This is a genomic window from Streptomyces sp. NPDC005898, from assembly GCF_040629635.1.
GTDB lineage: Bacteria > Actinomycetota > Actinomycetes > Streptomycetales > Streptomycetaceae > Streptomyces.
Window position 1 is genome coordinate 1 of record NZ_JBEXWC010000016.1, and the last position, 54,859, is coordinate 54,859.

The window sequence follows — 54,859 nt, forward strand, 5'->3', positions numbered from 1 at the left end:
ACCATTGTTTACAGAGGTGTGAAAATCGGAACGGGGCGGCCGCGCGGGCCGCGGCGGGCCCGCCCCCCGCCCCCCCCCCCCCGCGGCTGCTCGGGTACGCCGACGGGCGCGTGCCGGAATCGGCCCCCGGCCGGGCACGGTGGTGCGACGCGCCGATCGACGAGACGGTGCGGGAGCTGGTGGCGCACATCCGGGACGTGCGGCCAGAGATCGTGGTGACCCATGACGCCTACGGCGGGCTGAGCGGCCACCCCGACCACGTGCACACCCATCGGGTGACGATGCTCGCCGCCCAGGCGGCCGGGCTCGAACAGTTCTGCCCGGAGGCCGGCGCGCCCTGGCAGCCGAGCGCCCTGTATCTGGCCACGCACCCGCACTCCGCGGTGGCGGCGTTCACCGATGTGATCGGCACGCGGCGGGCGGTGTTCAGTGTGCCGGACGCGTGGATCGGGGCGGCCGTCGACGTCGGGCCGTGGCTGGAGCGGAAGGTCGCGGCCGTGCTGGCCCACCGCAGCGAGGTGGAGCGGGGCGCCCTGCCCGCGCTGATCGCCGGCCTCGCCCCGGACACCCGCGCGCGGCTGCTGTCCACCGAGTGGTACATCCGGCACGAACTCGCCCCGGTGGCCGGCGGGCAGACGGAACTGACCGCCGGCCCCGTCAGGAAAGACTGACGGGACGTCGGCGGGCGTGTCCGTGCGGGGCGCCGAGTGGCCTCGGCGGCCCGCACGGGGTGGTCACCAGATCCGTACGCGCTCCGCCGGGTCCAGCCACAGGCCGTCGCCCTCGACCGTGCCGAACGCCTCGTGGAACTCGTCGAGGTTGCGGACGATGTTGGCGCGGAACTCCGGCGGCGAGTGCGGGTCGATCGTGAGGTACTGCTGCTCCTGCTCCTTGCGGCGCTTGGCGCGCCAGCAGTACGCCCAGTTCTTGAACAGCCGCTGCGAACCGGTGCCCTCCTCGCTCTCGGGCATCGGCGCGCCGTCGAGCGCGATCAGGTAGGCGGTGTGCCCGATGGTCAGGCCGCCGAGGTCGCCGATGTTCTCGCCGACCGTCAGCGCACCGTTGACGAACTCGCCGGGGAGGTTCCGCGGCGAGAACGCGTCGTACTGCTTGATCAGGGCCTTCGACTTGGCCTCGAACGCGGTCTTGTCGGCGGGGGTCCACCAGTCGTTGAGATTGCCCGCGCCGTCGTACTGCGCGCCCTGGTCGTCGAAGCCGTGGCCGATCTCATGGCCGATGACGGCGCCGATGCCGCCGTAGTTCTCCGCCGGGTCGGCGTCGGGCGAGAAGAACGGCTTCTGCAGGATGCCCGCGGGGAAGCAGATCTCGTTGGTGCCCGGGTTGTAGTACGCGTTGACCGTCTGCGGCAGCATGAACCACTCGTCGCGGTCGACCGGCTTGCCGATCTTGGCCAGCTCCCGGTCCGACTCGAACGCGGCCGCCGCCTGCGCGTTGCCGAGCAGGTCGTCGGCGCTGACCCGGAGCGCGGAGTAGTCGCGGAAGGTGTCCGGGTAGCCGATCTTGGGACGGAAGGTGGCGAGCTTCTCGTACGCCCGGGCCTTCGTCTCGTCGGTCATCCAGTCCAGGCGGGCGATGGACTGGCGGTAGGCCTCCAGGAGGTTGGCGACGAGGTCGTCCATCATCGCCTTGGACGACGGCGGGAAGTGCCGTGCGACGTACTCCTTGCCGACGGCCTCGCCCATGGCGTTCTCCACGAGGGCGACGGCGCGCTTCCAGCGGGCGCGCAGCTCGGGGGTGCCGTTGAGGGTGCGGCCGTAGAACTCGAAGTTGTTGCACACGAACGCGTCGGTGAGGTACGGCGCGCAGGCGCGCAGCACGCGCGTCAGCGCCCAGTCCCGCCACTGCTCGATCGGCACCTCGGCGAGGGCCGTGGAGAGGTGGGAGAGGTAGGAGGGCTGGCGGACGCAGGTCTCCGCGATGGTGGCGTCGGAGCCGCCGAGGCCCGCGACATAGCCGCGCCAGTCGAACTCCGGGGCCAGTGCGAGCAGTTCGTCCAGCGAGGTGAGGTTGTAGGTCTTGAGCACGTCACGCGTCGCGGCGCGCTCCCAGTGGCCGGCGGCGAGCCGCGTCTCCACCGCGAGGACGGTCTTGGCGGCGGCCTCGGGGGCGGTGTGCTCGCCGAGCGTGAGGAGTTCGGTGAGGTGCGCCACGTACTTCTCGCGGATCTCGGCGAACTTGTCGTCGCGGTAGTACGACTCGTCGGGCAGGCCGAGGCCGCCCTGGAGGATGTTGAAGAGGTACCGGTCGGAGTCGCGGTCGTCCGAGTCGATGTACGAACCGAAGAGCCCGGAGCCGCCGATGCGCTCGAAGCGGCCGAGGAACGCCGCGAGGTCACGGATGTCCCGCAGGCCGGCGACCTCCTCGATCAGCGGACGCGCCGGGTCCAGGCCGCGGGCGGCGATGGTCTCCTCGTCCATGAAGGAGGCGTACAGCGCGGCGATCTTGCGGGCCTCGTCGGCGGAGGCGCCCTCCCCGTCCGGGGACTGCGCCAGGTCCTGGATGATCTCCTTCACCTGCTGTTCGGCCGTGTCGGCCAGCTGCACGAAGGGGCCCCAGCTGGAGCGGTCCTCGGGGATCTTCTCGGTGTCCAGCCACCGGCCGTTGACGTGTCCGAAGAGGTCGTCCTGCGGGCGGATCTCGGGGTTCATGCCCGGGCGGGCGTCATCCAGAATGCTCATCCACGCACCCTATGCGAGTGACCGGGCCGGGACGAAGGAGTTGCCTCGCCGGCAGGCGCGGCCGGCTCCTCCCACCCGCCGACTCGCGCGCAAACCGGCCCAATAGGAGCGATAAAGTAGCGCGTCAACCTTCTGCCCCGTCCCACCAGGAGAGCTTCTGTGACCGTAGCCATCGACGCCCCGTCCGAGGAAGCCGCCGCCGGGGCGGCCGCCGTGCCCGCCGACCCGGCGGCGCGCCTGGTGGCCGAGGACGCCCGTGCCTTCGGTGCGTACGCCCGCACCGGCGGCTGGGCCTTCGGCCTGAAGGTCGCCCGCACCGTGCGGCCCGGCGGGCAGGGCGCGGGCGAGACGCCGAAGGTCTCGGCCAAGGAGTTCGCGGAACTGGCCGGCTGCTCGGCCGACCGCGTCATGCGTTACTACAAGGCGTGGGACAAGGCGGCCGACGACGGGCTGGTGCCGCACTTCGAGGCGCTCGCCCCCGGCCTGGACGTGGAGCTGCCCGACGCCGACGTCTGGCTGTCGTACTACGCCTCCCGCTCCAGCGCCCTGACCCCGCGCGGCACCGCGATCACGCAGGCCGCCGAGGCCGAGGGCATCCGTCCCACCAAGGCGCTGGAGGTCGCGGAGAACCCGACCGCGCTGCGCGCCGCGATCCTCGCCGACCCCGGCACCGCCGAGGCGGCCAGGAAGGCGCTCATGGACCGCCTGGAGGAGGATCCGGCGCTCCGCGGCGAGCTGGTCCGCGACATCGTCCGCACCGACGACCTGAAGAAGGCCGTGGCCGCCGAGGCCAAGGCGGGCGACCGCGTCGACTACGTCCGGCAGATCGTCGAGAAGGGCCAGGTCAAGACGCCGGCGGGCCAGATGATCGAGGCCCCCGCCGAGCTGCGGGAGGAGGCCGAGCGGCATCTGTCGCTCATCGACGAGCTGGACGACGGCGAGGATTCGGGCGAGTGGGCGCGCGAGGCGTACGACACGGTGCGCGACATCGTCGCGCAGACCGTCCAGAGCAACCCGGAGCTGCGCGTGCAGGAGCGGCGCGCGAAGTTCTACAGCAGCCTGCAGAAGGCGACGAAGGTGTTCGAGGAGCTGACGTTCGACGACGTCGAGGACACCGAGGACATCCGTGAGATCTACGAGGACGACATGGTGCGCCGCCTCGAGGACCTCCAGCAGGCGATCGGCACCTGCATCACGGCCCTGCGGTCGGTGACGGGCCGGGAGGCGGACGTCAGCGCGTCGCGAGCGTGATGCGGATCCCGACCGTGCCCTTCACGCCGCGCCGGAGCCTGCTGCCGAGCAGGGTGAGGGAGCCGATCACCCCGTACTTGCGGGCGATGAGGCGGCGGTAGCGGGCGGTCACCTCGGGCGGGCAGATCTCGGCGGTCGCCGGTACCTGCCCGCCCGTCGGGTGGCCCCGCACATCGCACGGTCCGACCAGGACGTCGGGGCGGCGGCGGATGCGCTTCACCTTCCAGGAGTCGGCGGCCGTCCAGATGCCGAGCGCGTCCCCGTCGGGCACCACCCAGACGGGGCTCGGCACGAGGGTGCCGTCCTTTCGATAGCTGCTGACCAGCAAGTATTTCCCGGCGCTGAGCCGGTCCGGCGAAGTGTCGTCCATGCCGGGAAGTGTAGGGCGGTACGGAGGTCCCGGGACGGCGTCGACGGAACCGCGCAAGGTCTGCCCCTTACGGTAGGTGCATGGAACCGCCCAGGGTGAGCGAGAGGCCGTGCCGGGCATGCCCCCTCGGGAGCGGCCGATGAGCGGGAGACCGGCGCCGGGGGCCGCGGGCAAGCGGCTGCGCCCGGTCGATCTGGCGCGGACGGCGGGCGTCTCCACCCAGCAGATCCGCAACTACGCCGACGCCGGCATCCTGCCGCCCGCGCCCCGCTCCCCCGCCGGGTACCGCGGGTTCGACGAGGGGCACCGGCAGGCCCTGCTCACCTACCGGGCGCTGCTGCGCGGACACGGTCCGGGGGCCGCCCAGGCCGTCATGCGGGCGGTGCACGCCGGGGACGTGCCGCGGGCGCTCGCGCTCGTCGACGCCGGGCACGCCGCCCTGCACGAGCAGCGGCGCTCGCTCCGCACGACCGGGGAGGCCTTGCGGGCGCTCGCCGAGCAGGGGCCCGACGCCCCCGCCCTGCCGCGCTCCCGGCTGCGCATCGGGGAGCTGGCCGCCCATCTGGGCGTGCGGGCCTCGGCGTTGCGGGTGTGGGAGTCGGCCGGGCTGCTCACGCCGGCCCGCGATCCGGGCACGGGCTACCGTTCGTACGCGCCCGCCGAGGTGCGCGACGCCCGCGTGATCCACATGCTGCGGCAGAGCCACTACCTCCTGCCGCAGATCCGGCCGGTCCTCGACGATCTGCGGCGCGGCGGCAGCGTCACGGCGCTCCGTTCCGCCCTGGCCCAGCGCGAGGCGGCGCTGGACCAGCGGACGCGGGCCATGCTGGAGGGCGCGGGCCACTTGCACCACTACCTCGCGTCCATCGCCCCCGGCCCCGGGGAAGCGGCGGCGCAGGGCCCGGACGGAGCGGGGGCGGACCCCGGGAGCGGTGCCCGGCAGGGGTCGCCGTAGGGCCGGGCCTACCAGGTGGTCTCGAAGTACTTCACGCGCTCGTCCGCTCCGACGCACCGCATGCCGGCCGAGGCCATGACGCGCTGCGAGGCGATGTTGTCGAGGTCCGCGTCCCCCTTGACGCAGGTGATCCCTTCCGCCCGCGCCAGCCGCAAAAGCTCGCGCAGGGCCTCAACGGCGTACCCCTTGCCGCGGGCGGCGGGGATCAGGCCGTAACCGATCGTGACGGTGCCCTCGGCGTCCGGCGGCCGGTTGAAGCCGAGGCTGCCTATCGCCCGGCCGCCGTCGCGCTCCCGTATCTCGTAGTCGCCGAAGGGCTGCGGGTCGCCGGTCCGCGCGCAGTGGCCGAGGAAGTCGCCGGCCGATTCCACGTCCCCGTCGGTGGGGTAGCCGGGCCCCCAACGCTCCCCGTCGGCGGGGGTGCGCGCCACCAGACGGCGTGCTTCCTCGGCGCTCATCGGGTGCAGGACGAGCCGGTCCGTCTCAAGATCTTTCATGCCATGGGAATTATCACGCCCGGGGAACCGGCCGCATCTGGTTTGTCCCCGGGTCACCGCTCGGGGAGTGCCTCTTCGAGCGCCTCGGCGAGCATGGTGCACAGCCGGGTGTGTTCGCGTGCGCTGGGCGGCAGTTCGGGGTTCCAGCGCAGGACGCGGACGCGCGAGCCCAAGGCGTCGCCCAGGTCGCTCGCATTGGAGCGTACGTCGCTGAGCACGAGGTCCGGCTCCAGCGCGGCCGCCTCGGCCCAGCCGGTGGTGGACCAGTTGGCCCCCTCGCCGGACGCCGGGTCCACCAGGCCGACGCCGAGCCCGGCGAGGGCGGCGAGGTCGGGCCAGGCGTAGGGCCGCGCCAGGTGGACGGAGTCGGGTCCTGCCGGGGAGAGGGCGAGCACACGCGGCCGTACGAGGTCGGCCGCCGCCCGGCGCAATCGCTGCTCGGCGGCGGCGAGTTCGGCGTCCGTCTCGGGCCGCGCGGGGGCGCCGAGGCCGCGGGCGAGAGCCGTGAGGCGGTCCCTGATCCCGGCGAGACTGCGGCCCCGTCCGACGTCGAGCACGACGAGGGGGACGCGCTCCTCCAGGTGTTTGGCGGTCTCCGGTTCGATGCCGTAGACCTGTCCGCCGCCGTAGGTGAGCGCGACGACCAGGTCCGGCCCGGCGGCGAGGAGCGCGTCGAGGTCGAGCGCCCGGCCCGCCCCGAAGTAGGGGAGCTCGGCGAGGGGGAGGCCGCCCGCCTTCGCCGGATCGGGCACGTCGGGGTCGTCGTGCGCGGAGCCGAAGAGGCCGGCGGGGCGGATGCCGTGATCGTGCAGGGCGGCGGCCGTCGGCACGTAGGCGACCACGCGGGCGGGGCGGTGCGGGGTCCTGATCAGGTGGCCCCGGTCGTCGGTGAACTCCCAGTCCTGGACAGCGTCTTGTGCCATGGTCCTCGACTCCTCCCGCTCCGGTGCCGTCGCTCGGGCCCGCTCCCGCCGCGGCCGTCCGGTGCTACCTGCCCGGGCGCGCCCCGGCGTACACGGAGGCGGCCGCGGTGGCGTCGGTGGGTACGGGCGGGCGGTTCTGCGGGGTCGCCGCCCGAAATGGGGGTACACAGGGTTACGCGGCGACGAGAGGAGACGATGTGGCGTCGGACGAGGCGCAGGACGAGGGCGAGCACCTGCTCGACGGGTTGCGGGTGGACGAGGCCCGGCCCGAACGCCCTGTGCTGCTCGACGAGAAGGGCGAGCCGCTTCGGACCTGGCAGGAGAACTACCCCTACCGGGAGAAGATGCGGCGCAGGGCCTATGAGAGCCGGAAGCGCTTCCTGCAGATCGAGCTGCTGAAACTGCAGAAGACGGTGCGCGAGCAGGGGCTGCGCGTCGTGGTCGTGTGCGAGGGGCGGGACGCCGCGGGCAAGGGCGGCACCATCAAGCGCTTCACCGAACGCCTCAACCCGCGCGGGGCGCGCGTGGTGGCTCTGGACAAGCCCACGGAACGCGAGGCGGGCCAGTGGTACTTCCAGCGCTATGTGGCGCAGCTTCCGTCGGCGGGCGAGATCGTCTTCTTCGACCGTTCCTGGTACAACCGCGCCGGCGTCGAACCGGTGATGGGCTTTTGCACACCGGAGCAGCACCGCCAGTTCCTGCGGCAGACCCCGCTCTTCGAGAAGATGCTGACCGACGACGGCATCGTGCTGATCAAGTTCTGGCTCTCCGTCTCGCAGGCGGAGCAGCGCACGCGCTTCGCGATCCGTCAGGTGGACCCCGTACGGCAGTGGAAGCTCTCCCCCACGGACCTGGCGTCGCTGGACCTGTGGGACGCGTACACCAAGGCCAAGGTGGAGATGTTCCGGGCGACGGACACCGTCCATGCCCCGTGGTCGGTGGTCAAGTTCAACGACAAGCGCCGAGGCCGGCTCGAGGCCATCCGGCACCTGTTGCTGCGCATGGACTACGAGTCGAAGGACAAGGACGTGGTGGGCGAGGCGGATCCGCTGATCATCGGTCCGGCCGACACGCTGCTGGAAGCGGGCGAGGACCCCACGGACCTGTCCCCCAGCCGGATCGCCCGGCATGAACAGGGGCCCGGTCAGCACCCCTGAGCCGCAGGTGACCGCCCGCGCGTGGCACGACGAGAGCCGCCCGCCCGATCCCCCGGGCGGGCGGCTCTCGTACGGGCGGCCAAAAAACAAAGGGCAAGGAGTACACACTCTCCTCGCCACTCTCAAGATATAGCGCACCGGGGGGCTTGCCGCAAGGCCCCCATCAAGGCGCACAATCGTCGGCCGACGCCACAACCTGCGGAAACGAGGGCTCCACGTGCATGTGCTGGATCTTCAAGAGGTCGACGAGACACAGATCGCCCTCGTCGGCGGCAAGGGCGCGCAACTGGGCGGGCTGTCCCGGATCGACGGCGTTCGCGTGCCGGCCGGTTTCTGCGTGACGACGGACGCCTTCCGTCAAGTCATGGCCCGGATCCCGTCCGTCGGGGAGCAGTTGGAGCAGCTGTCGCGCCTGGACGCGGAGGCCCCGGACGACCGGGAGGCGGTCCGTGCGCTCAGTGTGCGGATCCGCCGGACCATCGAGGAGAGCCCCCTCCCGGGCGAGCTCGCGGCGGAGGTCGGCCGGGCGCTCGCCCGGCTCGGCGCACAGGCGGCCTGTGCCGTCCGCTCCAGTGCGACGGCGGAGGACCTGCCGACGGCCTCCTTCGCCGGCCAGCAGGACACCTATCTGAACGTGGTGGGGCACGAGGCGGTCCTGCGGCACATCAGCCGGTGCTGGGCCTCGCTGTTCACGGAACGGGCCGTGATCTACCGCCGGCGCAACGGCATCGACCACCGGACGGTCCACATGGCCGTGGTCGTGCAGCGGATGGTCCTCCCGCACGCCTCAGGCGTCCTGTTCACGGCCGACCCCGTCTCGGGCAACCGGAGGGTCGCCACCGTCGACGCCGGGTTCGGCCTCGGTGAGGCCCTGGTCTCCGGCCTGGTCAACCCGGACGTCTTCAAGGTGCGCGACGGCGAGGTCGTGGAACGGACGATCGCCGCCAAGGAGCGTGCCGTGCGGGCCCTGCCCGCGGGAGGCACGCGGGAGGTGACGGTCGACGCGGGGCAGCAGCGCCAGCCGGCGCTCACGGACGCCCGGGCCGTGGAACTGGTGGACCTGGGACGGCGGATCGAGGCGCACTTCGGCTGCCCGCAGGACATCGAATGGTGCCTGGCCGACGACGGCTTCCAGATCGTGCAGAGCCGGCCGATCACCACGCTCTTCCCGGTCCCCGAGAGCGGCGACCAGGACAACCACGTCTACGTCTCCGTCGGCCATCAGCAGATGATGACCGACCCCATGCGGCCCCTCGGGCTCTCGATGTGGCGGTTGACGGCCATGGTCGAGATGCACGAGGCCGGCGGGAGGCTGTTCGTCGACGTCACCCCGCGGCTGTCCGATCCCACCGCCCGCACGGCCCTCCTGGACCTCATCGGCAAGGGCGATCCGCTGGTCAGGGACGCGCTGGAGACCGTCCTCGACCGTGACGAGTTCGTCCCCTCCGTGCCGGACCCGGGCCCCGGGCGGCCGGCGGGCGGTGCCTTGCCCCTGCCGGCCGAGGTCGATCCGGGCATCGTCGCCGAGCTGATCGAGCGCAGCCGAACGTCCGTCGCGGCCCTGGAGCGGGACATCCGGACGAAGACCGGACCGGCGCTGTTCGACTTCCTGGCGGAGGCCTTCGAGGAGCACAAGCGCGTGCTCAGCGACCCGCTGAACCTGCGGGCGATCATGGCGGGGATGGAGGCCACCTGGTGGCTCAACGACCGGCTGCGGGAGTGGCTGGGCGAGAAGAACGCGGCCGACACGCTCACCCTGTCCGCCCCCGACAACATCACGTCGGAGATGGGGCTGGCGCTGCTGGACGTCGCGGACGCGGTGCGCCCGCATCCGGAGGTCGTGGCGTTTCTGCGGGACGCGGAGGACGAGGGCTTCCTGGAGAAGCTGCCCGAGGTGGCGGGCGGCAAGGAGGCGCGCGATGCCATCGGGGCCTACCTCGACCGGTACGGCATGCGCTGCGTGGGCGAGATCGACATCACGAGGCCGCGCTGGCGCGAGCGCCCCACCACGCTGGTGCCCGCGATCCTCGACAACGTCCGGAACTTCGAGGCGGGCGCCGCCGCCCGGCGCTTCGAACAGGGGCGGCGAAAGACGCGGCAGAAGGAGCAGGAGGTGCTGGCACGCCTCCGGGACCTGCCGGACGGTGAGCGCAAGGCCGCCGAGACCAAGCGGATGATCGACCAGGTGCGGGCCTTCGTCGGGTACCGGGAGTATCCGAAGTACGCCATCATCAGCCGCTACTTCGTCTACAAGCAGGCCCTGACGGGCGAGGCCGAGCGCCTCGTGCGGGCCGGCGTGCTCCGTGACAAGGAGGACGCCTTCTATCTCACGTTCCAGGAACTGGACGACGTCGTGCGCTCGCACCAGGTGGACCAGGGGCTCGTCCAGCGGCGCAAGGAGGCGTTCCGGTCCTACCACGCGCTGACCCCGCCCCGGGTGCTCACCTCGGAGGGTGAGGCCCTGTCCGGGGCGTACCGGCGCGACGACGTGCCGGCCGGCGCCCTGGTCGGCCTGCCGGTGTCCGCCGGCACCGTCGAGGGCCGCGCCCGGGTCGTCCTCGATCCGGCGAAGGCCGATCTCGAGGCGGGCGACATCCTGGTCACGACCTTCACGGACCCCAGCTGGTCGCCGCTGTTCGTCGGCATCGCCGGTCTGGTGACGGAGGTGGGCGGTCTCATGACCCATGGGGCGGTGATCGCCCGGGAGTACGGCCTGCCCGCCGTGGTCGGCGTGGCGCGGGCCACCGGGCGGATCAGGGACGGGCAGCGGATCCGGGTGCACGGAACCGACGGGTACGTCGAGATCCTGCCCTGACCGGAGCGTTCCGCGACCGGCGTGCCGCCGTCATCTGCGCAGCCAGTGCCCGGCGCCGTCCAGCCAGGCGGTCAGGAAGTCCTCGTCCCCCGTCACCTCGATGCGGTCGGCCGGGGTCGGTGCGCGGCGCCGGTACACGAGGAGCAGCAGGTCGGTGAGGGGGCCGCGCACCGCCGTGCCCGCCTTCCGGTGGGTGTGGCCGACGGTGACGGGCGCCTGGGTGAGGTCGATGAACCACTCCCCCGTTCCCTCGGGGGCGTCGGTGGCGTGGAAGTGCACGGTGCGGCCGGGCCCGAGCAGCGCGCGGTGCGCGGCCGGGGAGGCGTAGGCCTGCGGCAGGGTGCTGAAGCCCAGCCACTCCGCCAGGCCGTCGAGGGCCACGTCCGCGTCCAGGGTGTAGGTCCCGCCCACCGCGGCGGTCGCGTCGAAGCGGTGGACAACCGTCTCGTACGTCATGCGCCGGGCCCAGAAGAGGGGGGTGCCGTCCGGCGCCGGGGTCCACACCCCGGCGTCGGGCCCCGCCGCGCGCAGCGTGTCCACGAGACGGGCGGTGCTGTCGGTCAGCCGGGCCGCGAGCGTCGCGAGGTCGTCGTCGGCTCGGGGCGTGACCTCGTTGACCTCGTGGTCCGGGACGGGTTCGGCGGCGCGGGTGCGCACGATGGTCTCGGCCCAGCCGTAGGTGCCGCCGACGTGACGCAGCAGGTGCGCGAGGGTCCAGCCGGGGCAGCCCGGCACGGGTGTGGTGGCGTCCGCACCGTCGATCGCGGCCACCAACTGGGCGCTCTGCGCGGAGATCCGGGTGACATGGCGGTCGTACACCGCACGGGGGCTCGGACATGTCATGCCGTCACGGTAGAGCACGGGCGCGAGCCGCCGCTCCCGGAACGGGGACGGACGAAGACCCTTACCCGTACAGGGATACGACGGTTCGCCGCCCCGCGTGATTCGGCTCGGCATTTCACTACCCGGAATGACGGCGAGCGGTTGGACGAACTGTCGAAAAGGGTGCAGTGACGATTCTGCGCGGTCATCGTGCCCTTCAGGGGTGGTGACGGCCCGGCGCCCGACGCAGCTGGGGTCGGGCCGCGGGCAGGAATGGGGAAGCGTGCGAGTACGGGGTGACGGGGAGGGCGCGGCCCGGTCGGAGCGGTGCGGTCTGGCCGGGAGCGAGCTGAACGGGAGCGGGCCAGCCGGGGGCGGGCAGATGGGGAGCGGGTTGATCGGGCGGGGCGAGGAGTTGGGGGCGCTTCGCCGGCTGCTCGCCCAGGGACGGCTCGTCACGGTGGTCGGCGGCGCCGGGATGGGCAAGAGCGTGCTCGCCGAACACGCGGCCGCGGCGGTGGGCGGCACGCTGCCGGACGGCGTGGTGCGCGTGCGGTGGTGGGAGGGTGGCCCGGCACGCGGGCGGTCGGTGGCGCGGGTGGTGGCCGATGCCTTGGACGGAGCGGCAGACGGGGCGCTGGGCGAGGCGGGTGCGGGCGGGGCGGCTCGTACGGGTGGTGGGCCGGTCGGGATCGTGGAACTGGCCGCGCGGTTGCGGGAGCGGCGGCTGCTGCTGGTGCTCGACGACTTCGATCCGGTGCGCGAGGAGTGCGTACGCCTGGTGCGGGCGCTCCTGGCCGAGGCACCCGGGGTCCGGGTGCTGGCCGCCGGCCGTCATCCCCTGGGTCTCGGCGAGGAGGCGGTGCTGCGCCTCGGGCCGCTCGCGGTCGTCGCGGACCCGGGGGCGCGGGTTGCCGGGGCCGAAACGGGCGTGGCCGAGCCGGACATGACCGCGCGTCCGGGCCCCGCCCGCAGCCCCGGCACTGACTCGATTGCGGCGGGGGAAGTGGGCCTCGCAGCCGAGGGGCAAGTGGGCCCCGCAGCGGAGACGGAAGTGGGCCCGGCCGTCATCCTGTTCCTGACCCGGGTACGGACCGTCCGAGGCGGCCTGGCGACCGGGGTGATCCGGCTGCGGCGAGCCCCCGGCACCGGCGGTCCGGCGGCCCCCCACAGCGGTCCCGACCTCGCGAGCCCCACCGAACCGCGCGCCCGCTCGCGCGACACCGCCCGCATCCCGTCCGACGGCGTGGAGTTCTCGGACGACGACGTGCGCGCCGCCCGGGACATCTGCCGACGGCTCGAAGGCGTGCCACTGGCCATCGAGTTGGCGGCGGTGCAAGCGGCGCACCATCCGCTGCCGCGGCTCGCCCGGCTGCTGGCGGACGACGCGCAGGGCCGGCTGAGCAGGCCGGACGCCCCGCTGCGCAGACACCGCTCGCTGCGCGCCGCCGTGGGCGCCGGCTACGCGCTGTGCGGGACGGTCGAGCGCACCGTCTGGGCCCGGCTCAGCGTGTTCGCCGGGGAGTTCGACGGGGACGCGGCGGCGTTCGTGTGCGGGGGCGAAGGCCTCGACGCGCGGAAGGTGCCCGCCGCGCTGGCCCGTCTGGTCCTCGCCTCGGTCCTGGAGCCGGTCCGCGACGTCGGCGGCGTCCTGACCGCGCGTTACCGCATGTCCGCGGCGGCCCGTGGCTTCGGCGCCGAGCGGCTGCGGTCGGCGGGGGCCGGGGCCGCCGCCGTCAGCCGCCACCAGTACTGGTACGGCCATGTGGCCTCGACCGCCCACCACTTGTGGAGCACCGGTCGGCACGAGCGGGCCATGGCGCTCGTCCGCGACGAGGAGGCCGACCTGCGTGCCGCCCTCACCCGGCGGCCGGGCGACGCGGACCAGGTGTCGACAGCCCTGGCCCTCGCCGTCGACCTGTGGTTCTGGTGGGCCATCTGCGGGCGGGCGGCGGAGGGGCGCGCCCATCTGCGGCGCCTGCTGCCGATGGACGGGGCGGAGACCTGGGTCCGCGCGCAGGCGCTGTGGCTGGCGGGCTGGCTGGCGGTGTGCACGGACTCCTCCGACGCCGCCGCATTGCTCGGTGAGGCCTGGCAGGCGGCCGTCCTCGCGGGTGATGACGCCACCGTCGGGCGCGTCTGCCATGTGCTGGGGGCGCTCGCCCTGCAAGAGGGCAGGACCGAACAGGCCGTCGCCCATCTGCGGGCGGCCGCGGACGCCGTTGCCGCGCACGCGGAGCACGGCCCGCCCACCGCCGTCAGCTGGGCGCTGCTCGCCGTGGCGCAGACCCGGGTCGACCCCGCCGAGGCGCGGCGCAGCGCCCGTCGTGCCGCGACCTGTCCGCAACCGCGGCACGATCTGTGGACGCGGTCCATGACGCAGTACGCGCAGGCACTCGTCGACCATCTGGGCGGCCGCCGCAGCCGTGCCTGGCGGCGCGCCCACAAGGCCCTGGCCGGCGCCCTCGGGGTGGCCGGCGTCGTCCCCGCCACCGCGGTCCCGGCTGCCGCCGCCCTGGCCGCACCGCCCGGCGCCGCGCGCGTCCGCGAGCTGATCGCGGACATCGAGGCGGGCCGAACACCCTCACCGCCGCTCTTCCCGCGCCCGGCGATCGACCGCTGACCCGGGGGGCAGGGGCAGGGGCACCGATGCCGCGCCTGGCGATGGGAGGGGCGCCGCCGGGCCCCGCGTCTCAGCGCGTGATCGCGCCCAGCAGCGCCTTCGCGCACAGGTCCCGCACCTGTGCGCGCGTCAGTTCCGGCGCGGCCAGCCACTCCAGGCAGACGGCCACCATGAAGGCGAGCCAGCCCCGCACCGCGAGGCGCAGCACGTCCTCGTCCCGGACGACGTCCGTCGCGTCCGGGTCCGCGGCGAGGGCGGCGAGGATCTGCCGCTCCTGGGCGGCGAGGCCCGCGCCGTAGACCTCGCGCACCAGGGGGTCGCCCGCGGCCTCGGCCCGGTGGAAGGCACGGAAGCCCTGCGCGTGGCTCTCGACGTAGCCGAGGAAGGCGTCCAGGCCCGTACTGATCTGCTCCCGCACCGGCAGTCCCGGCACGGCCGCCGTCAGACGCAGCATGCGCTCGCTCTCGCGCCGCACGACGGCGGCGAAGAAGTCCCTCTTGGTCGGGAAGTAGTGGTAGAGGAGTCCGCGCGAGACGCCCGCGATCTCCGCGACCCGCTCGATCCACACGTCGTCGTAGGGCTTCTGTGCGAACAGCCGCGCCCCGACCGTGAGCAGCTGCTCACGCCGCTCCTCGGTGCTCAGTCTGCGGCGCGTGCGCTCCTGAGGGTTCGCGGCCATGCGGGCACTTTACTCGACGTGCTTGACGCGAATTCAACGGCGGCCCCAGACTGGGGAGCCTTATTGAATCCACGTACAACAGGCCCAACGGGTCCGCCGGGCAAGGGAGATGGGCACATGGCGCAGACGGCGCGGTCCGCGGTGGGGCAGGCGGGGCGGGCGGCGCCGGCCGGGCCCCCGCCCAAGGGGTTCCGCAGCGCCGAGCTGGGGTGGCCCGAGCTGCACCGGATACCCCATCCGCCGCGCCGTCTGCCGTTCCTCGGCGACATCCTCGGCGCCGACGCGCGCACGCCCCTGCAGGACTCGATGCGGCTGGGGCACCGGCTCGGGCCCATCTTCCGGCGCAAGGCGTTCGGCAAGGAGTTCGTGTTCGTGTGGGGCGCCGACCTCGCCGCCGACCTGGCCGACGAGTCGCGCTTCGCCAAGCACGTGGGGCTCGGGGTGGCCAATCTCCGGCCGCTGGCGGGCGACGGGCTCTTCACGGCGTACAACCACGAGCCCAACTGGCAGCTGGCGCACGACATCCTCGCGCCGGGGTTCAGCCGCGAGGCGATGGCCGGCTACCACCCCCTGATGCTCGACGTGGCGCGGCAGCTGACCGCCCGCTGGGACGAGCGGGAGGCGGCCGGCCGGGCGGTGGACGTGCCGGGCGACATGACGAAGCTGACACTGGAGACGATCGCCCGCACCGGTTTCGGGCACGACTTCGGCTCCTTCGAACGCTCGGCCCCGCACCCCTTCGTGACGGCCATGGTCGGCACGCTCTCCTTCGCCCAGCGCCGCAACGTCGTCCCGCCCCTGCTCACGCCGCTGCTGCTGCGCGGTGCCGGCCGGCGCGACGACGCGGACACGGCGTATCTCAACCGCACCGTCGACGCGGTGGTCGCCGCCCGCCGTACCGCGTCCGGGGCGGGTGGCCACGGCGACCTGCTCGACCGGATGCTGGAGGTGGCGCACCCCGAGACCGGGGAGCGGCTGTCCTCGGAGAACATCCGCCGTCAGGTCATCACCTTCCTGGTCGCCGGCCACGAGACGACCTCCGGGGCACTGTCCTTCGCGCTGCACTACTTGTCGCGCTCCCCCGAAGTGCTCGCCCGCGCGCGGGCCGAGGTCGATCAGGTGTGGGGAGCGCGGGAGGAGCCCGCGTACGAGCAGGTGGCCAAGTTGCGGTACGTGCGCCGGGTGCTGGACGAGTCGCTGCGGCTGTGGCCCACCGCTCCCGCGTTCGCCCGCGAGGCCCGCGCGGACACCGTGCTCGGGGGCGCGCACCCCATGCGGCGGGGCGCGTGGGCGCTCGTCCTCGCGACGATGCTGCACCGCGATCCGGCCGCGTGGGGCGAGCGCCCCGAGGAGTTCGATCCCGACCGGTTCACGCCCGCGGCGGTGCGGGCGAGGCCGCCGCACGTCTTCAAACCGTTCGGCACCGGGGCGCGGGCCTGCATCGGACGTCAGTTCGCCCTCCATGAGGCCACCTTGGTGCTCGGGCTGCTGCTGCGCCGCTACGACCTGCACGCCGACCCCGGCTACCGGCTGCGCGTCGCCGAGCGGCTGACCCTCATGCCGGACGGGCTCACTTTGCGGCTCACCCGCCGCTCACCGGCCGTGTAGGAGCGCCATTGTCAGACCCGTGCGCGAGAGTGGAGACGGCATCGCCGCGATGCCGCCCATGCCACCCAGCGCAGAGGAGTCGCTCGACATGACCGGCACGACGTCCGAGGAACTGCTCGCCGCCCAGGCCTGCTTGCGTCTGCTGCACACCGCCCGCGCCGCGCTGTCGGACACCTCCGAGGTCCCTCCGGCCGCCGCGGCCACCCTGCTCGCGGGGCCGATCGCGGAGGCCGACGACGCGCTGCGCCGCGCCGGCCTCGCGGGCAACGAGGCGGTGCTGATCGAACGGATCTACGATCTCGCTCCCTCGCCGCGCGCCGAGGAGGAGGCCGGCCCTCCCCCGGTGGCCCGTTCGTGTGCGCGCGAGCGGAGCCAGTCATGAGCGCGGCGCCCGGCGGCCCGGCGGAGGGCAACGCCAGTTACGGCCACAAGGAGTTCAAGCGCTCCAAGAGCCACTTCACGGACCGCGTCACCGCCGACGGGCGAGACGGCTGGCCCGTCGAGGCGGGGCGCTACCGCCTGGTGGTGAGCCGCGCCTGCCCCTGGGCGGGCCGCGCGCTCATCGCCCGCCGGCTGCTCGGCATGGAGGGCGCCCTGTCCCTGGGGATCACCGACCCGATCCAGGACGACCGGAGCTGGCGGTTCACGCTGGACGCCGACGGCCGCGACCCGGTCCTCGGCATCCGCTTCCTGGGCGAGGCCTACGAGGCTCGCGAGCGCGGGCACCCCGGCGGTGTCAGCGTGCCCGCGCTCGTGGACGTGCCGAGCGGCAAGCTGGTCACGAACGACTACCAGCGGATCACCCTGGACTTCGCCACGCAATGGACGGCGCTGCACCGCGAAGGGGCGCCGGACCTGTATCCGCGTCCGCTGCGGGACGAGATCGACGCGGTGATGGACGACATCTACCACGACGTCAACAACGGCGTGTACCGGGCGGGTTTCGCCTCCGACCAGAGCGCGTACGACGCGGCGTGCCGCGCTGTGTTCCGCCGCCTGGAGCTGACCTCGCAGCGGCTGGCGCGCCGCCGCTATCTCGTCGGGGAGACGATCACGGAAGCGGACATCCGGCTGTTCAGCACCCTGGTGCGGTTCGACGCGGTGTACCACGGCCACTTCAAGTGCAACCGCCGCAAGCTGGCCGAGGACCCGGTGCTGTGGGCGTACGCCCGGGACCTGTTCCAGACGCCGGGGTTCGGGGACACCATCGACTTCGACCACATCAAGCGGCACTACTACCAGGTGCACACGGGCATCAATCCCACCGGCATCGTGCCGCTGGGGCCCGACCTCGGCGGCTGGCTGACACCGCATCACCGCGAGCAGCTCGGCGGGCGGCCGTTCGGTGACGGCACACCGCCGGGTCCCGTGCCCGCCGGCGAGGAGGTGCCGGCGACCGGGCGGCCCTGACCGGCGCGGACGCTCCCGCCCGTACCCCTTTACCGGCTTTCCGCTCGGGAGAGGTCAGCGCGGTCGCCAGGTGAACTTGTCGCCGCCCACCCAGCGCACGGCGTCCGGATCGTCGAGGTCGTGCACGGCGATGCCCGCCATGGCGGCGGCGTCCAGGACATCCGTGACGGTCTTCGCCGTGCCGACCACCTCGCCGTCGATCTCCACGATGCGAAACGGCGGGCTGCCGGGCTGCACGCCGAGGACCGTGATGCGGGGGTTCGCCGTGTACGGATACTCGCTCATGCCCGGAACTCTTCCACGGCGGAGCGAGGGACCGCCTCGCCAGTCGGCCGCTCGGGCTACCCCGGGCCGCCCGACCGCGGGCCCGCACACCGGCACACTCTCAAGCTGAAGTACAGGGTGAGCCTTGTGGTCGGTGACAGGGTCACGACCCGCCAATTGCTCGTGGGAACCATTTTCATATAGCGTCGGGCCGTCGCCCCGCCCCCATCACCCCAGGAGGACCCGATGGCCGTACCCAAGCGGAAGATGTCCCGCAGCAACACCCGCCACCGCCGCGCGCAGTGGAAGGCCACCACTCCCCGACTGGTGCCCGTCACCGTCGACGGCACCCGGCACCTGGTCCCGCAGCGCCTGCTCAAGGCGTACCAGCACGGCCTGCTGCGCCTGCCCGCGCACCGCGGTGACCACCGATGACCTGAGCCCCGCCACCCGCCCGGTGCGCCTCTTGTGGGTCCGTTCATGGAGGGGGCACTGTGGCTGCCACAACCGTCACCACCGACGCGCGAGGTGCAGGCATGGACAGCGGAGCAGGACCGGCCGGACCTTCCGGGGGCCGGCCGGGGCGGCGGCGGTTCCTCGGGGCACTGGGCAAAGCGGCCACGGCGGGAGCCCTGTCGGCCACCGCCGCTTGCGCCTCCCCCCACCCGCCCGAGCGCGAGAGCGCGGACCGCACACGTCCGGACGCCACGCGCAAGGCCCCCGACTCGTCCGCCGCACACCGCCCGGTCCGCGAGGGACGGTTGTTCCTGGGCACGTACACCTCCCAGGAAGGCGGCGGCAAGGGGATCGGGCTCGCCACGTACGACGAGACGACGGGCCGCGTCACCGGCACCGGCACGATCACCGGCGTGCCCGACCCCTCCTATCTCGCCCTGCACCCCTCGGGCCGCACCCTCTACGCCGTGGACGAGCGGGAGAAGGGCGGGGTGACCGCCGTCGCGCTCTCCCCCGACGGCGGTCACAAGGTCCTCGGGAGGCGGGACACCGGCGGCGGGGCGCCCTGCCACCTCTCGGTGCATCCGAGCGGCCGCTGGCTGCTCAGCGCCAACTATCTCTCCGGCAGCGTGAGCGTCCACCCCGTCGACCGGTCCGGGGCGCTGGGCGAGCGGACCGACGTGGTCACGCACTCCACCCCGCCGCCCGGCCCGGGCCAGGACGGGCCACACGCCCACCAGATCGTCACGGCGCCCGACGGCCGCCACGTCCTCGCCGTCGACCTCGGCACCGACTCCGTCCACACCTACCGGCTCGACACCGAGGCGGGCACCCTCCGCCGGCTGTCGTACGCGACGCTGCCGCCCGGCGCGGGCCCGCGCCACCTCGCCTTCCACCCCTCGGGGCGCTTCGCGTATCTCGCCGACGAGCTGGACGACACCGTCGTCGTCTGCGCGTACGACCCCGCCACCGGCCGCCTCACCCCGGGCGAGCCGCAGTCGACGGGCTCCGGTGCCACGACCAATTACCCGGCGCAGATCGTGGTGACGCGCGAGGGGCGCTTCGCCTTCCTCGCCAACCGCGGCCACAACAGCGTCGCGCGGTACGCGGTCGAGGGCGGCGGCGCCCGGCTGCGGTTCCTGGGCACGGTGCCCGTGCGCGGGGACTTCCCCCGGCATCTCGCCCTGTCCCCGTCGGAGCGGCTGCTGTTCACCGCGAACCAGAAGTCGGACTCGGTGAGCGTGTTCCGGGTCGACCGGCGCAGCGGTGAACTGCGTCTGGCGGGCAAGCCGTTCGCAGCGCCGGTCGCGGTGTGCGCGCTGCCCGTCGGCGAGGCGGGACGGACGGCCTGACGGGGCGGGCCCCTGGGGGGCAGTCGTCGCCGCGGCCGGCCGCTACGGCTTGGTGAAGCCGACGTCGCTCGCCCGGACGGCGATCTCCACCTCGTCGCCGAGGGCCCATTCGGCGACGCGCGAGACCATCGCGGCGGGGACCAGGTCGCTGATGCCCTCCGCGGCCGGGATGTCGTAGGTCGCGTGGGCGTCGTGCGGCAGGACGACTCGGAAGTCCAGGTCCAGGGCGGTGCGCGCGGTGGCGCTGACACACATCTCGGACATGACCCCGCAGATGGCCAGCTCCGTGACGCCGGCCTCCTTGAGCAGTTCCTCCAGGCGGGTCCCCTCGAAGCCGTCGTCGACGGTCTTGCGCAGCACGACCTCGCCGCGGTCGGTGTCGACGGGCAGCGCGACCGCCCAGCCCGGTGTGCCCGGCTCGTCGGGGCTGCCGGGCTCGCCGTCGTTCTGGAGCTGGACGACGAACGCGCCGCTCTCGCGTGCCCTCGCCATGAGGTCGCGTACCCGGTCGAGCAGGCGGTCCGCGTGGGGCACGGCGCCGTCGCCGTGGACGAAGGCGCACTGCATGTCGACCACCAACAGGGCCTGGACGGGGGCGTGGGACTCGGGGTGGTGCGGGGGCGGCTGTTTCTGCATCCCGCCATGATGCCCTGCGCGTGACACCGCGACGCGGGGCGGTGGCGTCGGTAACGTACCCACGTATGAGCACGGACCTGACCGTTCTCCTCGTCTGCGCGGCCGTACTGCTCGCCGCGACGCTGGCCGTCGCGGTCGTTCTGCTCGTCCGCCTCGTCCGCACGCGCCGCGCCCTGCGCAGAGCCGGACTTCCGGTCGAGCGGCAGTGGGTGTTCTGGGGCGCGGTCGCCTATCTCGTGCTGCCCACCGACCTGCTCCCCGACCCGATATACCTGGACGACGTCGGGGTGCTGCTCCTCGCGCTGCGCTCGATGCGGTCAACCGCCGACGGGCCGCCCGCGCCGGGAGGCTGAGAGGCGGGCCCTGGTGAGCAGGGCGTGCATGCAGTCCGTCACCTGGGAGACGTCCTCGACCGTCTGAGGGAACGCCAGGCGTACGTCCGCCTGGCCGCGGACGCGTTCGAGGCGCAGGCAGATGCCGTGCCGGTCGAGGGCGAGCGGGCGCACCCGCACCACGCCTTGGAGGCTGTCCGGGCTGATGAGGCGGGTGAGCTGCTCGACGGCGTCCGGGTGGGCGTCGGCGAGGTGGGTGAGCAGCCGGGACTCCGCCTCGGCGAGCGGATCGGGGACGGTCAGGGCCAGTTCGTCCGGTTCGATGCCGTGGCGTTCGCCGTTCGCGTCCTGCAGGACCGCGCGCGTCGGTTCGAGGACGAGGTGGTCGCCGTCGTACGCCAGTGACCCCGACAGCCACAGACGCGCGCGGACGCGGTCCCTGACCGGCACCGGCGCGACGTCGGCGAACTCGACCAGCGTGGTCGGCGCGCCGCGCGGCGCGCAGATCAGGGCGGCGGCGAGCGCGCTGTCCTCGGGCGGGCACAGCCGCAGCCTGCCGTCCTCGGTGACGCTGTGCGCGCCGACGAGTTCGTCCTTGCCGATCTCCGTGGTGACCGCGCAGGACCATGCGGTGGCGAGCACCGAACGGGCGCGTGCCGCCGCTGTGGGCACGGTCGTGCTGCTGTGACGGACAGCCATCCTCAACCTCCATTAGGTAAGCCTTGCCTAACTTATCGGAGATCGGGGGGCGGGGCCAGTACGCGAACGGCCCCGCGCGGCGAACCACGCGGGGCCGGGACACGGCGACGATCCGGTCAGTGCCCGCGGGCGATCCACTCCCGCAGATGCGGCGCCTCGGCGCCGATCGTCGTGCTGTCGCCGTGCCCGGTGCGCACCACCGTCTCCGGCGGCAGCGTCAGCAGCCGCTCCCTGATGGATGCCACGATCGTGGGGAAGTCGCTGAAGGAACGGCCCGTCGCGCCCGGTCCCCCGGCGAAGAGCGTGTCACCGGTGAAGACGGTGCCGAGCGCCGGGGCGTACAGGCTGACCGCGCCGTGGCAGTGCCCGGGCGTGTGCAGCACCCGCAACGCCGTGCCCGCGACGGTCAGTTCCTGCCCGTCGGCCAGCTCGCCGTCCGGGGCGCGGTCGGGGTGGGTCCGCTTCCACAGCTCCGTGTCGGCGGGGTGCAGCAGGATCGGCGCGCCGGTACGGGCGGCCAGCGCCGGGGCGGCGTCGACGTGGTCGTCGTGCGCGTGGGTGCACACGATCGCGACGAGGCGCCGCTCCCCCACCGCCGCCGCGATGGCGTCCGCGTCGTGCGCGGCGTCGATGACGACGCACTCGCGGTCGTCACCGACGATCCATACGTTGTTGTCGACCTCCCAGGTGCCGCCGTCCAGGGAGAAGGTCCCGGACGTGACGAGGTGGTCGACGCGCGCGCCGGAGGCGTTCGCCGGGGACGGGGCCGCCATCAGAACATCACCACCGAACGCAGGACGTCGCCGTGGTGCATCCGCTCGAAGGCCTTCTCCACGTCCTCCAGGGCGATGGTCTCCGTGACGAACGCGTCCAGGTCCAGGCGGCCCTGCCGGTAGAGGTCGATGAGCATCGGGAAGTCCCGCGAGGGCAGGCAGTCCCCGTACCAGCTCGACTTCAGCGCGCCGCCGCGCCCGAAGACGTCGAGGAGCGGCAGCTCGATCCGCATGTCGGGCGTCGGCACGCCGACCAGGACGACGGTGCCCGCCAGGTCGCGGGCGTAGAAGGCCTGCTCGTACGTCTCGGGGCGACCGACCGCCTCGATGACGACGTCGGCGCCGTTGCCGCCGGTCAGCTCGCGCACGGCCTCGACGGGGTCGGTGGTGCGGGAGTTGACGGTGTGGGTGGCGCCGAGGCCCTGTGCCGTCCGGAGCTTGTTGTCGTCGATGTCCACGGCGATGATCCTCGCGGCGCCGGCGAGGCGGGCGCCCACGACGGCGGCGTTGCCGACGCCGCCGCAGCCGATGACGGCGACCGAGTCGCCGCGGCCGACGTTGCCGGTGTTGATGGCGGCGCCGATGCCCGCCATCACCCCGCAGCCGAGGAGACCGGCAGCGGCGGGCGATGCCTCCGGGTCGACCTTGGTGCACTGCCCGGCGGCGACGAGGGTCTTCTCCGCGAAGGCGCCGATGCCGAGGGCGGGCGACAGCTCGGTGCCGTCGGCCAGGGTCATCTTCTGCTTCGCGTTGTGCGTGTCGAAGCAGTACTGGGGGCGGCCGCGCAGACAGGCGCGGCACTGGCCGCACACCGCACGCCAGTTGAGGATCACGAAGTCGCCGGGGGCGACCTCGGTGACGCCCTCGCCGACCGACTCGACCAGGCCCGCCGCCTCGTGCCCGAGCAGGAACGGGAAGTCGTCGTTGATGCCGCCCTCCCGGTAGTGCAGGTCGGTGTGGCAGACCCCGCACGCCTGGATCCGCACCACGGCCTCTCCGGGCCCCGGGTCGGGGACGGTGATCGTCTCGATCCGTACCGGCTCGCCCTTCGCGCGGGCGACCACGCCCCGCACCTGCTGCGCCATGACTTCAGCCCTTCTCTCAACTCCGCGTCTTTCCCGCCCATCGTTACAGGTCGTACGCCTCGTGTCCCGAGCGGCACCGGAACGCGCCCTAGGGTGAGCGGGTGCGTGTTCTCGCCGCCCAGCCCCTTCTGCCGGTCGGCCCGGCGCTCGCCGTGGCCCTGCTGGTGCTGCTGCTCGCCGCCGCCGCGACGGCGGCCGTCTTCCGGCTCGCCCCCGACGGCTCACGGGGCAGGGCGCGGGAGATCCTGATCGCGGGGGCGCGCGCCACGGCGCAACTGGCCGTCGTCTCGCTGGTCATCGGCTGGGTGGCGCACCAGACGGCGGCGCTCCTCGCGTTCCTGCTGCTGATGTTCGCCGTCGCCACCCGCACCGCCGGCCGGCGCGTCACCGCGAACGGCACCTGGTGGCGGACGGCGCTGCCGATCGCGGGTCCCGTGCTCCCGGTGGTGAGCGGCCTGGTCCTCGGCGGGCTGCTCCCGCCCCGGGGCATCGCCATGATCCCGGTGACGGGCATCCTCATCGGCGGCGCGCTGACGGCGACCGTCCTCGCGGGGCGCCGCTGCCTGGACGAACTGCGCACCCGCCACGGGGAGTTCGAGGCCGGTCTGGCCCTCGGCCTGGCCGACCGCGACGCCCGTCTGGAGGTGGTCCGCCCGGCGGCCTCCGACGCCCTGCTGCCCGGCCTGGACCAGACCCGCACCGTCGGGTTCGTCACGCTGCCCGGCGCCTTCGTCGGCATGCTGCTGGGCGGCGCGTCCCCGGTGCTCGCGGGCGCCGTGCAGCTCTTCGTCCTGGTGGCCCTGATGGCGGTCCAGGCCGTGGCCGTGGCCCTCACCGTCGAGCTGGTCGCCCGGGGGCGGCTGCACCGCGAGGAGCCGGGCGCCTCCCCTGCGGCCGGGAGCCAGGCGTAGGCTCGACCACTATGTCTGTCTACGAAGAAGAAATCGGCGCCCTGCGGGGCGGCTCCGCCGACCTGCGCCAGTTCGAGGGCAAGACCGTCCTCGTCGTCAACGTCGCCTCCAAGTGCGGTCTGACCCCGCAGTACGCGGGCCTGGAGCGGCTGCACGAGCAGTACGCGGCGCGCGGCTTCAGCGTGCTCGGCGTGCCCTGCAACCAGTTCCTTGGCCAGGAGCCCGGCACCTCCGAGGAGATCGCGCAGTTCTGCTCGGCGACGTACGGCGTGACCTTCCCGCTGACGGAGAAGGTCGACGTCAACGGAGAGGGCCGGCACCCGCTGTACGCCCGCCTGGTCGACACGGCGGACGCCGAGGGGCACACCGGGGACATCCGCTGGAACTTCGAGAAGTTCCTGGTGAACGGCGCCGGGGAGGTCGTCGCCCGCTTCTCCCCGCAGACCGAGCCGGACGCGCCCGAGGTCGTCGCGGCCATCGAGAAGCACCTCCAGGGCTGATCCGCGCCCCTGGACCGCCCGGTGCCGGACGTGCGCCGTCGCACCGGGCGGGCCGGGCCGGGCTGCCCCGCTCACTCGCGAGGGCGCGATACCTCCAGCCGGGCCAAGCCGATCTGCGGAGTCGGTGCCGCGCTCCTACGGTGGCTGAATGGCCATCAGGTACCTTCCGTGCTCCTCCTCCGTACGCACCGCGGCGCTCGCGCTCGGGGCTCTGGTCCTCCTGTCCTTCCCTGCCTCCCCCGCCGCCGCGACCGACGTCCCGGCCGAGCCCGCGCCGCCGCGGCCGCTGCCCGCGTACTCCTCCACGCTGCTGGACCGGCCGGGCGTGCAGGTCCGGCCCGGGCCCGCCGCGCCCGGGCTGCCCGCCGACGTCAGCGCCCTCGCGTGGCTGGTGGCGGACGCCCGTACGGGCGAGGTGCTCGCCGCCAAGAACGCGCACCGGCCACTGCCGCCCGCCTCCACCCTCAAGTCCCTCTTCGCCCTGACGGCACTGCCCCACCTCGACGCGGAGCAGCGCCACGTCGTCGCCGAGCACGAGCTGGACGAGGTCGGCGACGGCAGCAGCCTGGTGGGGGTGGCGCCGGGCCGCGCCTATCGCGTCGCCGACCTGTGGCGCGGCGTCTTCCTCAGCTCCGGCAACGACGCCGTGCACGTCCTCGCGAGGCTCAACGGCGGTCTGCGCACCACCGTGCAGCAGATGCGGGCCAAGGCCCGCGAGCTGGGCGCCCGGGACACGCAGGTGGTCTCGCCGGACGGCTACGACGCCGAGGGGCAGGTGTCGTCCGCGTACGACCTCGCGGTGTTCGGCAAGGCGGGGCTCGCCGAACCGCAGTTCGCCCGCTATTGCTCGACCGCGGTCGCCCGGTTCCCGGCGGGCGGCTGGTCGTACCGGATCCAGAACACCAACCGGCTGCTGACGGGTGCCGACGGCGTCGCGCCCTACCCGGGGCTGCTCGGTGTGAAGAACGGCTACACCAGTCATGCGGGCGCCACCCTCATCAGCGCCGCCCAGCGCGACGGGCACACCCTCGTCGTGACGGTGATGAATCCGCAGACGGGCGGTGCGCAGGCGGTGTACGAGGAGGCGAGATCCCTGCTGGACTGGGGTTTCGCGGCGGCGGGGAAGGTGCAGCCGGTGGGCTCGCTGCTGCCGCCGCAGCAGGACACGCACGCCGCGCCGAACCCGGCGCACGCCGCCGGCACGGCGACGGTCCGGGCCCTGGAGCCGGACGACTCCGACTGGCCCGCGGTGCTGCTGGTCGCCGCGGGCGCGGTGACCGTCCTCGCGGGCGTGGTGCTGGCCCTGCGGCGGCGGGCCGTCTCGCTGGCCCGGCGCAGGAACACCGCACGGAGGTACCCCGACTGAGCGGACGCGGGAAGGCCGTGCGGTGAGTGCTCCGCCGAGGGTGGCCGTGCGGGGCGAGGAGGCCGGGGGGGAGGTTTCCGCTAGTGCCCGCTGCCCTGGACGCCGCCGAGGAGTCGGGAGAGCCCCTCGTCGAGATCGAGGCCGCCCTCCTCTTCGCCGTCGGGGACCACGGAGTACGAGCGGGCCAGGAAGCGGCGGAGCGCGATCCTGTCGAACTGGACCAGGGCCATCCCCTGGTGGGAGTGGAACTCCAGCACCGTCCGCGCCCGCCCGCACGGCCATATGCGCACGTCACCGCCGCCCGCCGGGGCGCTGAGGCCGTCCTCCAGGAGCCGGCGGGCGAAGATCCAGGTGACCTCCATGCCGTCGAGGGAGGCCTCGGAGGGGAAGGTGATCTGGACCGCCAGCGGGTCCTCGGCCGAGTAGCGCAGGACCACGGGGAGGCCGTACTCATGTCCGTCCGGGGCGACGAGGCGGGCGCGGGTGGGCTGCTGAAGGGTGACGGCCATGATCGAGCTCCACTTCTGGTTCTTCCACTGCGCGGGATCCCTTCGCGGACCCCTGTGCCCTTACGACCCCGTACGGAGGGGTTTCATTACGGCGATTCCGGCAAGAGACCGGTGTGACCTGTGTCACCCACCTCGCATGAGTGGTGCGTCCGAGGACCGTGTGACCGTCCGTGTGCCCCTCACGGGGCGGTACACACGTGCCAGGCCCCGGCCGGTGCGGCCGTGCGCCGGGCCCCGGCGCGTTGCAGGATGGGCCCATGCTGCTCGCCCGGCTCGCCCACGTGTCCAAGGAAGTGGCCGCCACCTCCGCGCGGTCCCGAAAGATCGCCCTGCTCGCGGAGCTGTTCGCGGCCGCCGAGCCCCAGGACGTGCCGATCGTCATCCCCTATCTGGCGGGGCGGCTGCCCCAGGGCCGGCTCGGCATCGGCTGGAGCACGCTCAAGGACGCCGGGCCGCCCGCCGCCGAACCGAGCCTGACGGTGCGCGGCGTGGACGCGGCGCTCACCGCGATCGGCGCGGTGTCCGGTACCGGGTCGCAGGGCGAGCGGCGCCGTCTGATCGGTGAGCTGATGGGGGCCGCGACCGCGGACGAGCAGCGGTTCCTCGTCGGCCTGCTCACCGGCGAGGTCCGGCAGGGCGCGCTGGACGCGGTCGCCGTCGAGGGCCTGGCGGTGGCCACGCAGACGCCCGCGGACGCCGTGCGGCGCTCGGTGATGCTCGCCGGCTCCGTGAGCCCGGTCGCGCAGGCGCTGCTGGCGCGTGGCCCCGAAGCGCTTGAGGAGTTCCGGCTGACCGTGGGCCGGCCCATCCTGCCGATGCTCGCGCACGGCGCCACGTCGGTCGCCGAGGGCATCGACAAGCTCGGCGCGTGCGCGGTCGAGGAGAAACTGGACGGCATCCGGGTCCAGGTCCACCGCAGCGGGGACGACGTCCGCGTCTACACCCGCACCCTGGACGACATCACCGGCCGGCTGCCGGAACTGACGGCCGCCGCACGCGAGCTAAAGGGTGAGCAGTTCATCCTGGACGGCGAGGTCATCGCCCTGGACGCGCAGGGGCGGCCGCGGCCGTTCCAGGACATCGCGGGGCGCGTGGGCTCACGCGTCGACGTCGAGACGGCGGCGGCCGGGCTGCCCCTGTCCCCCGTCTTCTTCGACGCCCTGTCCGTGGCCGGGCGAGACCTGCTCGCTCTGCCGTTCGCCGAGCGGCACGCGGAGTTGGCCGCGCTGGTCCCCGAGCCGATGCGGGTGCGCCGCGCGGTGGTGGACGAGCCCGGTGACGAGCGCCTGCGCGCTGCGGCCGAGGAGTTCTTCGAGGAGACGCTGGCGCGCGGCCACGAGGGAGTCGTCCTGAAGTCGCTCGACGCCCCCTACAACGCGGGCCGGCGGGGGGCGTCCTGGCTGAAGGTCAAGCCGGTGCACACACTGGACCTCGTGGTGCTGGCCGCGGAGTGGGGCCATGGGCGCCGCACCGGCAAGCTCTCCAACCTCCACCTGGGGGCGCGGCGGCCCGACGGGACGTACGCGATGCTGGGCAAGACGTTCAAGGGCATGACGGACGCGATGCTCGCCTGGCAGACGGAGCGCCTCCAGGAGCTGGCGGTCAGCGACGACGGCCACGTGGTGGAGGTCCGTCCCGAACTCGTCGTGGAGATCGCCTACGACGGTCTGCAGCGCTCCACGCGCTACCCGGCCGGCGTGACCCTCCGCTTCGCCCGCGTCCTGCGCTACCGCGAGGACAAGCCCCCCGAGCAGGCGGACACCGTGGAGACCGTGCTGGCCCGCCGTACGGCGTGATCCGGTCCGGCCTCGGGCCGATTGCCTAGTTCCCACCTCGGGCCGATTGCGTAATTTTGCCAACACTTGGCCCCGATAGGGTGACACCACGGGATGATCACCTATCGCACAAGGGGAAAGCTGTGCCCGCATCACGTCTGAGCCGCACGCCGCTTCCAGGCATCGGCATCCGTTACGACCTCACGACCCGGGAACAGCGGCGGCTGTCGGTCATCGCCCACCGGGACGGGGCGCGGACACTGAGCGCGTACCGGTCCGACGACCCGGACGCGTGCGCCCTGTCGCTGCGGCTCAGCTCGGGCGAGGCGGAATCGCTGATCGATGCCTTGATGCCGTCGCACCACAGCCCCACCTTGCTGCACACCACGGACCTGGGTCTGGTGGCCGAGCGGGTGCTGCTGTCCGCCACCTCGCACTGGAACGGACGGCTCCTCGGCGAGACCCGGATGCGGACCGAGACGGGCGTCTCGATCGTGGCGGTGCTGCGGCGGGCCGACGCGTTCCCCTCGCCCGCCCCCGACTTCCGCCTGGCGGGCGGGGACACCCTGATCGTGATCGGCACGCGCGAAGGCGTGGAGACGGCCGCGGCGATACTCGGGCAGGAGTGATCGCGTGCACTCCGCTGTCTTCCTCATCGAGTTCGGCGCGATCATCCTGGCTCTCGGTCTGCTCGGCCGGTTCGCGGGGCGCTTCCGGTTCTCGCCGATCCCGCTCTATCTGCTGGCGGGGCTCGCGTTCGGCGAGGGCGGGCTGCTGCCGCTCGGCGCGAGCGAGGAGTTCGTCGCCATCGGCGCCGAGATCGGCGTCATCCTGCTGCTGCTCATGCTCGGCCTCGAGTACACGGCCAGCGACCTCGTCAGCAACCTCAAGACGCAGTACCCGGCGGGTCTGGTCGACTGCACGCTGAACGCCCTGCCGGGCGCCGTCGCCGCGCTGCTGATGGGCTGGGGCCCGGTCGCCGCCGTCGTCCTCGCCGGTGTCACCTGGATCTCGTCGTCCGGTGTCATCGCCAAGGTCCTCGGCGACCTCGGGCGGCTCGGCAACCGCGAGACGCCGGTCATCCTCAGCATCCTCGTCCTCGAAGACCTGGCGATGGCCGTCTACCTGCCCATCATCACCGCCCTGCTGGCCGGTGTCGGCTGGGCCGCGGGCAGCCTCACGCTCGCCGTCGCGCTCGGCGCGGCGGGCCTCGTCCTCTTCCTCGCCGTGCGCTACGGACGGCTCATCTCCCGCTTCGTCTCCAGCGACGACCCGGAGAAGCTCCTCCTGGTGGTGCTCGGCCTGACCATCCTCGTCGCCGGCATCGCCCAGCAGCTCCAGGTGTCCGCCGCCGTCGGCGCCTTCCTGGTCGGCATCGCGCTGTCCGGTGAGGTCGCCGAGGGCGCGCACTCGCTGCTCGCGCCCCTGCGGGATCTCTTCGCGGCCGTCTTCTTCGTCTTCTTCGGGCTGCACACCGATCCGGCGAGCATTCCGCCCGTGCTGCTGCCCGCGCTGGCGCTCGCCGTCGTCACCGCCCTGACGAAGATCGCCACCGGCTACTGGGCGGCCCGGCGCGCGGGCGTCTCCGTCAAGGGCAGGTGGCGGGCCGGCGGCGCGCTGGTCGCGCGGGGCGAGTTCTCCATCGTCATCGCGGGCCTCGCGGTCGGCGCCGGCATCGAGCCGTCACTGGGGCCGCTGGCGACTGCGTACGTCCTGATCCTCGTGGTCATCGGCCCGCTCACCGCCCGATACACGCAGCCCGTCGCCGGCTTCGTGGGCGGCGCCCTCGCCCGGCGGCGGGCGGCCCCCACCGGGGGCGGGAACGTTCAGGTTCCCGGGCCCCGGGAAGCGGCCGAGTCCCGGGACGGACAGGACGCGGGCGACCGCGCCTAGGCCCTGGGACCGCTCGGTCAGCCGATGCAGCTGGGGCGGAATTCCGGGTCCGCCGGGCCCTTGCGGCCCAGCGCGGCGAGGACCCACTGGGCGACGACCGGGTCCTTCGTCGCCTGGTCGTGCAGGAACGGGTCCAGCGGGCAGCGGTCCTGGAGGACGACGTTGGTGACGTACTCCTTCGGGCCGCTCAGCAGGGCGTTGGTGTACGGGACGACGATCTCGTCGTAGCGGGTGGTGAGGACGGTGTAGTCGGGGCCCGCCGGGGTCTGTGTGCCGGCGTTGAGCCTCGTCAGCAGGTCCGAGCCGACCATCTGGTCGGTGCAGGCCGGGCAGACGGTGTGGCCGAGGGGCCTGGCCAGCGGGTTGGTCGTGCCGTGGTTGGACGGCACGATGCCGATGAGGTCGTCCACCTTGTCGGCGCCGCCGAGGAACTTCACGTAGTAGCGGGGCATCATGCCGCCCTGGCTGTGGCCGACGATGTCGACCTTCGCCGCGCCCGTGGCGCCCCGCACGGCCTCGACGAAGTCCTTGAGTTCCGCGGCGGAGCTCGCGACCGGGTCGGTCGCCATGTTCCCGTAGTTGAACGCGAAGACGCAGTAGCCCGCTCTCTTCAGCTTCGGCGAGAGGGTGGCCCAGTTCTCCCGCATCAGCTTGAAGGTGCCGTTGACCAGCACGACCGGCTGCGGGTGTGCCGCGTCCGGGGTGCACGACCAGTCGTTCGCGCCGCGCGGCGGTATGTCGAGGAGCGAGGCGGGCGCCGCGGCGGGGGCGGAGGCGGCCGCCGGGACGGCGAGGCCCACGACGGCCAGGGCGAGGGTGGCCGCGGCGGCCAGGGCGGACCGTGCGGAGCGGCGCAGGGTGCGAAGGTGCATGACAGTTCCCGTCGGTCAGGAAGGCCGCCGGCGCAGGGCATCCGGCGGCACGCGAACGCGGTTCGGCAATGCCGACCGCTGGGAGAGATCGTTTTCCGTGGGCCCCCGGCGCGTCAAGCGCTTTGCGTTCCGCGTTCCTCACACCGGCCAGAGGTTGCGTGCGGGAGCCGGCGCGGTGCGGTCGGGACGAGTGCGGGACTCGCCGCCCACCGGGGCACCGGCGCCTGGCACGATGCTCTCCATGACCCCAGGGCCCGCCTTCCGCCTCGCCCGAGCCGCCGTGTTCGCGGCCGTGTGCGTGGTGACGACGGCCCTCGGGCACGCCCTCATGTCGGGGGCCGCGCTGCCGTGGTGGGCCATCGGTTACGCGTTCGGGGCCACGGCGGCCGCCGCGTGGTGGCTGACCGGGCGCGAGCGGGGGCCGCTGGCGGTCACGGGCGCCACGGTCGGCGCGCAGCTGCTCCTGCACGAGCTGTTCGCCGTGGCGCAGCGGATGGGCCCACGGCCGGCGCACGCCGGTGACGGCATGAACCACATGAACCATCCGATGCCGCCGCCGTTCCCCGGCACCGCCACCGGCACGGCCGCCGGGTCCGAGGCGGGCATGCCCGACTGGCTGACGTCCGTGTTCGGGCACAGCGGCCTCGGCATGTTCCTCGCCCACCTCGTCGCCGCGCTGGTCTGCGCCCTGTGGCTGTGGCGCGGGGAGGCCGCCGCCCACCGCGCCGGACGCGCGCTCGCCGCGGCCGTCTTCGTGCCGCTGCGGCTCGTCCTCACGGTTCTCGTCGCGGCGCCGCCCCCGGCCCCGCCGCGCGTCGGCGCGCCCGTGCCCGTGCCGCGGCTGCGCGGGGTTCTGCTCCAGTACGCCCTCGCACGCAGAGGTCCGCCGGTCCTTCCGGTCAGTTCCTGAGACCCGTTCCCGGCACCGGCTCCTGACGCCGGTTCCCGAAGTCGGTTCCTGACACCGCCCGCACGCCTCGGCGCCGGGCGGCTCTTCGGCGTTCGCGCCGTCCCCGGACTCCCTTCACCGAAGGACCTCTTGCGATGACTCCTGCCCTCCTGGGCCCTGCCCTTCCGGCCTCCTCCGCCCGGCCACGCCCCGGGCGCGGCGCGGATCCGAGCCGTGACGACCTGATCACCGAGTGGGCGCTGGCCGCCCGTGACGGTGACGCCGAGGCGTTCGAGCGGTTCGTGCGGGCCACCCGACGCGACGTCTGGCGGTTCGTCGCCCACCTCAGCGGTGACCTGCACGGCGCCGACGACCTGACCCAGGAAACGTACTTGCGGGCCCTGACCGGGCTGCGCGGCTACGCCGCCCGCTCCTGTGCCCGTGCCTGGCTGCTCGCGATCGCGCGCCGGACCGTCGCGGACCGCTTCCGCACGGCCGCGGCCCGCCCGCGCTTCATCGACACCGACGACTGGCAGCTGGCCGCCGAGCGGGCGCAGCCGCGCGGCCTGCCCGGCTTCGACGAGGGCGTGGTCCTGCTCGACCTCTTGGCGTCGCTCGACGCGCCGCGCCGCGAGGCGTTCGTGCTGACCCAGCTCGCCGGGCTGCCCTACGCGGAGGCGGCGGCCGCCGCCGGCTGCCCCGTCGGGACGGTCCGCTCGCGGGTGGCGCGTGCCCGGGAGCGGGTGAGCGCGCTGCTCCTCGCGGCCGACGGCGCGGCCTGACCGGTACGCCCTTTCGCCACCGGCCCCATCCGGTGCGGACGCCGGTGTCGGGGGCGGGGGCGGGCCGCACCTACTCGTCGCAGTGCGCGGACCCTTGTGCCGGATCCGGATCCGCTTCCTCCGCCCACCGCCGACTCCACGCGAACAGCGGTTGCAGGGAGTCGACAAGGTCCTCACCGAGCTGGGTGAGGTGATATCCGTCCGCGCGCAGAGTGAGCAGGCGGACATCGGTCAGCTCACCGAGCCGGGTGCTCAGCACACTGGACGACATGCGCTCGCACCGGCGCTGCAACTCACGGAAACCGCCCGGGGCCTGACTCAGCTCCCACAGGATGAGCAGCGTCCAGCGCCGTCCCAGCAGGTCGAGTGCGGCCATGACCGGGCGTCCCGACGCGGACCCCCGCACCGGTACGCCGGGCCGCGGTGTTCTGCCTGCCATGTTCCCCTCTCCTCCCTTGCGCTTCGCTTCTCGAAGCAGCATAGTGATTCGAAAAGCGAAGCACCGGGTACGGGAGCGCCGATGTCGCGATCAGCCCTGCCGGAACCGCCGTACGACGGCACGTCAACGCACAGCCGGACCTGTCCGGCCGAACACCGGAGGTTTCCATGGCCAAGGGCTATTGGGTCAGCGTCTACCGCGTCATTTCCGACCCCGAGAGGCTGACCGCCTACGACAAGCTGGCCGGACCGGCCGTCCGGGCCGGGGGCGGGCGCACCCTGTCCCTTGGCCGTCGGGCCGTCGCCCACGAGGCGGGAAACAAGCACCGCGTCGTCCTGGTCGAGTTCGACAGCTTCGATCAGGCCGTCGCGGCCTATGACAGCGAGGCGTACCAGAAGGCGCTGGCGCTCCTCTCCGACTGCGTCGAGCGCGACTTCCGCATCGTCGAAGGCATTGCCTGAACCCGACTCGGCTCGGCCGGCAGGTCAGTCGCGCGTTTCGCGCACGAACAGCGTCACCGTCACGCTCGCCTGAAAGCCGTTGCTGCGCATCAGCGCGGCCGACGCGGTGTTGCGGGACTCCACGTCGGTCACCACGGCGCTCGCGCCCGCTTCGGTGAGCGTGGCGCAGCAGGCCTTCACCAGACGGCTCGCGATGCCCTGCCCCTGGTACTCGGGGGCGCTCGCGATCCACTCCAGGTTGCCCCAGTCGGCGCGCTGGTCGAAGCCCATCGAGCCGAGCACGAACCCGGCGAGCCGGTCCCCGTCGAGCGCCACCCAGCAGGCCGACGCCTCGCTGTCCAAGTGGCCGGCGATCGCCGACAGCGACCAGGACGTGTAGGGCTTCACGGAGGTGTCGTAGACCTGGCGGCCCAGCGCGAGGACGTCGGCCAGATGGGTGGCCGTCATCGGCGCGAGGCCGATCGCCGGGCGCTTCGGCGCGGCGGAGGTGGACATGAGGCCTCCCGGGGGCGGGTACCGCGCTCTGCGGCGCTTCGTCCCTCTCACGCTATGAGGCGGCCCCGGGTCCCGCATGCGGAGCCGGGCACGGCGGCGGGGCGGGGTCCGGGCGGGCCGTGGTCGAGGCGGGGGCCGCGCGAGGACCGGAGCGGGGCAACTCGCCCGAGCCGTACGTCCTTTGATCAGTTGAACGCCGGTCCGGCCCGCCGTGACGCACCCTCTATCGTGTACCGCATGTCCGTTCCTGAGCTGATCCGCATCGTCTCCCGCTCCTCCCCCATGGCCCTGGCCCAGGTGGAGCGCGTGCGCGCCGAACTCGCCGCGCTGCACCCCGGCATCCGTACCGAGGTCGTGCCCGTCACCACCTCCGGTGACCGCTGGATGGGTGATCTGGCACGCCTGGGCGGGAAGGGGGCGTTCACCAAGGAGGTGGACGCCGCGCTGCTCGCCGGCGAGGCGGACCTCGCGGTGCACTGCGTCAAGGACGTGCCGGCGGACCGGCCGCTGCCCGCGGGGACGACGTTCGCCGCGTTCCTCAAGCGGGACGACATCCGGGACGCGCTGATCCACCCCGGCGGCCTCACCCTCGACGAGCTGCCGGCGGGGACGCGCGTCGGCACGTCGTCGGTGCGCCGCCGCGCGCAGCTCGCCGCCTCGCACCCGCAGCTGGAGTGCGTGCCGATGCGCGGCAACGCGGGCCGCCGCCTGGAGAAGCTCGCCGCGGGCGACGCCGACGCGCTGCTGCTCGCCCAGTCCGGCCTCGAGCGCACCGGCCGCCCCGAGCTGGCCAGCGAGATCCTGTCGGTCGAGACGATGTGCCCGCCGATCGGCGCCGGAATCCTCGCCCTCCAGTGCCGCGAGGAGGACACCACGACCATCGACGCGGTGAGCGGCCTCGGCGACAGGGACGCGTGGCGCGAGGCGACCGCCGAGCGCATGTTCCTGCACGTCCTGCAGGGCCACTGCAACTCGCCGATCGCCGGGTACGCCCGCTCGCAGCGCAACGGCGACCTGTCGCTGCGCGCCTGCGTCTTCACGCCCGACGGCAAGACGGTGCTCAACGCGCACGAGTGGGCGGGCCCGCTGGACCCGGCGACGCTCGGCACGTCCGTGGCCGTGGCCCTGCTGCGCCAGGGCGCCCGCGAGCTGATCGACGGCATCGCGCACTGACCCGCCGGGGAGGCGGGGCCCCTCCGCAGGACATAGGCATATGCCAGACGCAACACTGTGCCGGGTGTCGCCAAATCCCTTACAGGCCCCCTCCCGCTGTGCGAAAGTCGTTAGCGGTCCACCCCCCGTCCCGGTCCACCACCGTCACGGTCTCTCACCCGTCACAGCGCCTCACTCGTCATGGCCCACCATCCGTCACGGCCGCCACTCGTCATGGCTGCCCCCGTCAAGTCGGTCGCCCCGCACCTTCACCGGAGCACCCATGCCGTCCCATGTCTTCGCGGACCACGCCGCCCAGCCGCCCGAGCGCGGCACGGTCGACGCACTGATCTCGCAGACGCGCCGGCTCCGCGGCGAGGTCGACGCCGTGCGGCGCGAGGCGGCGGCCGACCGGGCGGACGCGGCGGGACGCTGGCAGCGGGCCCTGTGCGACCTTGCGGTGCATCAGCTCGACGACCTCGACGACCACCTCGCCCAGCTGCGGGACGGCCCGCCGCAGGCTGCCGCCGACCCCGGCGGGGCGGCCGAGCCCACCACTGACGACGCGCGCCGGGGCTCGCTCCTGAGCCGGGTGGGCAGCGCCGAGTGGAACCTCCTCACCGACGAGGCCAGCTGGTCCTGCGAGCTGTACGACATCCTCGGCCGCGACCCGGCCGCTCCCCCGCTCTCCCTCGACGAACTCCCCTCCCTCGTGCACCTCGACGACCAGCCGCTGCTGACCGCGATGGTCACCGACTGCCTGGTCGACGGGAAGCCCATCGACGGCGAGTTCCGCGTCACGCGCCCCGGCGGCGGGGTGCGCCAGGTCCACATGATGGGCGAGCCCGTGCTGGGCGCCGATGGGTCCACTGCCTCCATGTGGGCGGTCCTGCGGGACGTCAGCGAACTGCGGCGCAGTCAGCGCGTACTGCGTGAGACCCAGGACTCGCTGCGGCGGCGCCGCGAGGACGCGGGCGCCCGGCACCGGCCCGCGGCGGAACCGCGCGCAGCGGCACCGCCGTGGCACGAGGCGCCGCGTTTCCCGCGTGGCGCCCCCGCGCGGCTCGACCTCGCCGCCCGTCATCTCCCCTCCTCGATCGGCGCCCCCCTCGGCGGCGACTGGCACGACGCGATGGAACTGCCCGACGGCAACGCTTTGTTGAGCGTCGGCGACCTCACCGGTAACGGCGCCACCGGGACCTCCGGCACCTCCCGCACGGCGATGCTGCTCGGCGCGCTGCGCGGCATGGCGGTCGCGGGCGCCCCACCCGGCAAGCTCATGGGCTGGCTCAACGATCTGATCGACACCACCGTCCCGCACGCCCTCGGCAGCGCGATCTGCTGCCGCTACGACCCGGGCACGCGGCTGCTCACCTGGGCGCGGGCCGGGCACCCCGCCCTCCTGCTCTTCCGCGACGGGACGGGACACGCGCTGCCACCGCCCAAGGGCCCGCTCCTCGGCGCCGCCTCCGGTGCCCCCTACGGGCAGGCCGAAGTGCGTCTGCGGCCCTCGGACCTGCTGTTGCTGCACACCGACGGTCTGGTGCCACGGCAGGACAGGGACGCGGCGACCGACCTCCTGCTCTCCCTCGCCCCCCGTCTCACGGAACGGCGTACGGCGCAGGAGTGCGCGGACATCGTCGTCGAGGAGTTCGGCACAGCCCTGCGGGAGGACGACGCCTGCCTGTTGGTCGCGCGGTGCCGCTGACCGCGGGGCGTTACGCCTTGGCCGTCCGCCCCGCCCTCCTGGTCCCCCTCGCCTTCGGCAGCGCGACCTTGATCTCCTCGCGCAGGTCCTGGATCGTCGGGTTACCGGCGTACTGCGCCGTCAGCCGGTACATCTCCCGCAACCTGTCCCAGGTGCGGTGGGAGGAGTTGGACCCCATCGACACCAGCGCCAGCCGCGCGTACCGGTCCGCCTGTTCGGGGTCGTCGGCGATGAAGCAGGCCGACGCCAGCGAGATGTAGTCGAAGATCTGCGAACGGTCGTGCCCCTTGGCGCGCAGCTCGATGGCCTCCTTGGCGTGCCGCTGCGCGGTGTTCGCCGCGGCCGGGTCGTGGTCGGCGAGCGTGCGGTAGGCGAGGGCCTGCATGCCGTGCAGGTCCGCCTCGTCGAACATCTGCATCCAGCTCGGCGGCGGCACGTCCCCCTTGTCCGACCCGAAGAGGTCCTCGGCGAGACCGAGGGTGCGCCGCATCGCCTGGCCGCGCCCCATCGACGCCTGCGCCCAGGCCTCGATGGTGTACAGCATGGCCTTGGTGCGGGGCAGTGCCTCCGCCCCGGCGCCCGACTTGGCGAGCTTCATCAGGTCCAGGGCGTCGTCCGGCCTGCCGAGGTGCACCATCTGGCGCGCGGCCCGGGAGAGCGCCTCGCCCGCGCGCGGGCGGTCGCCTCCCTCGCGCGCGGCGTGGGCCGCGATGACGAAGTACTTCTGGGCGGTCGGCTCCAGGCCCACGTCGTGGGACATCCAGCCGGCGAGGACCGCGAGGTTGGCGGCGACGCCCCACAGGCGGCGCTGGAGGTGATCGGGATGGCGGTAGGCGAGCATGCCGCCCACTTCGTTGAGCTGGCCCACCACGGCCTTGCGTTGCAGGCCGCCGCCGCGGGCCGCGTCCCAGGCGCGGAACACCTCGACGGAGCGCTCCAGTTCCTCGATCTCCTGGGAGCCGATGGGAGCGGCCTCGTAGCGGTCGAAGCCGGCGGGGTCCGCGTACAGGGGATCGCCGATACGGGGGGCGTCGGCCGCGAGGGCCGGGTCGGTGTGCAGCCAGTCGTGCATGGCGCTGCTGAGTGCGGAGCCTGCGGCAAGCGCGGCACCCGCGCCCACCAAGCCGCGTCGGTTGAGCATGAGGTCCATTCCCGTGAATTCGGTGAGGACCGCGGCTGTCCGCTCGGGCGCCCACGGCACGTCGTCGGGGTGCTCCGCACTCCCGTCGCCACGCCGCTTTCCCGGGCGCCCGTGCCGGACCAGACCGAGGTCCTCAGTGGTCACGACACGGCCGAGACGCTCGGTGAACAGGACGGCCAGCACCCGCGGCACCGGATCGCGGGGGATCTCCCCCATGTCGATCCACCGCCGCACCCGCGAGGTGTCGGTGGCGAGCTGGAGGTGGCCCATGGCCGCCGCCTGCCGGTTCACCAGTCTCGCGAGCTCGCCCTTGGACCAGCCGGCCAGGCCGAACAGGTCCGCGAGGCGGGTGTTGGGTTGTCCGTTCACGTCAAGCCCCCAGGTTCTCGGCTGAGTTGACAGTAACCGCCTGTCAGTTGCTGAGCGACTATTCGCCAGGGTTCGCCAGGGTGCGCCACATGGTGTGCCAGGGGACGCCGGGTGTCAGGTAGGAGTGCGCCACCCCGACCCGGTCGCCGCAAGGTACTCCCCAGGGTGCTCCCGATGTGATCGGGGCGGGAGGCGCACGCAAATCCACAGGCACACGAAGGGATCTGTATCTCCCATGTACGCAGCATCGTCCTCCGTGTCCGCCCCGCCCCGTCCGCTCCACCCGCGCCCCCCGGCCCCCCGGGGCCGCGAGGTGTCCCCCTCGCCGGGAGGCGGCCCCTATCTGGAGCCGGTGCGGCCCTCCGCCGCGCAGCTCGGCGCCGGCCGGACGCGCCGCGTGCCGGGGGCCGGTGCCCGACCGCTCAGCGGGAGACTCGACCTGTCCGGCCCGCAGGGGGCGCAACTGCGCACCGCGATCGCCTCGGTGCACCGCATCTGTCCGGAGTTCAACCCCGTGCAGGTCCTGCGCCGCAGCGGCCGCACCGTGCTGCTGGTCGGCACGGCGGGACGCGGTGCCGCCGTCGCCAAGTGTTTACTGGACGACTCTCCCCTGTGGACCGACCGGATCCGGCACGAAGACCTGATCCGGCACGAAATAGCGGCTTACCGCTCGTTCGTCCGGCACCGCCCGCCCGTGCGCGCGCCTCGGCTGATCGCCGCCGATCCCGAGGCCTGCACACTGGTGATCGAGCGGATGCCCGGACGGGTGGCGGCCTTGCAGCGGCATCCGGTCGAGGCCCCGCCCCGGGCGGACATCCGGGCGGCGCTCGGCTCCGTGCTGCGCCTGAACCAGTGGCGGCCGCCGGCGGAGATGTTCGGCCGGCCGATGGACTACGGCAGGCGCATCTCCCGCTTCCACGAGCTGGGGCTGCTGACGGACCGCGACCTGGGTGACCTGCAAAAGCTCCTGCACGGCATCGCGCATTCGGCGGTCCGCCAGGGTGAGGGCCCGGAGGCCATGCTGCAGTTCTGCCACGGCGACGCCCTGCTGTCGAACATCCTGCTCTCGCCGGCCGGGCCGGTTCTGGTCGACTGGGAGCACGCGGGCTGGTATCTGCCGGGCTACGACCTGGCCACGCTGTGGGCGGTCCTCGGCGACGCCCCCGTCGCGCGGCGTGAGATCAGCCAGCTTGCGCAGTCGACGGGCACCGCGGCACGCGACGCGTTCCTGGTCAATCTCATGCTGGTGCTGACCCGCGAGATCCGCATGTACGAGACGGCGCTCCAGCGTTCGATGCACGACGCGCCCCTGGCGCCGACCGGGCCGCCCCAGGCGGGGGCCGCGCCGACCGGTGAGGAGCAGCGGCTGCTGCTGAGGCGGCTGCACGACGACTGCCAGATGGCCCGCCGGGCCGTGCGGGCGGCGGTCGGCACCCGCTGACGGGGGGACAGGTCCGCGGCGCACCCTGACAGGGGCGCACCGCGGACCTTCGTATGCCCGCGGCCCCGGAGGCCGTCCCGCTCATTGGTCCATGCCACTGACGCGCCGCAGGCGGCGGCGCCTGTCCGGACGAAAGCGTGCCCGTGACCCGCCGGAACCGGCGCTGACATGGGCAATCCCGTCTGCTGGGCATGATTGACGGATCGTCGGCCAGCCGGTACCACTGACGCACGCCCGGCCCCGCACGCCCCGCCACGCTTCATCGGCGCCGAAGTCCCAGGAGGCTGCATTGCGAGGAACCACCGCCCGTACCTCGTCGGCGCGCAGACGCACCATCAGGACGGCGGGCGCCCTCGCGTCCGCCGGGCTGCTCGTGCCGCTGCTCGGCGCGGCCCCGTCGTCCGGCGCGCCCCGACCGACGTCCACCCAGTTGCAGGACGCCTTCGCGTCCGCCGCCGACGAGTACCGCGTACCGCGCAGTGTGCTGCTCGGCGTCTCGTACCTGCAGTCCCGCTGGGACGCGCACGGCGGCGCGGCCAGCGTCACCGGCGGCTACGGCCCCATGCACCTCACCGACGCGCGCACCGCGCTGGCCTCGGCCCCGCACCACGGCGAGGGGACGGAGGACCCGCGCGGGGACACCTCGCGCCCGATGCCGCCGCCGAGGACGAAGGTGCCCGACGAGTCGCGGCTGCCGGCGCGGCTCATGACCCTGCCGCGCGCGGCGGAACTGACCGGTCTGCCCGCCGAGGAGCTGCGTACCGACGCGGCCGCGAACGTGGCGGGCGGTGCCGCGCTGCTCGCCGCGGCCCAGCAGCGGCTCGGCAAGCCCCTCAGTGCCGACCCCGCCGACTGGTACGGCGCGATCGCCGGCTTCTCCGGGGCGGACGACGAGGCGACGGCGGCGACGTACGCCAATGACGTGTTCGCCGTCATCCGCGCCGGCGAGCGGCGCACCACGGACGCGGGCCAGCGCGTGACGCTCCCGGCCCGGCCCGGACTGCGGCCCGATCCGGCGCAGCTCGAGCGGATGGGGCTGCGCGAGGTCGACGCGGGTGAGACGGAGTGCCCGAGGACGGTGTCCTGCGAGTGGATCCCGGCGCCGTACGAGGAGTTCAAGGACCCCAACGGGAATCCGGACTACGGCAACCACGACCTGTCGGACCGGCCCAAGAGCCAGAGCATCGACTCGATCGTCATCCATGACACCGAGGGCAGGTGGGAGGGCGTCCTGAACATGGTGCAGGACCCCACCTACGTGTCCTGGCAGTACACCCTGCGCTCCACGGACGGCCACATCGCCCAGCACGTGAAGGCCAAGGACGTGGCCTGGCACGCGGGCAACTGGTACGTCAACGCCAAGTCGATCGGTCTGGAGCACGAGGGTTTCCTGACCGCCCCCGACACCTGGTACACGGAGGCGATGTACCGCACGTCGGCACGGCTGGTGAAGTACCTCGCGAAGAAGTACGGGATTCCGCTGGACCGGCAGCACATCCTCGGCCACGACAACGTCCAGGGCACGGTCTCCTCGACCATCCCGGGAATGCACACCGACCCGGGCCCGTACTGGGACTGGCAGCACTACTTCACCCTGCTCGGCAAGCCGTTCCACCGCACGGCGGGTCCGAAGGGCGGTCTGGTGACGGTGGCTCCCGAGTACGCGGCGAACAGGCCGCTGTACACGGGCTGCGTGAAGCCGGCCGAGACGTGTGTGCCGCACGGTTCGGCGGCGGTGCGCGTGCACACCGCGCCGCGTGACGACGCGCCGCTGATCAAGGACATCGGCAAGCGTCCGGGCGGCCAGGACTCCACGATCGACGTGAACGACGTCGGCGCGCGGCTGTCCACCGGCCAGCAGTACGCGGTCGCGGACCGTCAGGGCGAGTGGACCGCCGTCTGGTACCTGGGGCAGAAGGCCTGGTTCAAGAACCCGGCCGAGCAGCCGACCGCCGTGTCCGCGAAGGGGCTCGTGGTGACGCCGAAGGCCGGGGCGGGCGAGGTCCCCGTGTACGGGCGCGCGTACCCGGAGAAGGAGGCGTACCCGGCGGGCGTGCCCGTGCAGGCGGTCTCCCCGCTGCCGTACAAGATCCTGGCGGGCCAGAGGTACGTGGTGGGCGACAAGGTGCCGGGCGAGTACTTCTACGCGCCGACGTTCGACACCGCGCGGCACACGGTGGTGCGGGGGAAGGACATGTACTACGTGATCCAGTACGGGCACCGCATCGGCTATGTGCGGGCGGCGGACGTGCAGGTGATGCCGTCGACCTCATGACGGCATGGGGCCGGGCCGGCCGGGCGCGGGTCGCTGGTGCGCGACCCCGGGCCGGGCCGACTGGCGTGGCAAGACGCGGCACCGCCCCGTTCCCTGGACGGAACGGGGCGGTGCTGGACGTACGGGGGCCCGGGCGTGCTCAGCCCTGCTGGAAGAGCTCGGCGGGCAGTGGCTTCAAAAGGGCGTACAGGTCGTCGGTGATCGGCCGGTCCCAGGCGGCGATGGTCACCAGGACGTTGTCGCTGCGGTCGAACTGCACGCAGGAGATGCGGCTCTCGGAGAGCTTCAGGCGGCGCACGATGAGGAGGTTGTCGCCCTGCATCACGGGGATGTCCTCCGTGGAGACGACCGTGATGTCCTCGTCGTTCTCCAGCGCCAGGAGCAGCTGGGCCACCTCGAAGGGCACCTCGCCCTCGGCGGTCTCGCGCGCGGGGGCGCCCTCGGGGAGATTACCGATGACCATGGCTGGGCCGCGCCCGCCGAACAGGTCGTAGCGCAGGAAGACGCCCTGGCAGCTGCCGTCGGGGGCGGGCAGCAGGCCCGCGCCGAGATTGCCGGGCCAGTCACCGGGGTCCATGGCCAGGACATCGAAGTCCGGGCCCGCGGGCGTGGCGGAGCTGCGGCGGCGGAGGAAGGACATGCGCCCATGGTACGTGGCCGCCGGTGTCCGCCGACGTGGGGGCGCGACCGCTCGCCGCCCCCAACGGTCGGCCCGCACACCCTCGGGACCCGCAGGGCCCCGCCGGTAGGCTGCACCGCCACCGACTTCCCGGCCGCTCAGCACGTGGCCGTCCACTCCACCGCTGGTCAGCACCTCGCCGCCCTCCGCCCCACCGACGTCCATCCCGCCCCTGTCCGCGTGCCGCCGCCCCCTCGCATCGCCGCTCGGCACATCGATGTCCGCCCCGCTCCCGCCCGGCACGTCGCCCCGGAGGACGGGGGCGAGGCCTACGGTGGCGTACGGACCGCCGGGAGGGCGACGGAAGCGCGCCGAAGGGCGGTCTGACCGGCGGCGGCACCGGCAGCGGGCTACGGAAGCTCCGCGGGGGCGACGCCGACGGGACGACCGGCCGTGCGGCCAGGGGGACGCAGTGAAGGGGAGCGAGGCCATGGGCGACACACCGAGCGACGGCAACGGCACCGCACCGGCCGGCGGCCCGGTCCTGAACTACTGGCACGGCGGTCTCAGCGAGGTGCCGGACGAGGTCTGGCGCCACCCGCGCCTTGAGGCGCTGCTGCTGCCCGACAACGCCCTCACCGCCGTCCCCGCCCGCATCGGGACGCTCACGGCGCTGCACACCCTCGACCTCGGTCACAACAGGCTGCGCGCGGTCCCGGCCGAGCTGGGCGATCTCCCGGCGTTGAGCCGCTTCCTCTATCTCCACGACAATCGGCTCACCGAGCTGCCCGCCTCACTCGGCCGGCTCACCCGGCTCGGCTACCTGAACGTCGGCGAGAACCGCCTTACTTCCCTGCCCGACTCCTTCGGCACCCTGACCGGCCTTGTCGAACTGCGCGCCCAGCACAACCGGTTGACCCACCTGCCGGACACGATCGGCGCACTCGGCGCGCTGCGCGAGCTGTGGCTGCGCGGCAACCGTCTCACCTCTCTTCCCGACGGCGTACGGCACCTGACCTCCCTGCGGGAGATCGAACTGCGCGAGAACGCCTTCACCGCCGTCCCGAAGGCCCTGCGCGGGCTGCCCCTGCTGCGCCGCGTCGACCTTCGGGGCAACCGGGTGCGCCACCTTCCGCACTGGCTGGGCGAGTTGCCGTCCCTGGAGAAGTTGGATCTGCGCTGGAACGACACCCACGTCGACGGAGGGCTCCTCCGTACGCTTGCGGGCAAGGGCTGCGTCGTACTCCACTAGCCGGTACCACCGCTAGCCGGTGCCACCGCGAGGACGGACTCCGTGCGCCGCGGCGCTTCGGTGTGCTAGGTCAGGTCGAACTCTCCCGCGCGGGCGCCGTGGACGAAGGCGCCCCACTCCGCCGGGGTGAAGATCAGGGACGGGCTCTCGGGCCGGCCGCTGTTGCGCATCGCGACGAAGCCTTCGACGAAGGCGATCTCCACGTCCCCGTGCCCTTCGCTGCTCGAGCGCCAGTCGGCGGCGCTGAGGTCGAGCTCCGGCTTGTCCCAGCCCGCGAGCGGATGCTGCTGAGCGGTGCTTTCGGCCACGTCCGTGCTCCTCCCGAATTGCGTCGTCCGGCGCCAGCCTAGCTTTCACCTCTCGCCCCGCACAGGCCGCGACGCGAGGACCGCGGCCACCGTCGCGGCGGTCGATGTCAGGAGGTGGGCGGCTCGGCCCCGACCAGCCACATGGAGAAGAACTGCGCGCCGCCGCCGTAGGCGTGCCCAAGTGCCCTGCGCGCGCCGTCGACTTGGTGCTCGCCCGCCTGGCCGCGCACCTGAAGCGCCGCCTCCGCGAAGCGGATCATGCCTGAGGCGCCGATCGGATTGGCCGAAAGGACGCCGCCGGACATGTTGACGGGCAGGTCGCCGTCGAGTTCCGTCACGCCGGACTCGGTGAGTTTCCAGCCCTCGCCCTCGGCCGCGAAGCCGAGGTTCTCCAGCCACATCGGCTCGTACCAGGAGAACGGCACGTACATCTCGACGGCGTCGATCTCCCGGCGCGGATCCGTGATGCCCGCCTGCCGGTAGACGTCGGCCGCGCAGTCCTTGCCGGCCCGCGGGGAGACGAAGTCCTTGCCGGCGAAGAGCGTCGGCTCGCTGCGCATCGCGCCGCCGTGCAGCCAGGCGGGCGGCCGCGGTGAACGGGCCGCGCCCGCCCGACCGGTGAGGACCATCGCGCAGGCGCCGTCCGAGGACGGGCACGTCTCCGAGTAGCGGATCGGGTCCCAGAGCATGGGCGAGGCCTGGACCTTCTCCAGGGTGATGTCGTGTTCGTGGAGGTGCGCGCAGGGGTTCTTCAGGGCGTTGCGGCGGTCCTTGTACGCGACGAGGGAGCCGACCGTGTCGGGGGCGCCGGTGCGGCGCATGTAGGCGCGCACGTGCGGGGCGAAGAAGCCGCCCGCCCCGGCGAGGAGCGGCTGCTGGAAGGGGATGGGCAGCGACAGGCCCCACATCGCGTTGGATTCCGACTGCTTTTCGAAGGCGAGGGTGAGGACGGTGCCGTGGACGCGGCCCGCGACGAGGTTGGCGGCGACGAGCGCCGTGGAGCCGCCGACGGAACCGGCCGTGTGCACGCGGAGCATGGGTTTTCCGACGGCGCCGAGGGCGTCGGCGAGGTACAGCTCCGGCATCATGACACCCTCGAAGAAGTCGGGCGCCTTGCCGATGACGACGGCGTCGATGTCCGGCCACGCCAACTCGGCGTCCTCCAGAGCCCGTCGGGCCGCCTCGCGCACGAGGCCGGCGATCGATACGTCGTGGCGGGCCGCCACGTGCCTGGTCTGGCCGATCCCGACGACGGCCACGGGCTCCTTGCCCGCCGCACCGCCCACCGGGCCGCTTGGCGCACAGTTCATCGGGCGTCTCCTTCCAGGAGGGCGACCAGGTTCTGCTGGAGGCAGGGCCCCGACGTCGCGTGGGCGACGGCGCGGTCCGAGGCGCCCCGGTGGATCCGGGCGGCGGCCTCGCCGATTCGGATGAGTCCGGCGGCCATCATGGGGTGGGCGGCGAGCGCGCCGCCGGACGGGTTGACGGTGACGTCGTCGCCGAGTTCCAGCGCCTTGCGCAGGACGACCTCCTGGGAGCTGAAGGGGGCGTGCAACTCCGCTGTGTCCACCGGCCGTTCGAAGACTCCGGCGCGCTGGGCGGCCAGGCGGGTGGACGGTGAGTCGGTGAGGTCGCGCACCCCGAGGCCGTGTGCCTCGACGCGGTGGTCGATGCCCCGGATCCACGCGGGCCGCTCGCACAGCTCGCGGGCCCGCTCCCCCGCGGCGAGGATCACGGCGGCGGCCCCGTCGCCGACCGGCGGGCAGTCGCCGGTGCGCAGCGGACGTACGACGTACTCCCCTTGCGGGACCTCGCCGCGCAGCTGCGCGTGGGGGTTGGCGGTGGCATCGGTCCGGCTGCGGTGCGCGACGCCGGCCAGCGCGGGCTCGTCGGTCTCGCCCGCGTCGATGAGTGCCTGTGCCTGGAGCGCGGCGAGCGCCACGGAGTCGGGCCACAGGGGCGCCACGTAGTAGGGGTCGAGCTGGCGGGTCAGCACGTCGCGCAGGGAGCCGGGCGAGGACTTGCCGTAGGAGTAGACGAGCGCGGTGTCCGCCTCGCCCGTCTGCAGGGTCGTCCACGCCTCGTACAGGGCCCAGGCGCCGTCCATCTCGACGTGCGACTCGGAGATCGGCGGCCAGGCGCCCACGCCGTCGAGCGCCATGGTGAACGAGAAGGCGCGGCCCGCGAGGTAGTCGCACGAGCCGGAGCAGGTGAAGCCGATGTCGCTGGTCCTGAGGCCGGTGGCGGCGAGGACCTCGTGGAGGACCGGCATGAGCATCTCGACCTCCGACAGGTCGTCGGTGGAGCGCCGGTGGTCGGTCTGCGCGAAGGCGACGACGGCGACGGCACGGGCGGGACGCATCACGGAGGGCTTCGGCGGCGCCATCTAGACCAGCTCCTTGTACGTGTCGTAGTCGGCGTCGGGTTCGCCTGTGGGGCGGTAGTGGTCGGGGTGGCGGGCGCCTTCGGTCCATACGGGTTCGACGCGCAGGCCCATGCGCACCTCGTCGCAGGGGATGCCGGCGATGCGCGCGTGCAGCGCGAGGTCGGCGCCGTCCAGGGCGATGTGGGCGTAGACGTAGGGGACTTCGATGTCGAGGTTCTTCGCCTTGATGTTGACGATGCAGTACGTCGTGACGGTGCCGCGCGGGCCGACCTCCACCCGTTCCGTCGTGGCGAGTCCGCAGGTGGGGCAGGCGCCCCGGGGCGGTACGTACACCTTGTGGCAGGCCGGGCAGCGTTCGCCGACGGTCTTCCGCTCGGCCAGGGCGTGGAGGTAGGCGCTCTGGGCGCGGCCGGGCGAGTGGGTGTAGTCGAGGCGTGCGGAGGCGACGATCCCGGTGGCGGGATTCTCGAACTTCCCTGTGTGCGGGCTGGGTTGCGGCCCCGCTTCCTTTCCCTCGCAGGGCTCGAAGCAGGCGATGTCCGTGATGGCGCCCACGCGTTCGCCGGCCCAGCGGACGCGGACGCGCATGCCGGTGCGCACGGCGTCCGGGCCGGGGGCGTCGAGGGCGTGGAGCAGGGCGGTGTCGGCGCCGTCCAGTCTCACCAAAACCCAGGCGAAGGGGGTGCCGAGGGGCTGGCCCCGGCGGGGTTCGTGGTTCCAGGCCCAGGTGGTCACGGTGCCGGTGGGAGCGACCTCCACGAGGTCGCGCAGCTCGTCGGCGGTCACCGGGTCGTATTCGACGGGCGGCACGAGAGTGCGCCCGTCGACGGTCCTGACGCCGAGGACGGTGCGTTCGCGCAGCCCGGTCAGGAACGCGCTCTGCACGGGCCCGAGGGACCGCGTGAAGGGGAACTCCACGACGAGAGGAGCGCGCAGCACGTCGGGGGAAGAGGCGGATGCCATGGGCGGACTCCATTGCACTCGGTGAACGGGAAGGCCCCCGAGAGGGGCGCGGGAAACGGGGCGACCGGCCACGCCAGGCCTGCGGCCGACCACGTCAGGCCTGCAATCGGCCACGCCAGGCCTGCGACCGGCCAAATGTCCTACGCCCGTCGGAACACGGGCACCCGTTTCTCCGCGAAGGCTCTGGCGCCCTCTTTCGCGTCGGCGGTGTCGAAGACGGGCCACCCCCGCTTCAGCTCGGCCGCGAGCCCGGCCTCCTCGCTCATCTCGGCGGCCTCGTACACGGAGGCCTTCACCGCTTCCACGGCGAGCGGCCCGCACGCGTTGATCTGCTCGGCGATGACCAGGGCCTTCTCCAGCGCCGAGCCGTCCGGCACCACATGGCCGATCAGGCCGATCGCCGCCGCGTCGGCCGCCGAGTAGGGCCGCCCGGTGAGCAGCATCTCCAGGGCGTGCGTACGGGGGATCTGGCGAGGGAGCCGCACGGTCGAGCCCCCGATGGGGAAGAGGCCGCGCCGGACCTCGAAGAGGCCGAAGGTCGCCGACCGTCCCGCGACGCGGATGTCCGTGCCCTGGAGCATCTCGGTGCCGCCGGCCACGCAGTGGCCCTCGACGGCGGCGATGACCGGCTTGCGGGGCCGGTGGTGGCGCAGCATCGCCTTCCAGTGCAGGTCGGGGTCGGCCGTCAGCCGGTCGCGGTACCGCTCGCCCTCCATTCCCTTGCCGGCGAGGGCCTTGAGGTCCATGCCCGCGCAGAAGACGCCGCCCGCGCCGGTCAGCACGACGGAGCGGACGGTGTCGTCCTCGTCGGCGGCGACCCAGCCGTCGTAGAGGCCCACGAGCATCGACAGCGAGAGGGCGTTCTTCGCTTCGGGCCTGTTGAGCGTGAGGATCAGTGTGGCGCCTTCGCGCCGCACGGAGAGGTGTTCCGTCCCGGCCATGTGCCGTGCTCCCTCCGTCGACGGCCGCCGTACGGCCGGCCTGTCGCTTCTCGGACCTGCAACAGGTTGCAGTAGGCGGGGAGCCAGTTCAATACCTTTCTGACACCCAGTCAGTTTTACTTCGCGGCGGCACTTCCCACTTGTGGGCGCCTCTGCTGTGATGGCCGCCGGAGCGGATGTCGCGGGAGACCGCGACATCGGACGCCGGGGTCAGGAGGAGTGCGGTGGAGTACAACCTTGCCGACCTGTTCGAGTCGGTCGTCGACGTGGTCCCGGGCCGAGAGGCACTCGTCTACATCGACCACCCCGGTACGGGCGCCGAGCGCCGGCTGACCTACGCCGAGCTGGACGCGGCGGCCAATCGCCTCGCCCACCACCTGATCGACTCCGGGCTGCGGCCCGGCGAGCACGTGGGCCTGCATCTGTACAACGGCGTCGAGTACCTCCAGACGGTGCTGGCCTGCCTGAAGGCCCGGCTCGTGCCGGTCAACGTCAACTACCGTTACGTGGCGGAGGAATTGGTCTACCTCTACCGTGACGCGGACCTCACGGCGCTCGTGTTCGACGGCGAGTTCACCGGGCGGGTCGCGGCGGCGCTGCCGCGCGCGGAGAAGCTGCGGCACGTGCTGCGGGTGGGGGCGCCGCCCGCCGACGCGCCCGCGCTGGACGCGCCGGCCTTCGCGGCGGCGGAGGCGGCGGCCTCACCGGAGCGGGGATTCGGGCCGCGCTCCCCCGACGACCTGTTCATCATCTACACCGGCGGTACGACCGGGATGCCCAAGGGCGTCATGTGGCGCCAGGAGGACCTGTTCTTCGCGGGGCTCTTCGGCGGCGACCCGGCGGGCGAACCGGTGCGGCGGCCCGAGGAGCTGGCCGAGCGCGTCGCGGCGGGCGGGCCGGGTCTCACCTTCTTCCCGACGCCCCCGCTCATGCACGGCACCTCCACGCTGACGTCGTTCATCGCCTTCAACTACGGCCAGCGCGTGGCACTGCACCGCAAGTACGTGCCCGAGGAGGTGCTGCGCACCATCGAGCGGGAGAAGGTCTCCAGCGTGTCCCTGGTGGGCGACGCGATGCTCAGGCCGCTCGTCGACGCGCTGCGCGGCCCCCTCAAGGGCACCGACCTCTCGTCGCTGTTCAGCGTCTCCTCGTCCGGGGCGATCATGTCGGAGACGGTGCGCGCGCAGTTCCAGGAACTGGTGCCCGACGTGCTGGTCCTGAACAACTTCGGTTCCTCCGAGTCCGGTTCGAACGGCAGGGCCACGGACGACTCGGGCCCGGCCAGGGGCTTTCGCCTGACGGTCAACGACCGTACGAAGGTGGTGGACCCGGCGACCCACGAGCCGGTCGCGGTGGGCGAGCCCGGCCGCCTCGCCCAGCGCGGCCATGTGCCGCTCGGCTACTACAACGACCCGGCGAAGACCGCCGAGACGTTCTTCCGGAAGGGCGAGGAGCGCTGGGTACTGCTCGGCGACATGGCGACCGTCGACGAGACCGGCGTCGTCACCGTCCTCGGCCGCGGCTCGCAGTGCATCAACACCGGTGGCGAGAAGGTCTATCCGGAGGAGGTCGAGCAGGCCCTCAAGTCGCATCCGGACGTGTACGACGCGCTGGTGGCCGGCGTGCCCGACGAGCGCTGGGGCGCCGCGGTCGCCGCCATCGTCCAACTCCGCCTCGGCGCCGCTCCGTTGGACCTGGCGGCGGTCCAGGACCACTGCCGCGCGCTGCTCGCCGGCTACAAGATCCCACGCAGGGTGGTCTTCGCCGACCACATCCAGCGCTCCCCGAGCGGCAAGGCGGACTACCGGTGGGCCAAGGCGGTGGCGGCGGGCGGCTGAGGGTGGCCGCCGGGGGCGCCCCGCGCGTGAGCACCCGCCCCGGTCACCGGGAGAGGAGCCCTTCAGTGCTGCGCGAGGAACCCCGCCACCCGCCGCGCGAACCACTCCGGGTCGTCAAGCCAGGGGAAATGGCCGCCGCCGGGCTGCACTTGGCACACGCCGTGCGGGAAGAGCGCGGCCAGCTCCGCGGCGCGCGCCGGGCTCGGCCCGCCGTCGTAGGCCCCCGCGAGGACGAGCACCGGCGCGGCGACCGCAGCGAGGGCGGCGCGGGTCGCGGGCGGGTCGAAGGACGCCTCGCCGTAGTACGCCTCGGACGCCGCAAGGTTCTTCTGCTCCGTGCTCCGCGCCCGGTGCTCCTGGGCCGCCGTGTCCCAGCGCCCGTAGGTGAGCGATGCGATGGCCTCCCAGCCCGCGGAGGGCGCGCGGCCCTGGGCGATCTCGCGCAGCGCGGTCTCGGCCGCCGGGTACCAGGGCTCGTCCTTGCGCAGCGCGGCCGCCTCACGGCGGTCCTCGTCGGTGAATGTGCCGCCGACGGCCAGCGTGGCCGGGGTGACGAGGACGAGGGTGCGGATCCTCTTGGGGTGGCGGGCCGCGTACAGCGTGGCGAGGTCGCCGCCCGCGGAGTGGCCGAGCACGTCGACCTGGTCGAGGCCCAGGTGCTCGCGCAGCGCCTCGACGTCGTCGGTCTGCCGGTCGCAGCGGTACGTCGAGACGTCGTCCGGGATCGCGGAGTCGCCGGTGCCGCGCAGGTCGAGCAGGATCAGGCGACGGTGCGCCGTGAGACCGCCGAGGTCCCCGAGGTAGACGGAGGCCCGCATGGGGCCGCCGGGCAGGCAGAGCAGCGGCTCCCCCTCCCCCTTCTCGTGGTAGGCCAACTGGGTCCCGTCGTACGCGCTGAATACCGGCATGCCGATGATCATCACACCCCCGGACCCCCGGGGCAAAGCCCCGGCACCCGGCCCACCTGCACGAAGCGGTCGTGCGCGATCCCTTGACGCCCACCGCCCGGCCTGGATTACTGACCTCACGGAAGATCGTCGACCGAATGATCGGTCGCCCGTTCGGGACGGGGGAACCCCTTATGGCGCGTATGCCGCTGGAGCTGGACGCGGCGGAACGGCTCGGCCCCGAGGAGCTTCGGGCGCTGCAGCTCGAACGCCTCCAGGACACCTTGCTGCACGCGTACGAGAACGTCCCGTTCTACCGCGCGGCGTTCGACAAGGCGGGGCTGCGCCCCGACGACTGCCGGTCGCTCGCCGATCTGGCGCTGTTCCCCTTCACCACCAAGGACGACCTGCGCGCCAACTACCCGTTCGGGATGTTCGCGGTGGAGCAGTCCGAGGTGCGCAGGCTGCACGCGTCCAGCGGCACGACCGGCCTGCCCACGGTCGTCGGGTACACCGAGCGCGACCTGTCCATGTGGGCCGACGTGGTGGCGCGCTCCATCCGGGCCGCGGGCGGCAGGCCGGGGAACATGATCCATGTGGCGTACGGGTACGGCCTGTTCACCGGGGGGCTCGGCGCGCACTACGGCGCGGAGCGGCTGGGCTGCACGGTGGTCCCCGCGTCCGGCGGGATGACCGCCCGCCAGGTGCGGCTGATCCAGGACTTCCGCCCCGAGATCATCATGGTGACCCCCTCGTACATGCTGACGCTCCTGGAGGAGTTCGAGCGGCAGGGCGTCGATCCGCGGACGACGTCACTGCGGGTCGGGATCTTCGGGGCGGAGCCGTGGACGGAGGAGATGCGGCGCGAGATCGAGGAGCGGTTCGCGATCGACGCGGTCGACATCTACGGGCTCTCGGAGGTGATCGGGCCGGGCGTCGCGCAGGAGTGCGTGGAGACCAAGGACGGGCTGCACATCTGGGAGGACCACTTCTACCCCGAGGTCGTCGACCCGCTCACGGGCGAGGTCCTGCCGGACGGGGAGCGCGGCGAGCTGGTGTTCACCTCGCTCACCAAGGAGGCGATGCCCGTGATCCGCTACCGCACCCGGGACCTCACGCGGCTGCTTCCCGGCACCGCGCGGGTCTTCCGGCGGATGGAGAAGGTGACGGGCCGCAGCGACGACATGGTGATCCTGCGCGGTGTGAACCTCTTCCCCACGCAGATCGAGGAGATCGTGCTGCGCACGGCGGGCGTCGCCCCGCACTTCCAGCTGCGCCTGACCCGCGAGGGGCGCATGGACGCTTTGACGGTACGGGCCGAGGCGCGCGCGGACACGACGCCGCAGCGGCGCGAGGCGGCGGCCCGTGAGATCGCGGCGGCGGTCAAGGACGGCATCGGCGTCTCGGTCGGCGTCGACATCGTGGACCCGGAGACGCTGGAACGCTCGGTCGGCAAGTTCAAGCGGATCGTGGACCTGCGGGAGCGGCCGTGAGCCGCCCCCCCCTCGCCGTGTCACGGCCCGGTCGGCGCCCAGGGCGTGACCAGGGGGCCTCAGGACGCGCCGAAGCGGTCCCGCAGCTCTCGTTTGAGGATCTTCCCGCTGGCGTTGCGCGGCAGTTCGTCCACAAAGAGGATCCGTTTGGGCGCCTTGAAGGAGGAGAGCCGCGTGCGGGCGTGGGCGATGAGGGCGGCCTCCGTCAGCTCCTCGTCCCTGCGTACGACGACGGCGGTGACCGCCTCGATCCAGCGCTCGTGCGGCACCCCGATCACGGCCGCCTCCGCGACGCCCGCGTGCTCGTACAGCGCGTCCTCGACCTGCCGCGAGGCGACGAGCACTCCCCCGGAGTTGATGACGTCCTTGACGCGGTCCACCACGGTGAAGCAGCCGTCCGCGTCCCGTACCGCGAGGTCGCCCGAGTGGAACCAGCCGTCGCGGAACGCTTCCGCGGTCTCCTGCGGCTTGTCCCAGTAGCCGTCGCACAACTGCGGTGAGCGGTAGACGACTTCGCCGCGCGTGCCGTCCGGCACCTCGCGGCCGTGCTCGTCGACGACGCGGGCCTCCACGAACAGGACGGGCCGGCCGCAGGAGTCCATGCGGCCCTCGTGCTCGTCCGGGCCGAGGACGGTGGCGAGCGGCCCGATCTCGCTCTGCCCGAAGCAGTTGTAGAAGCCGAGCCCGGGCAGCCGGGCCCGCAACCGTTCCAGGACGGGCACCGGCATGATCGACGCCCCGTAGTAGGCCTTGCGCAGCGCGCCGAGGTCGCGGGTGGCGAAGTCGGGGTGGCCGGCGAGGGCGATCCAGACGGTCGGCGGCGCGAACAGGCTGTCGGCGCGCCCCGCCTCGACCAGGTCGAAGATCCGCTCGGCGTCGGGTGCGTCGAGGACGGTGTTCTCGGCGCCGACCGCGAGGTAGGGCATGAGGAAGACGTGCATCTGCGCCGAGTGGTAGAGCGGCAGCGAGTGGACGGGCCGGTCGTCGCCCGTCAGGTCGAGGGCGACGATCGCGCTCACGTACTCGTGGACGAGGGCGCGGTGCGACATCATGGCGCCCTTCGGCCTCGCGGTCGTGCCCGAGGTGTAGAGCAGTTGCGCCAAGTCGTCGCCGCCGGGCCCCGGCCCCTCGTACGCGGGTGCGGTGGCGAGCCGCGCGAGCAGGGAGCCGTCCGCGTCCCGCAGGGGCAGGGCCGGCACACCGGCGGGCAGGCGCCCCGCGAGGTCCGGATCGGTGAGGACGAGGGAGCTGCCGGACTGGCGGACGATGTACGCGAGGTCGTCGCCGGTCAGGTTCTGGTTGACCGGCACATGGACCAGGCCCGCCCGCGCGCAGGCGAGGAAGCCGATCAGATAGGCGTCGGAGTTGTGGGCGTAGGCGGCGACCCGCTCGCCGGGGGCGAGCCCGTGGTCGCGCAGCACCCGGGCCGCGCGCGAGACGGCGTCGTCGAGCCGCTCGTAGGTCCAGGACCGCTCGCCGTAGCGCAGCGCCGTGCGCCGTGGCGTGCGGCGCGCGCTGCGGCGCAGGACCGCGTCGACCGTGCTGTCGCGTACACCCGTCATGGCGTGATCCTCGGGGGCCGCGGCGGTCCGGTCAAGGCATGACACAGATGACATACCGCTTGGTACGCTCAACAGCACCTACCGTCCACACTGTTGGGAGGCACCCTTGCCTACCCGGACGAGACGCCTGGCCGCCGCCGGAGTCGCCCTGCTGACCGCCGTGGTCCTGCTGCCGGCCGGCGCGTCGGCCGCACCGCGGGACGCCCGTCCCGCGGACGTCGGCCTG

52 protein-coding genes and 1 pseudogene (1 of these 53 cut by a window edge) are annotated in these 54,859 nt (G+C 73.2%); 29 read left to right on the forward strand and 24 right to left on the reverse strand.

The genetic code is table 11. The features are described 5' to 3' along the window. Positions 1-80: 80 nt before the first annotated feature. A pseudogene (locus ABZ385_RS21515) lies at positions 81-671 on the forward strand (PIG-L family deacetylase); the annotation flags it as partial. A gap of 63 nt (positions 672-734) precedes the next feature. On the opposite strand, the gene ABZ385_RS21520 reads toward ABZ385_RS21515, so the two are convergent. Further along, positions 735-2,699 carry a M13-type metalloendopeptidase gene (locus tag ABZ385_RS21520; RefSeq protein ID WP_358590657.1) on the reverse strand — a complete coding sequence of 655 codons (1,965 nt, stop codon included), beginning with the start codon at positions 2,697-2,699 and terminating at the stop codon, positions 735-737. 159 nt (positions 2,700-2,858) lie between these two features. On the opposite strand from ABZ385_RS21520, the gene ABZ385_RS21525 reads away from it, so the two are divergent. Further along, positions 2,859-3,950: a hypothetical protein gene (locus ABZ385_RS21525; RefSeq protein ID WP_358912639.1), complete on the forward strand. Its 1,092-nt coding sequence runs from the start codon at positions 2,859-2,861 to the stop codon at positions 3,948-3,950. Here the strand turns inward: ABZ385_RS21525 and ABZ385_RS21530 are convergent. Then, a complete protein-coding gene (locus ABZ385_RS21530) occupies positions 3,931-4,320 on the reverse strand; it encodes a PPOX class F420-dependent oxidoreductase (RefSeq protein ID WP_358590768.1) in 390 nt (129 codons plus the stop codon). The genes ABZ385_RS21525 and ABZ385_RS21530 overlap by 20 nt on opposite strands. 139 nt (positions 4,321-4,459) lie before the next feature. On the opposite strand from ABZ385_RS21530, the gene ABZ385_RS21535 reads away from it, so the two are divergent. Beyond that, complete coding sequence (locus tag ABZ385_RS21535) at positions 4,460-5,275, forward strand: MerR family transcriptional regulator (RefSeq protein ID WP_358912641.1); 816 nt, start codon at positions 4,460-4,462, stop codon at positions 5,273-5,275. A gap of 8 nt (positions 5,276-5,283) precedes the next feature. On the opposite strand, the gene ABZ385_RS21540 is transcribed toward ABZ385_RS21535, so the two are convergent. Further along, positions 5,284-5,772, reverse strand: coding sequence for a GNAT family N-acetyltransferase (locus tag ABZ385_RS21540; RefSeq protein WP_358578459.1), 489 nt, complete (start codon positions 5,770-5,772; stop codon positions 5,284-5,286). 53 nt (positions 5,773-5,825) lie between these two features. Beyond that, positions 5,826-6,695 carry an ABC transporter substrate-binding protein gene (locus ABZ385_RS21545; protein ID WP_358912643.1) on the reverse strand — a complete coding sequence of 290 codons (870 nt, stop codon included), beginning with the start codon at positions 6,693-6,695 and terminating at the stop codon, positions 5,826-5,828. 197 nt (positions 6,696-6,892) lie between these two features. Between ABZ385_RS21545 and ppk2 the strand changes: the two genes are divergently transcribed. Further along, positions 6,893-7,852: a polyphosphate kinase 2 gene (gene ppk2 / locus ABZ385_RS21550; RefSeq protein ID WP_358578463.1), complete on the forward strand. Its 960-nt coding sequence runs from the start codon at positions 6,893-6,895 to the stop codon at positions 7,850-7,852. A gap of 217 nt (positions 7,853-8,069) precedes the next feature. Then, positions 8,070-10,667, forward strand: a complete 2,598-nt coding sequence (rph, locus tag ABZ385_RS21555; RefSeq protein ID WP_358912645.1) for a rifamycin-inactivating phosphotransferase — start codon at positions 8,070-8,072, stop codon at positions 10,665-10,667. Between the two features lie 30 nt (positions 10,668-10,697). Here the strand turns inward: rph and ABZ385_RS21560 are convergent, their stop codons facing one another. Beyond that, positions 10,698-11,510, reverse strand: coding sequence for a maleylpyruvate isomerase family mycothiol-dependent enzyme (locus ABZ385_RS21560; RefSeq protein WP_358578467.1), 813 nt, complete (start codon positions 11,508-11,510; stop codon positions 10,698-10,700). Positions 11,511-11,871: 361 nt separating this feature from the next. On the opposite strand from ABZ385_RS21560, the gene ABZ385_RS21565 reads away from it, so the two are divergent. After that, complete coding sequence (locus tag ABZ385_RS21565) at positions 11,872-14,112, forward strand: AAA family ATPase (protein WP_358912647.1); 2,241 nt, start codon at positions 11,872-11,874, stop codon at positions 14,110-14,112. A gap of 70 nt (positions 14,113-14,182) precedes the next feature. Here ABZ385_RS21565 and ABZ385_RS21570 read toward each other — a convergent pair whose 3' ends face one another. Next, entirely contained in the window at positions 14,183-14,791 is a 609-nt protein-coding gene (locus ABZ385_RS21570) for a TetR/AcrR family transcriptional regulator (protein WP_358912649.1), read from the reverse strand. A gap of 117 nt (positions 14,792-14,908) precedes the next feature. Here ABZ385_RS21570 and ABZ385_RS21575 point away from each other — a divergent pair, with 117 nt between their 5' ends. The 3 genes from ABZ385_RS21575 to ABZ385_RS21585 all read left to right on the forward strand — a co-directional run bounded on the left by ABZ385_RS21575 (position 14,909) and on the right by ABZ385_RS21585 (position 17,809). After that, a complete protein-coding gene (locus ABZ385_RS21575; protein WP_358912651.1) occupies positions 14,909-16,399 on the forward strand; it encodes a cytochrome P450 in 1,491 nt (496 codons plus the stop codon). Between the two features lie 88 nt (positions 16,400-16,487). Further along, on the forward strand, positions 16,488-16,781 hold the full coding sequence (locus ABZ385_RS21580) for a hypothetical protein (protein WP_358699259.1): 294 nt from the start codon (positions 16,488-16,490) through the stop codon (positions 16,779-16,781). Further along, positions 16,778-17,809, forward strand: a complete 1,032-nt coding sequence (locus ABZ385_RS21585; protein WP_358912653.1) for a glutathione S-transferase C-terminal domain-containing protein — start codon at positions 16,778-16,780, stop codon at positions 17,807-17,809. Before ABZ385_RS21580 ends, ABZ385_RS21585 begins: the two co-directional genes overlap by 4 nt. Positions 17,810-17,863: 54 nt before the next feature. Here ABZ385_RS21585 and ABZ385_RS21590 read toward each other — a convergent pair whose 3' ends face one another. Further along, entirely contained in the window at positions 17,864-18,094 is a 231-nt protein-coding gene (locus tag ABZ385_RS21590; protein ID WP_358578478.1) for a hypothetical protein, read from the reverse strand. Positions 18,095-18,319: 225 nt separating this feature from the next. Between ABZ385_RS21590 and rpmF the strand changes: the two genes are divergently transcribed. Then, on the forward strand, positions 18,320-18,508 hold the full coding sequence (gene rpmF, locus ABZ385_RS21595; protein WP_358578481.1) for a 50S ribosomal protein L32: 189 nt from the start codon (positions 18,320-18,322) through the stop codon (positions 18,506-18,508). Positions 18,509-18,609: 101 nt separating this feature from the next. Continuing rightward, positions 18,610-19,881, forward strand: coding sequence for a lactonase family protein (locus ABZ385_RS21600; protein ID WP_358912655.1), 1,272 nt, complete (start codon positions 18,610-18,612; stop codon positions 19,879-19,881). Between the two features lie 42 nt (positions 19,882-19,923). Here the strand turns inward: ABZ385_RS21600 and ABZ385_RS21605 are convergent, their stop codons facing one another. After that, the gene (locus tag ABZ385_RS21605; RefSeq protein WP_358912657.1) at positions 19,924-20,517 is read right to left on the reverse strand and encodes an isochorismatase family protein; all 594 of its coding nucleotides are present in this window, start codon (positions 20,515-20,517) and stop codon (positions 19,924-19,926) included. Between the two features lie 65 nt (positions 20,518-20,582). Here ABZ385_RS21605 and ABZ385_RS21610 point away from each other — a divergent pair, with 65 nt between their 5' ends. After that, on the forward strand, positions 20,583-20,870 hold the full coding sequence (locus tag ABZ385_RS21610) for a DUF1232 domain-containing protein (RefSeq protein WP_358578487.1): 288 nt from the start codon (positions 20,583-20,585) through the stop codon (positions 20,868-20,870). Here ABZ385_RS21610 and ABZ385_RS21615 read toward each other — a convergent pair. The 3 genes from ABZ385_RS21615 to ABZ385_RS21625 all read right to left on the reverse strand — a co-directional run bounded on the left by ABZ385_RS21615 (position 20,835) and on the right by ABZ385_RS21625 (position 23,406). Then, positions 20,835-21,548, reverse strand: coding sequence for a DUF2470 domain-containing protein (locus ABZ385_RS21615; protein ID WP_358578489.1), 714 nt, complete (start codon positions 21,546-21,548; stop codon positions 20,835-20,837). The genes ABZ385_RS21610 and ABZ385_RS21615 overlap by 36 nt on opposite strands. Positions 21,549-21,664: 116 nt before the next feature. Next, entirely contained in the window at positions 21,665-22,321 is a 657-nt protein-coding gene (locus ABZ385_RS21620; protein WP_358578492.1) for an MBL fold metallo-hydrolase, read from the reverse strand. Continuing rightward, positions 22,321-23,406, reverse strand: a complete 1,086-nt coding sequence (locus tag ABZ385_RS21625; RefSeq protein ID WP_358912659.1) for an S-(hydroxymethyl)mycothiol dehydrogenase — start codon at positions 23,404-23,406, stop codon at positions 22,321-22,323. Before ABZ385_RS21625 ends, ABZ385_RS21620 begins: the two co-directional genes overlap by 1 nt. 101 nt (positions 23,407-23,507) lie before the next feature. Between ABZ385_RS21625 and ABZ385_RS21630 the strand changes: the two genes are divergently transcribed. The 3 genes from ABZ385_RS21630 (at position 23,508) to ABZ385_RS21640 (ending at position 26,183) form a co-directional block, all read left to right on the forward strand. After that, positions 23,508-24,317 (forward strand): ABC transporter permease, encoded by an 810-nt coding sequence (locus ABZ385_RS21630; RefSeq protein WP_358912661.1) that lies wholly within the window; start codon positions 23,508-23,510, stop codon positions 24,315-24,317. A gap of 11 nt (positions 24,318-24,328) precedes the next feature. Beyond that, complete coding sequence (locus ABZ385_RS21635) at positions 24,329-24,817, forward strand: glutathione peroxidase (RefSeq protein WP_358578499.1); 489 nt, start codon at positions 24,329-24,331, stop codon at positions 24,815-24,817. Between the two features lie 148 nt (positions 24,818-24,965). After that, the gene (locus ABZ385_RS21640) at positions 24,966-26,183 is read left to right on the forward strand and encodes a serine hydrolase (RefSeq protein WP_358912662.1); all 1,218 of its coding nucleotides are present in this window, start codon (positions 24,966-24,968) and stop codon (positions 26,181-26,183) included. Between the two features lie 80 nt (positions 26,184-26,263). Here ABZ385_RS21640 and ABZ385_RS21645 read toward each other — a convergent pair whose 3' ends face one another. After that, positions 26,264-26,692, reverse strand: a complete 429-nt coding sequence (locus ABZ385_RS21645; protein ID WP_358578503.1) for an SsgA family sporulation/cell division regulator — start codon at positions 26,690-26,692, stop codon at positions 26,264-26,266. A gap of 257 nt (positions 26,693-26,949) precedes the next feature. On the opposite strand from ABZ385_RS21645, the gene ABZ385_RS21650 reads away from it, so the two are divergent. The 3 genes from ABZ385_RS21650 to ABZ385_RS21660 all read left to right on the forward strand — a co-directional run bounded on the left by ABZ385_RS21650 (position 26,950) and on the right by ABZ385_RS21660 (position 30,360). After that, positions 26,950-28,488 carry an ATP-dependent DNA ligase gene (locus tag ABZ385_RS21650; RefSeq protein WP_358912664.1) on the forward strand — a complete coding sequence of 513 codons (1,539 nt, stop codon included), beginning with the start codon at positions 26,950-26,952 and terminating at the stop codon, positions 28,486-28,488. Positions 28,489-28,610: 122 nt separating this feature from the next. Beyond that, entirely contained in the window at positions 28,611-29,096 is a 486-nt protein-coding gene (locus tag ABZ385_RS21655; RefSeq protein ID WP_358578509.1) for a TrkA C-terminal domain-containing protein, read from the forward strand. Between the two features lie 4 nt (positions 29,097-29,100). Beyond that, the gene (locus ABZ385_RS21660) at positions 29,101-30,360 is read left to right on the forward strand and encodes a cation:proton antiporter (protein WP_358912666.1); all 1,260 of its coding nucleotides are present in this window, start codon (positions 29,101-29,103) and stop codon (positions 30,358-30,360) included. Positions 30,361-30,377: 17 nt separating this feature from the next. On the opposite strand, the gene ABZ385_RS21665 is transcribed toward ABZ385_RS21660, so the two are convergent. Continuing rightward, positions 30,378-31,232, reverse strand: coding sequence for an alpha/beta fold hydrolase (locus ABZ385_RS21665; RefSeq protein ID WP_358578513.1), 855 nt, complete (start codon positions 31,230-31,232; stop codon positions 30,378-30,380). A 241-nt stretch (positions 31,233-31,473) separates the two neighbouring features. Here ABZ385_RS21665 and ABZ385_RS21670 point away from each other — a divergent pair, with 241 nt between their 5' ends. Next, positions 31,474-32,142 (forward strand): hypothetical protein, encoded by a 669-nt coding sequence (locus ABZ385_RS21670; RefSeq protein ID WP_358578515.1) that lies wholly within the window; start codon positions 31,474-31,476, stop codon positions 32,140-32,142. Between the two features lie 134 nt (positions 32,143-32,276). After that, entirely contained in the window at positions 32,277-32,903 is a 627-nt protein-coding gene (locus ABZ385_RS21675; protein ID WP_358578517.1) for a sigma-70 family RNA polymerase sigma factor, read from the forward strand. 70 nt (positions 32,904-32,973) lie between these two features. Here ABZ385_RS21675 and ABZ385_RS21680 read toward each other — a convergent pair whose 3' ends face one another. Continuing rightward, entirely contained in the window at positions 32,974-33,342 is a 369-nt protein-coding gene (locus ABZ385_RS21680; RefSeq protein ID WP_358578519.1) for a helix-turn-helix domain-containing protein, read from the reverse strand. Between the two features lie 167 nt (positions 33,343-33,509). Between ABZ385_RS21680 and ABZ385_RS21685 the strand changes: the two genes are divergently transcribed. Next, positions 33,510-33,803, forward strand: a complete 294-nt coding sequence (locus ABZ385_RS21685) for a DUF1330 domain-containing protein (protein WP_358578521.1) — start codon at positions 33,510-33,512, stop codon at positions 33,801-33,803. A 24-nt stretch (positions 33,804-33,827) separates the two neighbouring features. Here the strand turns inward: ABZ385_RS21685 and ABZ385_RS21690 are convergent, their stop codons facing one another. Beyond that, complete coding sequence (locus ABZ385_RS21690) at positions 33,828-34,298, reverse strand: GNAT family N-acetyltransferase (RefSeq protein WP_358578523.1); 471 nt, start codon at positions 34,296-34,298, stop codon at positions 33,828-33,830. A 237-nt stretch (positions 34,299-34,535) separates the two neighbouring features. On the opposite strand from ABZ385_RS21690, the gene hemC reads away from it, so the two are divergent. After that, positions 34,536-35,471, forward strand: coding sequence for a hydroxymethylbilane synthase (gene hemC, locus ABZ385_RS21695; protein WP_358578525.1), 936 nt, complete (start codon positions 34,536-34,538; stop codon positions 35,469-35,471). Positions 35,472-35,733: 262 nt separating this feature from the next. Then, positions 35,734-37,158, forward strand: a complete 1,425-nt coding sequence (locus tag ABZ385_RS21700; RefSeq protein WP_358578527.1) for a SpoIIE family protein phosphatase — start codon at positions 35,734-35,736, stop codon at positions 37,156-37,158. A 10-nt stretch (positions 37,159-37,168) separates the two neighbouring features. Here the strand turns inward: ABZ385_RS21700 and ABZ385_RS21705 are convergent, their stop codons facing one another. Continuing rightward, positions 37,169-38,668, reverse strand: a complete 1,500-nt coding sequence (locus ABZ385_RS21705; protein WP_358912667.1) for a hypothetical protein — start codon at positions 38,666-38,668, stop codon at positions 37,169-37,171. A gap of 235 nt (positions 38,669-38,903) precedes the next feature. Between ABZ385_RS21705 and ABZ385_RS21710 the strand changes: the two genes are divergently transcribed. Both ABZ385_RS21710 and ABZ385_RS21715 read left to right on the forward strand, forming a co-directional pair. Further along, the gene (locus tag ABZ385_RS21710) at positions 38,904-40,109 is read left to right on the forward strand and encodes an aminoglycoside phosphotransferase family protein (protein WP_358912669.1); all 1,206 of its coding nucleotides are present in this window, start codon (positions 38,904-38,906) and stop codon (positions 40,107-40,109) included. Positions 40,110-40,398: 289 nt separating this feature from the next. After that, positions 40,399-42,384, forward strand: coding sequence for an N-acetylmuramoyl-L-alanine amidase (locus tag ABZ385_RS21715; protein WP_358912671.1), 1,986 nt, complete (start codon positions 40,399-40,401; stop codon positions 42,382-42,384). A 139-nt stretch (positions 42,385-42,523) separates the two neighbouring features. On the opposite strand, the gene ABZ385_RS21720 is transcribed toward ABZ385_RS21715, so the two are convergent. Next, the gene (locus ABZ385_RS21720; RefSeq protein ID WP_358578535.1) at positions 42,524-43,024 is read right to left on the reverse strand and encodes a hypothetical protein; all 501 of its coding nucleotides are present in this window, start codon (positions 43,022-43,024) and stop codon (positions 42,524-42,526) included. Positions 43,025-43,493: 469 nt separating this feature from the next. On the opposite strand from ABZ385_RS21720, the gene ABZ385_RS21725 reads away from it, so the two are divergent. Continuing rightward, positions 43,494-44,255 (forward strand): leucine-rich repeat domain-containing protein, encoded by a 762-nt coding sequence (locus ABZ385_RS21725; RefSeq protein ID WP_358912673.1) that lies wholly within the window; start codon positions 43,494-43,496, stop codon positions 44,253-44,255. A gap of 65 nt (positions 44,256-44,320) precedes the next feature. Here the strand turns inward: ABZ385_RS21725 and ABZ385_RS21730 are convergent, their stop codons facing one another. The 5 genes from ABZ385_RS21730 to ABZ385_RS21750 form a co-directional block, all read right to left on the reverse strand. Continuing rightward, on the reverse strand, positions 44,321-44,563 hold the full coding sequence (locus ABZ385_RS21730) for a DUF397 domain-containing protein (protein ID WP_358578541.1): 243 nt from the start codon (positions 44,561-44,563) through the stop codon (positions 44,321-44,323). 107 nt (positions 44,564-44,670) lie between these two features. Then, positions 44,671-45,873: a thiolase domain-containing protein gene (locus tag ABZ385_RS21735; protein WP_358912675.1), complete on the reverse strand. Its 1,203-nt coding sequence runs from the start codon at positions 45,871-45,873 to the stop codon at positions 44,671-44,673. After that, positions 45,870-46,925 (reverse strand): thiolase domain-containing protein, encoded by a 1,056-nt coding sequence (locus tag ABZ385_RS21740; protein WP_358578630.1) that lies wholly within the window; start codon positions 46,923-46,925, stop codon positions 45,870-45,872. The genes ABZ385_RS21735 and ABZ385_RS21740 overlap by 4 nt, the downstream gene beginning before the upstream one ends. Before the next feature lie 24 nt (positions 46,926-46,949). Beyond that, positions 46,950-47,912 carry an OB-fold domain-containing protein gene (locus ABZ385_RS21745; RefSeq protein WP_358912677.1) on the reverse strand — a complete coding sequence of 321 codons (963 nt, stop codon included), beginning with the start codon at positions 47,910-47,912 and terminating at the stop codon, positions 46,950-46,952. 140 nt (positions 47,913-48,052) lie between these two features. Then, positions 48,053-48,853 carry a crotonase/enoyl-CoA hydratase family protein gene (locus ABZ385_RS21750; RefSeq protein ID WP_358912678.1) on the reverse strand — a complete coding sequence of 267 codons (801 nt, stop codon included), beginning with the start codon at positions 48,851-48,853 and terminating at the stop codon, positions 48,053-48,055. A 224-nt stretch (positions 48,854-49,077) separates the two neighbouring features. On the opposite strand from ABZ385_RS21750, the gene ABZ385_RS21755 reads away from it, so the two are divergent. Further along, a complete protein-coding gene (locus tag ABZ385_RS21755; RefSeq protein WP_358912680.1) occupies positions 49,078-50,691 on the forward strand; it encodes an acyl-CoA synthetase in 1,614 nt (537 codons plus the stop codon). A 62-nt stretch (positions 50,692-50,753) separates the two neighbouring features. On the opposite strand, the gene ABZ385_RS21760 is transcribed toward ABZ385_RS21755, so the two are convergent. After that, a complete protein-coding gene (locus tag ABZ385_RS21760) occupies positions 50,754-51,599 on the reverse strand; it encodes an alpha/beta hydrolase (protein ID WP_358912682.1) in 846 nt (281 codons plus the stop codon). A 182-nt stretch (positions 51,600-51,781) separates the two neighbouring features. On the opposite strand from ABZ385_RS21760, the gene paaK reads away from it, so the two are divergent. Further along, complete coding sequence (gene paaK, locus ABZ385_RS21765) at positions 51,782-53,071, forward strand: phenylacetate--CoA ligase PaaK (RefSeq protein ID WP_358578633.1); 1,290 nt, start codon at positions 51,782-51,784, stop codon at positions 53,069-53,071. 59 nt (positions 53,072-53,130) lie between these two features. Here the strand turns inward: paaK and ABZ385_RS21770 are convergent, their stop codons facing one another. Continuing rightward, positions 53,131-54,633: an acyl-CoA synthetase gene (locus ABZ385_RS21770; RefSeq protein WP_358912684.1), complete on the reverse strand. Its 1,503-nt coding sequence runs from the start codon at positions 54,631-54,633 to the stop codon at positions 53,131-53,133. 106 nt (positions 54,634-54,739) lie between these two features. On the opposite strand from ABZ385_RS21770, the gene ABZ385_RS21775 reads away from it, so the two are divergent. Then, positions 54,740-54,859: the 5' end (the start) of a penicillin acylase family protein gene (locus ABZ385_RS21775; protein ID WP_358912686.1), read on the forward strand. 2,289 nt of this gene lie beyond the right edge of the window; only the first 120 of its 2,409 coding nucleotides appear in the window; its start codon is at positions 54,740-54,742; its stop codon lies beyond the right edge, outside the window.

What these genes read in the sequence shown, in the direction of transcription:
- ABZ385_RS21520 (WP_358590657.1), bottom strand. Translation starts at nt 2,699, where the DNA reads ATGAGCATTCTGGATGACGCCCGCCCGGGCATGAACCCCGAGATCCGC.
- ABZ385_RS21530 (WP_358590768.1), bottom strand. Translation starts at nt 4,320, where the DNA reads ATGGACGACACTTCGCCGGACCGGCTCAGCGCCGGGAAATACTTGCTG.
- ABZ385_RS21535 (WP_358912641.1), top strand. Translation starts at nt 4,460, where the DNA reads ATGAGCGGGAGACCGGCGCCGGGGGCCGCGGGCAAGCGGCTGCGCCCG.
- ABZ385_RS21540 (WP_358578459.1), bottom strand. Translation starts at nt 5,772, where the DNA reads ATGAAAGATCTTGAGACGGACCGGCTCGTCCTGCACCCGATGAGCGCC.
- ABZ385_RS21545 (WP_358912643.1), bottom strand. Translation starts at nt 6,695, where the DNA reads ATGGCACAAGACGCTGTCCAGGACTGGGAGTTCACCGACGACCGGGGC.
- ABZ385_RS21560 (WP_358578467.1), bottom strand. Translation starts at nt 11,510, where the DNA reads ATGACATGTCCGAGCCCCCGTGCGGTGTACGACCGCCATGTCACCCGG.
- ABZ385_RS21565 (WP_358912647.1), top strand. Translation starts at nt 11,872, where the DNA reads ATGGGGAGCGGGTTGATCGGGCGGGGCGAGGAGTTGGGGGCGCTTCGC.
- ABZ385_RS21570 (WP_358912649.1), bottom strand. Translation starts at nt 14,791, where the DNA reads ATGGCCGCGAACCCTCAGGAGCGCACGCGCCGCAGACTGAGCACCGAG.
- ABZ385_RS21575 (WP_358912651.1), top strand. Translation starts at nt 14,909, where the DNA reads ATGGCGCAGACGGCGCGGTCCGCGGTGGGGCAGGCGGGGCGGGCGGCG.
- ABZ385_RS21580 (WP_358699259.1), top strand. Translation starts at nt 16,488, where the DNA reads ATGACCGGCACGACGTCCGAGGAACTGCTCGCCGCCCAGGCCTGCTTG.
- ABZ385_RS21585 (WP_358912653.1), top strand. Translation starts at nt 16,778, where the DNA reads ATGAGCGCGGCGCCCGGCGGCCCGGCGGAGGGCAACGCCAGTTACGGC.
- ABZ385_RS21590 (WP_358578478.1), bottom strand. Translation starts at nt 18,094, where the DNA reads ATGAGCGAGTATCCGTACACGGCGAACCCCCGCATCACGGTCCTCGGC.
- rpmF (WP_358578481.1), top strand. Translation starts at nt 18,320, where the DNA reads ATGGCCGTACCCAAGCGGAAGATGTCCCGCAGCAACACCCGCCACCGC.
- ABZ385_RS21600 (WP_358912655.1), top strand. Translation starts at nt 18,610, where the DNA reads ATGGACAGCGGAGCAGGACCGGCCGGACCTTCCGGGGGCCGGCCGGGG.
- ABZ385_RS21605 (WP_358912657.1), bottom strand. Translation starts at nt 20,517, where the DNA reads ATGCAGAAACAGCCGCCCCCGCACCACCCCGAGTCCCACGCCCCCGTC.
- ABZ385_RS21610 (WP_358578487.1), top strand. Translation starts at nt 20,583, where the DNA reads ATGAGCACGGACCTGACCGTTCTCCTCGTCTGCGCGGCCGTACTGCTC.
- ABZ385_RS21615 (WP_358578489.1), bottom strand. Translation starts at nt 21,548, where the DNA reads ATGGCTGTCCGTCACAGCAGCACGACCGTGCCCACAGCGGCGGCACGC.
- ABZ385_RS21620 (WP_358578492.1), bottom strand. Translation starts at nt 22,321, where the DNA reads ATGGCGGCCCCGTCCCCGGCGAACGCCTCCGGCGCGCGCGTCGACCAC.
- ABZ385_RS21625 (WP_358912659.1), bottom strand. Translation starts at nt 23,406, where the DNA reads ATGGCGCAGCAGGTGCGGGGCGTGGTCGCCCGCGCGAAGGGCGAGCCG.
- ABZ385_RS21635 (WP_358578499.1), top strand. Translation starts at nt 24,329, where the DNA reads ATGTCTGTCTACGAAGAAGAAATCGGCGCCCTGCGGGGCGGCTCCGCC.
- ABZ385_RS21640 (WP_358912662.1), top strand. Translation starts at nt 24,966, where the DNA reads ATGGCCATCAGGTACCTTCCGTGCTCCTCCTCCGTACGCACCGCGGCG.
- ABZ385_RS21645 (WP_358578503.1), bottom strand. Translation starts at nt 26,692, where the DNA reads ATGGCCGTCACCCTTCAGCAGCCCACCCGCGCCCGCCTCGTCGCCCCG.
- ABZ385_RS21650 (WP_358912664.1), top strand. Translation starts at nt 26,950, where the DNA reads ATGCTGCTCGCCCGGCTCGCCCACGTGTCCAAGGAAGTGGCCGCCACC.
- ABZ385_RS21665 (WP_358578513.1), bottom strand. Translation starts at nt 31,232, where the DNA reads ATGCACCTTCGCACCCTGCGCCGCTCCGCACGGTCCGCCCTGGCCGCC.
- ABZ385_RS21670 (WP_358578515.1), top strand. Translation starts at nt 31,474, where the DNA reads ATGACCCCAGGGCCCGCCTTCCGCCTCGCCCGAGCCGCCGTGTTCGCG.
- ABZ385_RS21675 (WP_358578517.1), top strand. Translation starts at nt 32,277, where the DNA reads ATGACTCCTGCCCTCCTGGGCCCTGCCCTTCCGGCCTCCTCCGCCCGG.
- ABZ385_RS21680 (WP_358578519.1), bottom strand. Translation starts at nt 33,342, where the DNA reads ATGGCAGGCAGAACACCGCGGCCCGGCGTACCGGTGCGGGGGTCCGCG.
- ABZ385_RS21685 (WP_358578521.1), top strand. Translation starts at nt 33,510, where the DNA reads ATGGCCAAGGGCTATTGGGTCAGCGTCTACCGCGTCATTTCCGACCCC.
- ABZ385_RS21690 (WP_358578523.1), bottom strand. Translation starts at nt 34,298, where the DNA reads ATGTCCACCTCCGCCGCGCCGAAGCGCCCGGCGATCGGCCTCGCGCCG.
- hemC (WP_358578525.1), top strand. Translation starts at nt 34,536, where the DNA reads ATGTCCGTTCCTGAGCTGATCCGCATCGTCTCCCGCTCCTCCCCCATG.
- ABZ385_RS21700 (WP_358578527.1), top strand. Translation starts at nt 35,734, where the DNA reads ATGCCGTCCCATGTCTTCGCGGACCACGCCGCCCAGCCGCCCGAGCGC.
- ABZ385_RS21710 (WP_358912669.1), top strand. Translation starts at nt 38,904, where the DNA reads ATGTACGCAGCATCGTCCTCCGTGTCCGCCCCGCCCCGTCCGCTCCAC.
- ABZ385_RS21720 (WP_358578535.1), bottom strand. Translation starts at nt 43,024, where the DNA reads ATGTCCTTCCTCCGCCGCCGCAGCTCCGCCACGCCCGCGGGCCCGGAC.
- ABZ385_RS21725 (WP_358912673.1), top strand. Translation starts at nt 43,494, where the DNA reads ATGGGCGACACACCGAGCGACGGCAACGGCACCGCACCGGCCGGCGGC.
- ABZ385_RS21735 (WP_358912675.1), bottom strand. Translation starts at nt 45,873, where the DNA reads ATGAACTGTGCGCCAAGCGGCCCGGTGGGCGGTGCGGCGGGCAAGGAG.
- ABZ385_RS21740 (WP_358578630.1), bottom strand. Translation starts at nt 46,925, where the DNA reads ATGCGTCCCGCCCGTGCCGTCGCCGTCGTCGCCTTCGCGCAGACCGAC.
- ABZ385_RS21745 (WP_358912677.1), bottom strand. Translation starts at nt 47,912, where the DNA reads ATGGCATCCGCCTCTTCCCCCGACGTGCTGCGCGCTCCTCTCGTCGTG.
- ABZ385_RS21750 (WP_358912678.1), bottom strand. Translation starts at nt 48,853, where the DNA reads ATGGCCGGGACGGAACACCTCTCCGTGCGGCGCGAAGGCGCCACACTG.
- ABZ385_RS21760 (WP_358912682.1), bottom strand. Translation starts at nt 51,599, where the DNA reads ATGCCGGTATTCAGCGCGTACGACGGGACCCAGTTGGCCTACCACGAG.
- paaK (WP_358578633.1), top strand. Translation starts at nt 51,782, where the DNA reads ATGCCGCTGGAGCTGGACGCGGCGGAACGGCTCGGCCCCGAGGAGCTT.
- ABZ385_RS21770 (WP_358912684.1), bottom strand. Translation starts at nt 54,633, where the DNA reads ATGACGGGTGTACGCGACAGCACGGTCGACGCGGTCCTGCGCCGCAGC.